The sequence below is a fragment of the Streptomyces sp. NPDC059851 genome (genome assembly GCF_042732005.1).
In the GTDB taxonomy this organism is placed as follows: Bacteria; Actinomycetota; Actinomycetes; order Streptomycetales; family Streptomycetaceae; genus Streptomyces.
This window is the reverse complement of sequence record NZ_JBHWJJ010000051.1, coordinates 1-46,554: the sequence shown is the minus strand read 5'-3', so window position 1 is coordinate 46,554 and position 46,554 is coordinate 1. Positions and strand designations below refer to the sequence as shown.

Genomic DNA, 46,554 nt, shown 5'->3' with positions numbered 1-46,554 from the left:
AGTGACGGGCGCGGGGGGGTGCCCCGCTCGGCGGGGGGGCCCTACCTCGACGGCGCCCCCGCGCCGGCGGCCCCCGGGGGGGGGGCCGGGCCCCGGGGGGGGGCCGCCCCTCCGGCCGTTGCGGCCGACTACTGGCGCGAGCCGATGACGTCCGCGGGGCGGCCGGACACGGCCATCCGGCCCGGGACCACCGTCGCCAGCACCGCGAGCAGCGCCGCGAAGCCGAGCACGCCGAGGTACATCAGCGGGTCGACGGCCGGCGAGGCGGAGCCCGTCATGCCGATGCTGAAGGCGGTCAGCACCGCGAAGGCGATACCGGTGCCCAGCACCGCGGAGATCAGCACCACCAGCGCCGACTCGATCCGGAGCATGCCCATCACCTGGCGCCGGGTGGTGCCGACGAGCTGGAGCAGGGCGAACTCGCGGGTGCGGTCCGAGACCGACATGGCCAGCGTGTTGACCACGGCGATCGCGGTGAAGGCGATGATCAGGCCCATCGCCACGTAGTTGACCTCGGCGTTGGACTGTTGCACCTCCGCCTGCAGGTCCTCGACCTGACCGCGGTCCAGGACGCCGATGCCGGGCAGGCCGCCCAGCGCCTTCTGCAGCTCGCCGCGCCCGGCCCGGCCGTCACCGGCCGTCTTGACCAGCAGCGAGGAGGCCAGCGGGTTGTCGACGTGCTGCGAGACCAGCGCGTGGGACATCGTCAGGTCGCCGAAGCCCAGGCCCCGTTCGTACACCGCGGCCACCGTCAGCTCGGTCACCGTACCGTCGCCGAGGGTCAGCTTCAGGGTGTCCCCCGGCTTCTTGCCCAGGTTGTCGGCGGCGACCTCGCTGAGCGCGACGCTCCTCTCGCCGAAGCCGTCGAGGCTGCCGCCGGTGACGCCCGGGTCCCAGGTGCTGGTCAGGCCCTCGGTGGACACGCCCTGCGCCGGGTACTTCTCCAGTCCGACGCGCACGGAGGTGCGGACCACCTCGGTCACCGCGGTCACACCGGGCACCCGGCGCAGCGAGTCCGCCGCCTGTGCGGGCACGCCGGGGCCGGCCGAGCCGACGACCCAGTCCGCCTTGTTGCCGGCCTTCGCCTGGGCGGTGGCCGCGGCCCCCATGGTGGTCTGTACGAAGAACACCGTGCAGGCCATGCCGATCAGCAGGGCCAGCGGGGTGATCGCGGCGGAGAGCCGCTTGGTGTTGGCGCGGGCGTTGGCGGTGGCCAGGTAGCCGCCGACCCGGGAGGCCCGCAGCGGCACGCCGAGGACGGCGACCGCGATCCGGGCGATCAGCGGGCCGAGCAGCGAGACCGCGACGGCGAGCACGACGACCGACAGGAACGTGACCGGCGTGGAAGCGGGCTCGGTGCGCAGCGCGGCGAGGACCGCCAGGAGCACGATGCCACCGGCCAGGAAGGCCGCGCCGGCGCCGAGCCGGCCCCAGGCGAAGTTCCGCTGCTCCATGGCCGCTTCGGACAGGGCCTCGGCGGGCCTGATCCGGGCGGTGCGGCGGGCGGAGATCCGGGCCGCGGCCCAGGCGCCGAGCAGGGCCGCGCCGATGGCGGAGAAGAACGGGAAGACGCTGAACGTCACTTCGAGGGTGTCCGGGATGGCCTTGAAACCGACGAACTTGCCGTGCAGCCAGTAGGCGATGGGCAGCCCGGTCACCGATCCGAGCACACCGGCGAGGAGGCCGACGATCAGCGCCTCGCGGCCGATGAGCTGCCGCACCTGCTTGGGGGTCGCGGCGATGGCCCGCAGCAGCGCCAGTTCGCGGTAGCGCTGCTGGATGGACAGGGCGAAGGTGCCGACGACCACGAGGATCGCGACGAGCAGCGAGGTGCCGCCGATCGCGCCGCCCATGGAGACCAGCTTGATCCGGGCCTTGGCGGCGTCCAGGAACTCCACCGGGCCGCGCTCGCCGCCCGTGGCCACCTGCGCGGTGGTCCCTTCGAGGGCCTGCTTGACCTGCCCGGCGAGGTCCTTCGTGGACACGCCCGGCTTGGGCAGGACGCCGACCGCGGCGACCTGGCCCTCGCGGCCCGAGAGCCGCTCGGCCTCGGCGTCGGAGAAGAACAGGGTGGTCTGCTGCTTCAGGTCGCCGCCGGCGGGTGCCGCGATGCCGGTCACCCGGTAGGTGCGCGGCGAGCCGGTCGACTGCACGGTCAGCTCGGCGCCGGGCTCGATCCCGGCCCGGCCGGCCAGTTCCCGGTCGACGACGACCTCGTCCGCGCCGACCGGGGCGGCGCCCTCGGCCAGGGTGAACGGGGTCAGGGCCGCCGAGGTCCAGGCGTGCCCGTACGAGGGCTTGCCGTCGACGCCGGGGACCACCTGGCCCTTCGGGGTGACCGCGTACGCGGGGAAGGTGACCTCCGGCACTGCCGCCTCCACCCCGGGCAGCGCGGCCACCTTGGCCGTGGTGCCGGCGGGGATCCAGACGCGCTCGCCGAGCGGCTTGGCCTTCTCCTTCTTCTTGGTCTTGCCCTTCTTCTCCTTGGTGGTGACCTGGTGGACGTTCTGGTCGCCGCTGACGATGACGGGGGCGCCGGCGTACCGCTCGGTGCCGATGGTGCCCCTCAAACCGGTCTCCAGGAGGATGCCGCAGGCCGTGACCAGTGCGGCGGCACAGAAGAGGGCGAGGAACGCGCCGATGAAGCCGCCCTTGCGGGCGCGCAGGGTCTGCAGGGCATAGCGCAGCATCAGGCCCACGCTCCCAGGTGGGTCATGCGGTCGGCGACCCGGTCCGCGGTCGGGGAGTGCATGGTGTCGACGATCCGGCCGTCGGCGAGGAAGAGGACGGTGTCGGCGTACGAGGCGGCGACCGGGTCGTGGGTGACCATGACCACGGTCTGGCCGGTATCGTCGACGCAGGACCGCAGCAGGGCGAGGATCTCCTTGGCGGTCACGGTGTCGAGGGCGCCGGTCGGCTCGTCGCCGAAGATCACGTCCGGGCGGGTGATCAGGGCGCGGGCGATCGCCACGCGCTGCTGCTGACCGCCGGACAGCTCGGCGGGCCGGTGGGTGGCACGGCCCCCCAGGCCGACCCGCTGCAGGATCTCCTCCAACCAGTGCGGGTCCAGGCGCTCGCCGGCCAGGCGCAGCGGAAGCTCCACGTTCTGCCGCACCGACAGGGCCGGGATCAGGTTGAACGCCTGGAAGACGAAGCCGATGCGCTCGCGGCGCAGCCGGGTCAGCTGGGTCTCGTTCATCCCGCCCAGCTCGGTGTCGCCGATGTACGCGCGGCCACCGGTCGGCTTGTCCAGGCCCGCCGCACAGTGCAGGAACGTGGACTTGCCGGAACCGGAGGGTCCCATGACGGCCGTGAACGAGCCCCGCTCGATGCCGACCGAGACGCCGTCCAGTGCGCGCACGCCACGGCCGCTCTTTCCGTACTCCTTCACGACCGCGTCAAGGCGCAGCGCGTACCCGGGGGATCCGGCGCCGCTCTGTCGGCGGAGGCTGTGCGTCTCGGTCCTCATGCGCGACCAGTCCTTCCAAGGCTTCGAGGGGGGTTCGTCAGCACGATCCGCGTGTGGCGGATGCAACACCCTCGATCCTTGACGGCGGATCTATACCGGCTCTACGAGGACGGGCGCGGGCAACGCGTTCCGGCCGAAGGCGGGGCGCCTTCGGCCGGAACGCGGTGTTCGCACGTGTCAGTCCGGCCTCCGGCCGCTCCGTCGCGTGCGGGTCCAGCGGTGGACCAGCGCCGCGGCGGTCGCCGCCGCGCACAGGGCGTACGCGATGACGACCCAGTGGGCCGGGGTGCGGCCGGCACCGAGACCGTGCGCGAGGCCCGCGGCCCAGCCGGCGTACGCGAGACCGTGGAGGACCCGGAACGGCCGGATCCAGCGGCGGGTGGCGAACACGCCGCGCCACAGGCCGGTGATCAGGGCCAGGACGAACAGCTGCGCGGCGAGGGTGCCGAGGTCGACGAACAGGCTGCCGCTGCCGAAGCCGAGGGCGGCCTGCACGGCGGTGACCCGGCCCCCGGCGACCTTCACCCCGATGTGGACCAGGAGGAAGCCGACCCCCGCGACGGCGGCGGCCCGGTGCAGCTGCTGCGCGAGCTGACGGCGGGCGGGGGCCAGGACGTCCCGGAAGACGGTGGCGAGACCGAGCATCACGGAACAGGAGAGCGCCACGAGTGCGAAGACCCCGGCCATCCGGTCCAGGAACACCTGGAGGGCGCCGCCGGCGAGCGCGCCGACCGCGAGGAGCAGGCCGACGCAGGCCAGGCCGGCGGTGACGGAGCGGGCGCCGGGGGGTGGCGTGTGCGGGGGCCCCGGCCGCGCGGGCGAGGGCCCGGCGGGGGCCGCCCCGGCGGGGGCCGCCCCGGGGGCGGTGGGCGGTTGCCCGGTCGGGCGGGTGGTCGTGCGGGCCATGGGGGTCTCCGGGTGGGGTGGTGGGCATCCGTGCGGGGGGCGGCCGGTCGGCCACGCGGGCCGTACGCCGGGGCGCCGCCCCGGACCCTGCGCCTCGAACGCCGGCGGGGCTGGATGTGGCCCCGGCCCGGACGCCGGCCTGCGGGACGGTGCCCGGCGCCGGCGCAGGAAGGTCGGGGGCGCGTGCTGCGGACGCGGGCCCGGGGCCGGTTTCGGGGCTCCGCCCCGGACCCCGCGCCTCAAACGCCGGCGGGGCTGGATGTGCCCCCGCCTCCAGCATCAACGGGCGGGCTGGATGTCACCCCGCCTCCAGCATCGACGGGCGGTCTGGATGTGCCCCCTCAGGTGTTCGCGGGGTTCCGGTCAGAGCATTAGGGGCGGTGGCGGTGGACGGGGCCCAAGAGGGAGCCGTCCAGCGGGCGGGCCAGGGAGGCTGACCAGTTGCCGTCGAGGTCGAGGTCGTCGACCTGCCACCGGGTGACCTCGCCCTGGTAGCCGTGGACCACCTCGACCGGGCCCGGTACGCCCGGGGTGACGTCGAGGGCGTTCAGGTCGATGCCGAGCAGGCCCAGCCCGACGCCCTTGAGTACGGCCTCCTTGCGGGTCCACACCCGGTGGAAGGCGGCGGTCCGCTCGGGCCCGGCGGGCAGCGACATGATGTACGCGTACTCGGCGGGCGCAAGGACCACGTCGGCCAGCGAGCCGGACTCGACGGGCCGCAGGGCCTCGATGTCCACGCCGATCCAGTCCCCCGCGTGCAGCGCCAACACCCCGCACCCGTTGGTGCGGGTCAGGCTCACGGCGAGCCCGACCGCCGGTTCGGCCACGGCCGGCGGGCCGTGCTCCAGGTCCCCGCAGCCCGGGCAGACCCGGCGGCCGAGGGCCACCGTGCGGGCGTCGACGCCGAGCAGCCCGCCGATGGCACGGCGGGCGCCGGCCCGGGTGCGGACGAACGCGGCGGCGTCCCGTTCGGCGCGGTAGCGGCGGGCGCGGACCTGTTCGACCTCGTCGAGCAGGTCGAAGTCGTCCTGGTCGACCCGGTCGCCCAGCGGCCACCACCACACGTGGGCCTCGCCGGTCTCCTCGATCCGGGCCGCTTCCCGTGCGGCCGGTGAGGGCACGTGCACGTCCGGAGCCGCGAGCAGCTGCCTGGTGATCTCCGTCATCTCCGGTTCCTCCTCTCCCCCCTCGCCAGGGGCGTCGTCAGGTCAGTCCGCCGAGGCGCAGGAGCAGCTCCTTGACCTCGGTGGCGTGGTAACGGGCCCGTTCCTGCTCCGGGTCGGAGCACAGCAGGAGCGGCCCGTCGCGGTCGTCCCCGGGCAGCCGGCCGTGGCTGCCGCGGACGCAGCCGGGATCCAGCGGCACCACTCGGAGCGGCGCCCGCAGGCCGGCCTTCTTCTTCAGCACGGCCAGGGCCGCCTTCGCCCTGACCGCCGGGTCGGCGGGGTCGAAGAACAGTTCGGCCGGGTCGTAGCCGGGCTTGCGGTGGATCTCGACGCCGCGCGCGAAGTCGGGCGCGTGGCGGTCGTCGAGCCAGTAGTAGTACGTGAACCAGGCGTCGGGTTCGGACACGGCGACGAGCTCGCCCGCGTTGGGGTGGTCGATGCCGTAGTCGGCCTGCTGGGTGCGGTCCCAGACCTCGTCGACGCCGTCCAGCGCCTTCACTACGTCGCGCACGCGCGGGACGTCGTACGGGTCGGCCACGTACACGTGGGCGGCCTGGTGGTCGGCCACGGCGAAGGCCCGGGAGGTGTACGGGTCGAGGTACTCCATCCCGCGCTGGCGGTAGACCGACAGCAGGCCCTCGCGGCGCAGGGCGCGGTTGACGTCCACGGGCCGGCTGACCGGGGAGATCCCGTACTCGCTGAGCGCGACGACGGTGGTGCCGCGCTCGCGCAGGGCGGCGAGGAGCGGTCCGAGCGCCGCGTCGGCCTCGCGGGCGGCCCGGACGGCCCGGGGGCCGTCGGGGCCGAAGCGCTGGAGGTCGTAGTCGAGGTGCGGGAGGTAGATGAAGGACAGGTCGGGGTCGCGGGTGTCGGCGACGTGCCGGGCGGCGCCCGCGATCCACCCCGTGGAGGTGAGCGAGGCGGTCGGGCCCCAGTACTGGAAGAGGGGGAACTCGCCCTGGAGGTCGGTCAGTTCGTCGCGGAGGGCGGCGGGCACGGTGTAGCAGTCGGGGGCCTTGCGGCCGTCGTGGTGGTAGACGGGGCGGGGGGTCAGGACGGTGTCGACGTCCGCGCCCATCGCCCACCACCAGCACAGGTAGGCGGTGGTGTGGCCGGGGTCCCGGCGGCGGGCGGCCTGCCAGACCTTCTCCCCCTGCACCAGGGCGTTGTGCTGGCGCCACATCATCACTTCGCCGTGGTCGCGGAAGTACCAGCCGTTGCCGACGGCCCCGTGGGCGCTGGGCAGCAGCCCGGTGGTGAGGGTGGCCTGGACGGTGGCGGTGACGGCGGGGAAGACGGTGTCGAGCGGGGCGGTGAAGCCCTGCTCGCCGACGGCCCGCAGGTTCGGCATGTGGGGCAGCAGGCGGGGGGTGAGCCCGACGGTGCACAGGACGGCCACCTTCTTGCGGGTTCCCTGCCGGGTGGCGGAGCCGGTCACGGGCGGGCCTCCTCACGGGGTGCGGGGGTCTGGGGGGCGGGGGCGGGGGCGGCAGCGGGGCTGCCGGGGGCCGGAGCGCCTGCCGGGGGTGCCGGGGTCAGGCCGAGTCGGGTCAGCTCGCGGCCGGTCCAGGACAGTTCGGCGGCGATGCCCCGGGCCAGGCCCGCGGCGCCCACCGGTCGGCTGCCCTCGGGCAGCACGGACCAGGTGTACGTCTCCACCTCGATGTGGTCGGTGACGGCGTGGTCCCCGCCGAACAGGGTCCGCAGGGTCTCGCGCAGCACCGGGCCGGTCGAGGCGAGCGGCGGGGCGGGTTCCTCGTGCAGCGGCACGTGGTAGTGGATCCGCCAGGGCGCCCGGCCGGGCAGCGCCCCGGCGAGCGCGGGCCCGAGGTCGTCGGAGCCGAGCAGGGCGCCGCCTGGCAGTCCCGCCTCCCGGGTCTGGTGCAGGAACCGGGGCTCCGCGAAGGGGGCCAGGGCCTCCCGTACCTTCGGGTCCGCCGGGTCGGCGGCCTCCAGGGCGCTCGACGCCTGGACCTTGACCACCGGGAGGCCGGCGGTCAGCAGCCGGGCCACGGCGGAGCCCGGGTCCTCGTGGGCGACGGCGAGGTGGCAGACGTCCAGGCAGAGGCCGATCCGGTCGTGGTCGGCGTCGGCGAGCAGCCGGACGGCCTGTTCGGTGGTCTCGGCGACGCACCCCGGTTCGGGCTCCACCGCCACCCGGATGGTCCGGCCGGTCTCGGCCTCGATCCGGCGCAGCCCGGCGGCGAGCGCGTCCAGCTGGCGCATGGCGGCGGCCTTGCGGGTGCGTGACCAGGCGGTGCGCCAGGCCAGGGGCAGGGTGGAGACCGAGCCGCGCTCGGCGTCGGCGGGCAGCAGCCGGGCGAGGATGCGGGCCAGGTTGAGGGTGTATTCGAGGCGGGCGGGCTCGGACCAGTCGGGGTAGTACACGGCCCGCTTGACGACGGGTGCGTGGAAGCCCCGGTACGGGAAGCCGTTGAGGGTGACGGTCTCCAGGCCGCGGGCGGTCAGCTCACGGCGCAGGGCTGCGACGGCGGCCGGGTCGGCGGCGAGGACGGCGGCCGCGTCCTGGGGCAGCCACAGGCCGAGGCCGATGACCGGCTCGTCGGCCGCCTTGCGGACGGGCTCGGCGTAGGTGGTGAGCTGGGCGGTGATGCCCTCCAGGGTTTCGGCGGGGTGCACGTTGGTGCAGTAGGCGAGGTGGACGGCGGTGCCGTCGCGGTGGCGGAAGCGCATGTGGTGTCCCCCCGGGCTCCGGTCGGTTCAGTTCCCGCCGCGGGCGATGGAGTTGCCCGCGTACGGGCCCGGGGCCCGGACGTCGCCCTGGACGGATCGTGGCGCGGCGTCGAGGTCGAGGCGGCCCGACTGGCCGTAGAAGGCGACCGGGTTGCGCCACAGGACGCGGTCGACGTCGTCCTCGTCGAAGCCGGCGGCGAGCATGGCCTCGCCGGTGGCGCGGGTGAGGAGCGGGTCGCTGTGGCCCCAGTCGGCGGCGGAGTTGACGAGCATCCGCTCGGTGCCGTGCTCCTTGAGGATGGCGACCATCCGGTCCGGGGTCATCTTGGTGTCCGGGTAGATGGAGAAGCCCATCCAGCAGCCGGAGTCGTGGACCTCGGCGACGGTGACCTCGTTGAGGTGGTCCAGGACGACCGCGCCCGGGTCGATGCCCGACTCGCGGACGACGGCGAGGGAGCGGGCGGTGCCGCCCGCCTTGTCGCGGTGCGGGGTGTGGACGAGGGCGGGCAGGCCGAAATCGGCGGCGAGGCCGAGCTGGACGGCGAAGGCGTGGTCCTCGGCCTCGGTGACGGTGTCGTAGCCGATCTCGCCGACGGCGACGACCCCGTCCTTGGCGAGGTAGCGGGGCAGCAGGTCCAGGACCGGGGTGCAGCGCGGGTCGTTGGCCTCCTTGGGGTTGAGGCCGATGGTGCAGTGGTGGCTGATGCCGAACTGGGCCGCCCGGTAGGGCTCCCAGCCGAGCAGTGCGTCGAAGTAGTCGGTGAAGCTGTCCGGGGAGGTGCGTGGCTGACCCAGCCAGAACGCGGGTTCGACCAGCGCACGGACTCCGGCGGCGTACATGGCTCGGTAGTCGTCCGTGGTCCGGGACGTCATGTGGATGTGCGGGTCGAAGATGCGCATGGCCGGGCTCCGGGAGGTGGTCGTCGTCGGGTCAGTGGTCGAGGGTCGCTACGACCCACAGGTCGGCGGGGACGGGGCGGCCGGCGGCGCGGCGCTCGGTCGCGAAGGCACGTGCCATCCGCGCCAGTTCGGCGTCCCGGCGCTCGTTCAGCCCGGACACCCGCGCCAGCGGGATGCCGGTGAACAGGCACTTCAGGACGGCCTGCCGCCAGCGGTACTGGTCGAGGTGGGCGCGGGCGTACGGGCCGAGCGCGGCGGCGATCAAGCGGTTGTCGTTGGTGCGGACGGCGTCGTCGACGAGGTGCACGGCGTGGTCGCCGACGGGCAGGAACGGCAGGGCGCGCAGCACCCCGCGGCGCTCGGCGGCGTCCCCGTGGGCGTACCGTTCGGCGGCCTCGGCGGCGAGGGCCGCGCCGGTGGTCCCGTACCGGGTCAGGGCGCGCAGCAGCAGGGTGCGTACGGCGTCCTCGACGGTCCAGCCCGCCCAGCCGGGCAGGGGTCCGCGGCCGTGGTCGCGGCCGGCGGCGGGGAAGCGGCGGTCCAGGGCGCGGGGGCCGTCGGCGGCGACGACGGCGAGGCCGTCGGCGAGCCGGGCCCGGTGCTCCTGGTCCAGGGCCGAGCGCAGGGACTCCTCCAGGGTGCGCAGGGTCAGGGCGTCGTGGACGCAGGCGTCGGCGGGCGGCGCGGCGGCGGGCCGGGTGGGGGTGGGCCGGGTGGAAGTGGGCCGGGTGAGGGTGGGAGCGGTGGTCATTGCGGTACGGCCTCCTTGTCCTGCTGGGCGGCGGCCGCGCGCAGGAAGGCGATGCTGTGGCGGGCGACGTCGGCCGCGGCGTGGCTGTGGCGCGGGAGCTCCACGGAGACGAGCCCGCGGTAGCCGGTGCGGGCCAGCGCGGCCAGGACCGGCGGGAAGTCGATCTCGCCCTCGCCGAAGGGCAGGTGCTCGTGGACGCCGCGGCGCATGTCCTCGATCTGGACGTGGGCGAGGCGGTCGGCGGCGAGCTCCACGCAGTCGGCGACGGGAAGCGGCTCCAGGCACCGGCAGTGGCCGAGGTCCAGGGTGAGCCGGAACCGGTCGGGCCGGCCGAGGTCGTCCAACAGCCGCCGGTAGCCGGCCAGGTCGTGGACGAGCATGCCCGGCTCCGGCTCGAAGGCGAGGTCGATCCCGGCGGCTTCGGCGTGCGCGACGGTGTCGGCGCAGCCGTCGACCAGCCGCTGCCAGGCCTGTTCCGGGGTGGTGTCCGGGTCCGGGGTGCCGCTCCAGAAGTGCACGGCCCCGGCGCCCAGTTCGGCGCCGATGCCGATGGCCCGGCGCAGCAGGTCGGCCCGCAGGGCGCGGTCCTCCGGCCGGGCGGACAGCAGGGTGGGGCGGTGCTTGCGGCGGGGGTCGAGGAGGTAGCGGGCGCCGGTCTCGACGACCACGGCCAGGCCGGTGGCGGCCAGGGCCCGCCGGACGCCGGCGACGCGGGCGGCGAGGTCGGGGGCGTAGGGATCGAGGTGGTGGTGGTCGAGGGTGAGGGCGACGCCCTCGTAGCCGAGGTCGGCGAGCATGCGCAGCGCGTCGCCCAGCCGGTGGTCGGCGAGGCCGTTCGTGCCGTACGAGAAGCGGGGCGGCGGGCCCGCGGCGGCGTTCACGGGCGCACCCCGGCAGCGGCACGTCCGGTCCGGTCGCAGGGGTCCGTACGGTCCGCGCGGGGCCGTTCCACTGCGGTCATGTCGAGGACACCTTCCGGGCGAGACTGCGGACGAGCGGCAGGGCCGCGGCGAGCGGCACGGCCAGGCCGGGGGCGCCGGCGCGGGCGGCGAGCGAAGCCTGCAGCGGGAGCAGGGCGTGGATCCCGGCGCCGACGGCCCGCCGCACCTCGGGGGCGGCGGGGTGGCGCACCGCCCGGACGAGGGCGGGCCCGTACCCGGCGGCGTACACGACGAGCGCGGCGGTCTGGGCGGTCCGGGCGGTGCCGCCGGCCGCGGCGCGCAGGCCGCCGGGGCGGGCGGTGGCGTCGGCGCGGGCGAGGCCGGCCGCGGCCGCGACGGCGGAGGAGACCAGGGTCAGGGCCACCTCGTGCGGCGGGGCCCCGGCGACCTCGTGCCGGCTCAGCCGGGTCAGGGCCAAGGTGTGCGCCCCGATCGCGGTGGCCGGACCGAGCGCGGGCCGGGCCGGGCCGGGACCGGTGCCGTGCAGGACGTCCAGGGCCCGGGCGGCGGCCATCACGGCCGGGCCCAGCGGGGTCTGCTTGGCACCCAGGTCGTAGGCCCATACGGCGGCCGCCAGCGGCAGGGTGCGCCGCAGTACGGTCCGCCGCCCGCCGGCGAGGGCGGCCAGGCCGAGGCCGGCGGCGGTGAGGCCGGCCGCGGCCGCGAGGGCGGCGCCGGGCCGGATCCGGCCGGAGGGCAGGGGGCGTTCGGGGCGTTCCGCGGCGTCGAGCTCCCGGTCGGCCCAGTCGTTGAGGGCCATGCCCGCCCAGTAGAGGCAGACGGAGGAGCCGGCGAGGCCGAGGGTGCGCGGTCCGGGGCCCCGCCCGGAGGCCAGCGCCCCGGCAAGGACGTCGCCGGGGACGGTGGCGGCGGCGGGGGCCCGGACCAGTTCGGCGTAGGCGCGCAGGGCGCGGCGGGCCCGCAGCGCCCGCCCCGGGAAGTGCGGCAGGTGCAGCGGCACCTCCGGCCGCCCGCCCGGACCGCCCCCGTCGGCGCGGGCGGCGCGCAGGGTACGTGCGGTACGGGCAGTACGGGCCGTGCGGGCGGCGGCGGCCCGGACCGCGCGCGGGATGCGGAGGGCGCTGCTCACGGGCGGGCTCCCGGGGCGTGCGGGGAGCCGTGGCCGGCGGCCTCGGCGGCGGGGGTGGTGCCGGCCGCCCAGGCCGTGAGGGCCTCGTACTGGAGGGTCAGGTTGTGCTCGGCGGAGCCGGCCGGGTCCTTGAAGAAGAAGCCCAGGGCGGGCAGGGCCCCGGATTCGCCCCGCCGCCCGGCGAGGGCCGTCAGCCGGACGAGGTCCAGCACCAGCGGGGCCGCCAGCGCCGAGTCGCAGCCCTGCCAGGTGAACTGCATGGTCATCCGGACGCCGAGGAAGCCCTCGAAGGTGATGTGGTCCCAGGCGGTCTTCCACTCCCCCATGTCGGGGACGTTGTCGATGTGCACCTGGCCCTGGACCGCGTGGCCGACGGTCTCCTCCAGGCTGCGCTGCTTGGACTCGGCCTTGGAGCGGGCGGCCGCCGGGTCGGCGAGGGTCGCACCGTCGCCGCCGCCCAGCAGGTTGGTGCCGGACCAGGAACGCAGGCGCAGCGCGCGCTGGGTGAACATCGGGGCGAGGGCGCTCTTGACGAGGGTTTCGCCGGTCTTGCCGTCGCGGCCTGCGTGCGGGACCCCCCGCAGCCGGGCCAGCTCCTCCAGGGCGGGTAGGGAGGCGCCGGCGGAGGGGGTGAAGTTGACGTAGGAGCAGCCGGCGGTGAAGGCGGCGTACGCGTAGAGGGAGCTGGCCGGGAGGGTGAGCGAGCCGGCGGCGAGGGCGGCCTCGAAGGCGGCCAGGTCCAGGTGGGCGGGGTCGGGCTCCGGCAGCGGCTCAGTGGAGGAAACGTTGACGACGACGACCTGCTCCAGCCGGTGCCGGTCGCGGAACGCGGCCATGTCGTCGGCGAGGCGGGCGGCGGCCTCGGCCTGGCTCTCGCCGGGTCGCAGCGACCCGTCGCGCACCTCCAGTTCGGCGGCGGCCAGCGGCGCGTCGAGTGAGGGCAGGACCGCGGCGGGCAGGACGCCCGCCGCGGCGAGCTGCCGGACCCTCGCCGACAGCGGGGTGTCGACGACGTCGTGTCCGCCGAACACGAGGTCGGCGAGGGCCGGGAGGGGTGCGCCCCGGAACGCGGGGGTCTCCGTCACGCATCCGACGGGGGAGGCGGCACCCGCGACGACGGCGGCCGCGCCGGCGACGGCCGCCGTGGCGACCGAGCCTCGCGCGCCGACCATCCAGACGCCGATGCGGGGTGCGGATCCGGTCGTGACTCGCATGGTGTGCCAATCCTCCTGTGTAGTACGGGACGTGGGGTGCGGGAGGGACGGGGCAGGACGGGACGGGGGCAGGGGCGGGGCAGGGGCGGGGCCCGGGTCCGGTCGGGGGCCGGGGCGGGGCTCGGCCCGGCGGGCCTACTTGCCCATGTCGACGGGGTACGGCCAGACGTCGAAGGCCTGGTTCATGCGCTCGTTGGAGCGGCACAGCCACTTGGCGGTGACCTGGCGGACGACGTGCTTGGAGATGTGCTTGTTGTCGTTGCGGTCGGTCACCGGCTGGGCGATGGACTGGATCTCCCAGGCGGCGCCGACGAGGCGGTTGACGTGCGCCCAGAACTGCCGGTCGATGCCGAGGAGCTGGAAGGACTGCAGGTACGGGTGCCAGCGGTGGTAGGCGTGCGTCGCCGACGGCGGCGTGTAGTTCATCATGTGGACCTTGTTGCCGGCCGGGCGGCGCGGGTCGAAGAGGGTGCCCTGGCCGAACTCCTGGAAGGCGAAGACCAGGCCCTTCGGGTCGCGGCCGTACCACTTGTCGTACACGGCCCGCTGGGCGCGGGAGAGCAGCTCGAACTCGGCGCGGCGGGGCTCGATGAGCTCCATCCAGCTGCGCGGGTAGCGGCCGCCCTGGCGGGTCGCGGCCCAGGCGTCGTACGACTTCGTGAACCCGCCGAACGGGGCGGTGATCGCGCCGACCGCGGCCTTCAGCTCCTCGGTCGGGTTGTAGTAGGACATTTCGTCGTAGTCGTACCAGAACTCGTTCGCCCAGCGGTCGCCGACCATGCCCTCGACCGGGGGGAGCTTGGGGCGCCGGCCGTGGGCGGCGGCGGGGACGGCCCCCACGAGGGTGACGGCGGCAGCGGCTCCGGCGGCACCGAGCGCGGTGCGCAGAACGGTCCTGCGGTCCGGGGAGTTGAGCGGCATGGTCGTTCTCCTTGAGAGGGGGATGGCACGCGGTGCGACTGTGCGGTGGGGTGAACTCTCCCGTGGCGCGCTATGAGTGCTCTATACGCACGGAAGCGCAGCTCAGAGGCGGTGTGTGGCGGTGTTTCCGGTGGCCTTCGAGGCGGCTCCGGAGGGCAGCTCCGCGGGCACCCCGGCCGGCAGCTCCGCGGCGGCCGGGGAGGGATCGGCGGAGGGGTCGGCGGAGGGCTCGTCGAGCGGGTTGCGGCGCAGGGCGGGCGAGAGCAGCGCCACGAGCCCGGTCAGGCCCATGGCGGCGCTCAGGCCGAGGACGGTACGGGTGGGCCCGAAGGCCTCCAGGGCGAAGCCTGCGGCGACGGGCCCGGCCGCCATCGCGCCGGAACCGACCAGCATGGCGAGGGAGTTGGCCCTCCCCCGCATCCGGTCCGGGGCGACGCGCACCAGGAAGACCCCGCCGGCGACGTTGAAGACGCCGCCGACGTACCCGCTGGCGGCGAACAGGGCGCCGAGGACGACCGGTTCGCGCAGGAACGCGACGGGCACCATCAGCGCGGTCCAGGCCAGCAGCCCGCCGAGGACGAGGGTGCGCAGCGCGAAGCGTCCGGTCCACCAACCGCCGGAGAGGGCGCCGACGAGGCCGCCGGCCCCGCTGAGGGACAGCACGAGGCCGATCTCGAACTGCGAACCGTGGTTCTCCTGGATGCCGGTCATCACGGCGAGGTTGAGGCCTTGGAAGAGGACGTTGGAGACGGCGACGGCGGCCATGACCGCCCGCAGGAATCGCTGCCGCCACATCCAGGCCAGCCCCTCCCGCACCTCGGCGAGGAGGTCGGGCCGGGGCCCGGTGCGGGCGGTCTGGAGTTTGCCGCGTACGCCGAACAGCAGTGCGGTGGAGGCGAGTTGGCCGACAAGTGCGGCGAGGTACGGGAAGGCGGTGCCCAGGGCGACCAGGCCGCTGCCGAGCGGCTGCCCGGCGATGGCTGCGCCTCGGGTGCGGGCCTCGTTGCCGGTGAGGGCGGCGGGCAGCTGCTCCGCGGGGACCACCGCCGGGACGGCGGCCCGCTCGGCGAGCTGGTGCAGCACTCCGAGGGTGCCCTCGACGAAGGCGGCGGCGAGCAGGGCCCACAGCCTGTGTTGGCCGATGAGGAGGAGGGCGGCCACGGCCCCGGCGACGAGGGCCTGGCCGAGCCCGGTGCCGAGCATGATCCGGCGGCGGTCCCACCGGTCGACGAGCGCCCCGCCGGGCAGTTGGACGAGCAGCTGCGGCAGCAGCAGGGCGGTGCCGACGAGGCCTGCGTCGCCGGGCGAGCCGGTGGCCCACAGCACGGTCAGTGGGTAGGCGACGGCCGTGGCCCGCCCTGCCAGCAGCGACAACCCAGCCCCGCCCCACAGCAGACCGAAGTCCCGGTTACGCCGCAACGGCACCACCCGGGCCCCGCCGTCGGTCTCCTCCTCGGCCTCGACCTCGACCTCGACCTCGGCCGGAGCAGGGGCAGGCGCAGGCGCAGGTGCAGGGGCCGGGTCAGCCGGTTCCGCCACGGCGACGGCCGTCGGGTCGGCCGGGGCCTCGGCTGCCGGGGAGGGGTCGGACAGGAGCCACGGGAGGGCGGCCGGGTCCGTGGCGGACTTCGGCGGCGGGGTCACCGGGCGGTCCGGCCGAGCCGGCCGGCGGCGTGCTCCAGGACCGCCATCGCGCTGTGCATCTTGTTCGTCGCCTGGGCGAAGGCGATGCTCCGCGGGCCGTCCAGGACCTCGGCCGTGACCTCCTCGCCCCGGTGCGCGGGCAGGTCGTGCAGGAACACCGCCCGCGCACCGCCGCCGTCCCACAGCCGGGCCGTGACCTGGAACGGGGCGAAGACCTGCCGCCAGTCGGGGTCCGGCTTCGACGTGCCCGTCGTCTGCCAGCGGGTGGTGTAGACGACGTCGTACTCCGCCGGCAGCGCGTCCATGTCGTGCCGCTCCCTCAGCACCGACCCGTACCGCTCGGCCCGGGCCTGCGCCCGCGCCACGACCGGCGCCGGCAGCCCGTACCCCGGCGGGGTCCGCAGCTCCAGGTGGACCGAGGGGAACCGGGACAGCGCCAGGGCCAGGGCGGCCGCGGTGTTGTTGCCCTCGCCGACGTACAGGATCCGCAGTCCCTCGATGCGGCCGAAGTGCCGCAGCAGGGTGGTGAGGTCGGTGAGGGCCTGCGTCGGGTGCTCCTCGGCGCTCATCGCGTTGACGACGGCCATCCGGTCCTGGGTCGCCCAGCCGCGCAGCTCCGCCTCCGGGCCGGCCGTCCGGGCGACGAGCACGTCCAGCATCCCGGAGAGCACCCGTCCGGTGTCCTCGGTGGTCTCGCCGGTGTTGAGCTGGAGGTCGCCGGGCCCGTACGCGATGATCCGCGCGCCGAGCCGCAGGGCCCCGGAGGAGAAGGCGGTACGGGTGCGGGTGGAGGTCTTGGCGAAGTAGATCCCGGCGACCAGGCCGGCCAGCGCGTCCGAGCGGCCGGCGGTGCCGGCCGAGAACTCGGCGCCGCGCCGGACGATGCGGCGCAGCTCGTCGTCGGTGAGGTCGTCGATGGAGACGAGGTGGCGGGCGGTCCGCTGCCCGTCCGCGGTGCTGGGGGTGTCCAGGGTGTCGAGGGTGTCCATCGGTCAGCCCTTCCGGGGGTCTTCGAGTGCGGCGGCGGTCCGCGCGACGGTGTGGTGGCGCAGTGCGGTGGCGAGGTCGAGGGTCAGTCCGTGCCGGCGGGCGGAGACCAGCAGCGGGGCGACGAGCAGCGAGTCGCCGCCGAGGTCGCGGAAGTCGTCGTGGACGCCGACCCGTTCGAGGCCGAGGACCTCGGCCCAGACCTCGGCGAGCACCTTCTCCAGGTCGGTGCGCGGCGCGGTGTAGGGCAGCGGGGTCGCGGTGGCCTCGCGGGAGGCGAGGGCGGCCTTGTCCCGCTTGCCGTGGCCGGTCAGCGGGAGCCGGTCGACGACGGTGACGGTGGCGGGCACGACCGCGGCGGGCAGGACGGCCCGCAGCCGGTCGCGCAGCTCCCGGACGGCCACGGCCCGCCCCTCGGCCGGCACCACCCAGGCAGCGAGCCGCTTGCCGCCGTCGGCCGCGTCCACGGCCGCGACCAGCGCCTCGCGGACGGCCGGGTCGGCGGTGAGGGCGGCCTCCGCCTCGCCGGGCTCCACGCGGTGGCCGCGTATCTTGGCCTGCTCGTCGGCGCGGCCGGTGAACTCCAGGACGCCGCCGGGCAGCAGCCGGGCGAGGTCGCCGGTGCGGTAGAGGCGGGTGCCGGGGAGCCCGTACGGGTCGGGGAGGAACGATTCCGCGGTCAGGGCGGGCTGCCCTGCGTAGCCGCGGGCGAGTCCCTCGCCGCCGAGCCAGACCTCGCCGGTGATCCCGTCGGGCACCGGCCGGAGCCGGTCGTCGAGGAGGCGCAGCAGCACCCCCGGGAGGTTCGAGCCGAGCGGTACGAGCCTGCGCCCGGTCCGCGGCCGTACGTGCCCGAAGGTGGCGGCGACGGTGGCTTCGGTCGGCCCGTACTCGGCGCCGAGCAGCATCCGTCCGCCGGCCGCGGCGATGCGGGCGGCGACCCGTTCGGCCTGCGCGGTCGGATAGGCGTCGCCGGCGCAGACGGCGATGCCGGCGATCCCGCCGAGTTCGGAGTCGGTCAGCTGCGCCTCCAGCAGTTGGAGGTGGCCGGGGGTCAGCCCGACGAAGGCGTACGGGGCCCCGGCCATCAGCAGCGGCCCGAACTCCTCGGGCTGCCAGTTCTGCGGCAGCAGGTGCACGGTGCCGCCGGTGGCCAGCGGGGCGTACAGGGCGGGCAGGCCGAGGTCGAACCCGACCGGGGTGAACCAGGGGGCGCCGCCGGAGCGGCCCTCCGCGTAGGCCCGTACGGCCCAGTCGAGGTAGTGGGCCAGCGAGCGGTGGCTGATCTCCACGCCCTTGGGGGTGCCGGTGGATCCGGAGGTGTGCAGGACGTAGGCGAGCCGGTCGGGGTCGAGGGACGCCAGCGACGGCGGCGACGGCAGCGACGGCAGCGACGGCGAGGGTGGCAGCGCCCGGCCGCCGTCACCGGTGCCGGCAGGGCCCTCGTGGGAGACGTCCCCGACGGCCAGGACCCGCCCCTCGGGCAGGATCCCGGCGAACCGGCCGGCGTACGGTCCCTCCGTGACGGCCAGGTCGAAGCCGAGCAGGGCCAGCCGGGCGTCGGGGGTGCACGGGTCGACGGGCAGTTGGGCCGCGCCCGCCTTCCACACCCCGAGCAGGGCCGCGACCAGCTCCGGACCGCGGTCGAGCAGGACCGCGACCCGGGTTTCGGGGCCGGCACCGAGGGCGCGCAGCCGCCGGGCGATGAGGCCGGCCCGCGCGTCGAGTTCGGCGTACGAGACGCCGCCGGCGGGCGCGCCCGCGCCGGTCAGGGCGGTGGCCCAGGGGGTGCGGGCCGCCTGCGCGTCGAAGGCGGCGAGGACGTCCACCGGGGTGTCGGGGTGCGGCAGGGCGGGGGCCACGAGCCGGGCGCGCTCCTGCGCGGTGGGGAAGGCGCCGGTGGCGTCGCCGTCGGCGCCGGTGCGGGCCATGTCGGCGAGGACGGCCCGGTACAGGCCGGCGAGCCGCTCGGCACGGTCCTTGGACAGGGTCCGGGTGCGGGAGGCGAGGGACAGGTGTCCGCGGACGGGGGTGCCGACGACGAGCGGGAACTCGTTGGGGCTGTCGTCGCGGCTGGCCATGATGTCGATGAGCTCCGTGTCGACCTGGTGGAAGTCCAGGTAGTGGAAGAGCACGTCGATGAGGTGGCTCTCGCCGCCGGGCAGTCGCATGGCGGGCATCGGGTAGCGGCGGTGCGGCCACAGCTCGACCTCGCGGGCGAAGACCTCCCGGGCCAGCTCGCCCCAGGTCGCGGCGCCCGTGCGGTACGGGAAGGGCACCGAGTTGAGGTACATGCCGGAGACGCGTTCGGCGCCGGCCTCCTCGGGGCGGGCGTCGGCGACCATGCCGCCGCGGAAGGCCCGGGCGCGGGTCAGCAGGGACAGGACCTTGCTGTGGGCGGCGTGCAGGACGCTCTTGTAGGGGACCTCCGCGGCCGAGGCGAGGGCGCGCAGGCCCGGTTCGACCCGGTCGAGGGCGATGTCGATGCGGTAGCGCTCGTCCGGCCCGTCGGGGTCGCCGGCCCAGCCGGTGGGGACGGTGAACTTCTCGTGGCCGTCGACGAGGCCGCGCCAGTAGTCGCGGTCCTCGGCGGAGGCGAGGGAGCGCAGTTCGCCGGCGATGAAGTCGGCGTAGCGGACGGCGGGCACCGGCGGGGCCGGGTCGGGCTCGCCGCCGGCCCGCAGGGCGCGGTAGGCGCGCAGCAGCTCCATCAGCTGGGAGTGGTAGCTCCAGCCCTCGATGACCGGGTGGCATTCGGTGATGGACAGCCACCAGCTCTCGTCGTCGACGAGGTGGACGGCCATCCGCATCAGCGGGGCGGCGGTCAGGTCGAACAGTTCGGCGCGGTCGCGGTCGGCGAACGCCCACATCGCGTCCTCGCGCTCCTCGCGGGGCAGGTGGCGCAGTTCCTCGAAGAGGCAGGGCATGGACACGGTGCCGACGGCGTGGACGAGCTGGAGGGGCTCGCTGTATCCGGAGAGGGCGAAGGAGGTCCGCATCACCTCGTGGCGTTCCACGATGAGGTCGGCGGCCCGCCGGAACAGGTCTGGGTCGAAGGGGAGTTCGTCGCGGATCCGGAAGGAGGTGATGTTGTGGTAGCGGTTCTCGCCGCTGCGGCCGTGCATCTCGACGAGCATGCCCGCCTGGATCCGGGAGACCGGGTAGGCGTCGGTGACGTCTGCGGGCAGGGCGCGCCGGTCGTCCTCGCCGATCAGGGCGAAGGGGGCGACGGGACCGTCGGCCCGCTCGGCGGCGCCGTCCCCGGCCTGGTCGGCGAGGGCGGCGCGCAGCCGGGCGACGGTGCGGTGCTCGAAGACGTCGCGGACGCTGGTCTCCCAGCCGGCCCCGCGCAGGGCTCCGACGAGGGAGACGGCGCGGATGGAGTCCCCGCCGAGGTCGAAGTAGTTGTCGTGGACGCCGACCCGCTCCAGGCCGAGGACCTCGGCCCAGACCGCGGCGATGGCGGCCTCGGCGGCGTCGCGGGCCCCGACGTGCTCGCCGACGGCGGTGGCCCCGCGGCCGGGGGCGGGCAGGGCGCGCCGGTCCAGCTTGCCGTTGGCGGTGAGCGGGAGGGCGGGCAGCCGCAGGTAGGCGGAGGGGACCAGGTAGGCGGGCAGGGCCGCGGCGAGGCGGTCCTTGAGGGCGGCGGGGGCGAGGTCCTGCTCGTCGGCGCCGGGGGCGGGGACGAGGTAGGCGACGAGCTGCTTGTCGCCGGGCTGGTCCTCGCGGACGAGGGCGACGGCCTCGGCGACGCCGGGGTGGGCGGTGAGGGCGGTCTCGATCTCGCCGGGCTCGATGCGGTAGCCGCGGAGTTTGACCTGGTGGTCGGTGCGGGCGAGGAAGTCGAGGTTGCCGTCGGGGAGGACGCGGGCGATGTCGCCGGTGCGGTAGATGCGGGCGCCGGGGGCCCCGTACGGGTCGGGCAGGAAACGCTCGGCGGTCAGGTCGGGGCGGCCGGCGTAGCCGCGGGCCAGGCCGGTGCCGCCGATCCAGACCTCGCCGGGGACGCCGACGGGCAGGGGGCGCAGCTGCTCGTCGAGGACGTACATGGTGGTGTTCGGGATGGCGCGGCCGATGGGGACGAGTTCGGTGGTGACGGGTCCGTGGGCGGCGCCGTCGGCGGGCAGGAAGTACGCGGAGTTGCCGACGGTGATCTCGGTGGGTCCGTACTCGGCGGCGAGGCGGGTGCCGTCGGGGCCCGCGGCGGCGGCCCAGCGTTCGGCGAGGCGGTGGGTGAAGGAGTCGCCGGCGGCGATGACGAGCCCGGCGAGGCCGCGGATCTGCTCGGGGGTGAGCTGCTGGGAGAGCAGGTCGAGGTGGCCGGGGGTGAGCTTGATGAAGGCGTACGGGCCGCCTTCGGCGAGCAGGGCGCCCAGGTCGGCGGTGTCGAGGTCCTGCGGGAGCAGGTGGACGGCCTGGCCGGTCATGAGCGGGGCGTACAGGTCGGGGACTCCGAGGTCGAAGGCGACGGAGGAGAACAGCGGGGCGCCGCCGGTGCCGGCCGAGGCGTAGGCGCCTGCCGTCCAGGTCAGGTAGTTGGCGAGGCCGCGGTGGCCGATCAGGACGCCCTTGGGCCGGCCCGTGGAGCCGGAGGTGTAGATGACGTAGGCCAGCTGGTCGAGGTCGTGCGCGGCGGGCAGCGGGGCCTCGGCGGCGGCCAGGGCCGCGCGCTCGGCCGGGTCGTCGACGACCACGAGACCGACGGGCACGTCTCCGTTCGCGAACCGGCCGGCGTGCCGGGCCTCGGTGACGACGAGCCGGGTGCCGGTGTCGCCGAGCATGTAGCCGATGCGCTCGTCGGGGTAGCCGGGGTCGATCGGCACGTACGCGGCGCCCGCGCGCCACACGCCCAGCAGGGCGGCGACCAGCTCGGGGCCGCGGTCGAGGAGGACGCCGACGGTGTCGTCGGGGCGGGTGCCGAGCTCGGCGAGTCGGCGGGCGAACCGGTCGGCGAGACGGCCGAGTTCGGCGTAGCTGGTGGTGCCGCCGGGGTGCCGGACGGCGACCGCGTCGGGGGTGGCGGCGATCTGCGCGGCGATGGTCTCGACCACGCTCCGCGGGGTGCCGGGGACGGGGGCGCCGACCGGCTCGGCGGGGCCGTCGAGGAGCAGGGAACGTTCGGCGGCACCGAGGAAGTCCAGGGTGGACAGCGGGTCGCCGGGCCGCTCGGCGACGGCGGCGAGCAGGGCGGTGTAGTGGCCGGTGATCCGCTCGGCGGTGGCCCCGGTGAACAGGTCGGTGGCGTACTCCAGGCTGCCGTGCAGGGAGCCGTCGGCGCGTTCGGCGAGGTGCAGGGTGAGGTCGAAACGGGCGATGCGGCCGGTGGCGGGGACCGGGCTCACGTCGAGGCCGGGCAGGTCGGGGGTGTCGGAGCCCCCTGCGGAGGCGAGGTCGAACATGACCTGGAAGAGGGGGGTGGTGGACAGGTCGCGGGCCGGTTCCAGCTCGTCGGCGATCCGGTCGAAGGGGGTGTCCTGGTGGTCGAAGGCGTCCAGGACGGTGGTGCGCACGCCGCGCAGCAGCTCCCGGAAGGCGGGGTCGCCCTCCCAGCGGCCGCGCAGCACGAGGCTGTTGTAGGCGTAGCCGGCCATCTGCCGCAGTTCGGGGCGGGTGCGGCCGGAGACGGCGGTGCCGACGGCGACGTCCCGCTTGCCGGTGTAGCGGCCGAGCAGGGTCTGGTAGGCGCCGAGGAGGACCATGAAGAGGGTGGCGCCCTCCTGCTCGGCGAGGTGGCGCAGGCCGGCGGCGGTGTCGGCGGGCACGTCGAACTCGGCGACGTCGCCGCCCCAGCGGCGGACGGCGGGCCGCGGCCGGTCGGTGGGCAGGCCGAGCGGGCCGCTGCCGGCGAGCTGCCCGCGCCACCAGTCGAGGGCGGCGTCCGCCTCGGGGCCGCTCTGGCGGGCGTTCAGCCAGGCGGCGTAGTCGGCGTACTGGACGGGCGGCTCGGGCAGGACGCCGTCGAGCGGGCCGGTGACGGCGCCCGCGGCCCGGTGGCAGGCGGCCAGGTCGGCGAGGAGCAGGGGCCGGGTCAGGGCGTCGCAGGCGATGTGGTGCAGGACGACGACGAGGACGTGGTCGTCGGCGGCGAGCCGCAGCAGGCGGACGCGCAGCGGGGCCTCGGCGGCGAGGTCGAAGACCTCCGCGGCGCGGTCGCGGGTGAAGCGGGCCGCAACGGCGTCCCGTTCGGCGGCGTCGAGGCCGGCGGCTTCGGTGACCGCGTAGTCGACGGGGCCGGGGGCGTCGATGACCTGGCGGGGCTCGGTCCCGTCGAGGACGTAGCGGGTGCGCAGGATCTCGTGGCGGGCGGCGAGCGCGTCGAAGGAGCGGCGCAGGGCGCTCTCGTCGAGGGTGCCGCGCAGCCGGTACGCGAGCGGCAGCAGGTATTCCGGGCTGTCGGGGTCGAGCTGGTGGAGGAACCACAGCTGGCGCTGGCCGGCGGAGAGGGCGAGCGGCGCGCTGCGGTCCACGCGCGGGATGGAGGTGCGGGGGGCGGTGCGGCCGCCGGTGCGGCCCGCGCGTCCGGCGAGCCGTCTGCGCAGCAGTTCCGCCCGCAGTTCTTCCTGCGTGGGTGCGGTGGGTGCGGTCACGGCTGGTACTCCCTGTGGGCGATGGCCAGTTCGGTGTGGTCGAGGGACTCGATCTCGGCGCGGACGGCGTCCTCGACCGCGGCGGCGAGCAGGGCGACGGTGGGGTTCTCGAAGACGGCGCGCAGCGGCATCTCCACGTCGAACTCCTCCTGGATCCGGGCGATGACGCGGGCGGCGAGGACGGAGTTGCCACCGATCCGGAAGAAGCCCTGGTGGGCACCGATCCGCCGGCCGCCGCCCGCACCGGTCGGGGCGCCCGGGCCGTCCGGGGCGTCCGGCCGGTCGCCGGCGAGAACCTCGGCCCAGATGTCGGCGACGATCTCCTCGACCGGTCCCTCGGGCGCGGTGTACGGCTCGTCGGCGAGGGCCGAGGCCAGGTCGGGGGCGGGCAGGGCCCGGACGTCGACCTTGTTGTGGCGGGTGAGGGGGATCGCGGGGACCGGCACGAGGAGGGCGGGGACCATGTAGTCCGGCAGCCTGCGGGCGCAGTGGTCGAGGAGCTCGGAGTCCCCGGGGACGCGGCGGCCCTCGCGCGGGACCCAGTAGGCGATCAGGGCGGCGGCGGTTCCGGTGCCGTGCACGACGACGGCGCAGTGCGCGACGTCGGGGTGCTCGGCGAGGACGCCCTGCACCTCGCCGGTCTCCACGCGGCGGCCGCGGATCTTGGCCTGGCCGTCGGCGCGGCCGGTGAACTCCAGGGTGCCGTCGGGCAACATCCGGGCGCGGTCGCCGGTGCGGTAGAGGCGGGCGCCGGGGGCGCCGTACGGATCGGGGACGAAGGCGGCGGCGGTCAGGTCGGGGCGGCCGTGGTAGCCGCGGGCCAGGCCGGCGCCCCCGACGCACAGTTCGCCGGTGACCCCGTACGGGAGGGGCTGCAGGTGGGCGTCGAGGACCCGGGCGGTGACGTGCGGGTAGGCGCGGCCGACGGGAACGGTGGCGGCGGTGTCGTGCGCGTCCCAGCGGGTGGCGGCGATGGTGGTCTCGGTGAGCCCGTACTCGTTGACGAACCGCAGCAGCCGTCGGGACAGCTCCCGGGCCAAGGCGGGCGGGCAGGGCTCGCCGCCCGTCTGGCCGACGAGCGGGCGCCGACCGAGGCCCGCGTCGATGAGCATCTGCCAGTGCGGCGGGGCGACCTGGAGGTGGCTGACTCCGTGCTCCTCGATCAGCCGCAACTGGGCGGCGTGGTCGGTGAGGTCGCCTTCCCGGGCCAGGACCACGCGGCCGCCGGCGGTCAGCGGCATCAGCAGCTCGGTCCAGGAGATGTCGAAGGTGGGCTGGGCCAGGGCCAGCCAGGCGTCGTCGGGGCCCTGCCCGAAGTCCAGGTGGGCCTGCGAGGCGCGGAGCATGGCCAGCAGGGTGCGGTGCTCGACGGCGACGCCCTTGGGCCGACCGGTGGAGCCGGAGGTGTACATGAGGTACGCGAGTCGGGCCGGGTCGGCCGGCACCTCCGGCGGTGTCATGGTCCAGGTCCAGGTGCCGGTCCCGGCGGCCGGGGCGGCGGTGGCCCACCGGACGGCGGAGCTGTCCGCGCCGGGCTCCCGGCCGGCGAGGCTGCCGGGACTCGTCAGGGTGCCCCCGGCGAGCCCCTGCGCCGGCGCGGCGGGCACCGGTGCGCGGTCGAGGGCGGCGAGCCGCTCGTCGGCGTCGAGGGCCAGCCAGGGGCCGTGGTACCGGCCGCGCAGCCGGGTCGCGCCGGCCAGGTCCGAGACGAGCACGACGGCGCCGGAGTCCTCCAGGACGTAGCCGAGGCGCTCGTCGGGGGCGGCCGGGTCGAGCGGCACGTACGCGGCACCGGCCTTCCAGATGCCGAGGCACGCGGCGATCAGGTCGGGGGTGCGGCCGAGCATGACGGCGACGGCGGTCTCGGGGCCGGCGCCGAGCTCGCGCAGCCGCAGGGCGACGGCCTCGGCCCGGCGCTCCAGGCGGGCGTAGGTCCAGGTGTCGCCGCCGCAGACGACGGCGGTGTCGTCCGGGTTGGCGCGGGCGACGGCGGCGATCACGGTGTGCGCGACGTCCTCGGGGGAGGCGGCGGGGGTGCCGGCCGCCGGGGTGCCGGCCCGGGGGGTGCCCGGCTCGGGGGCGCCGGGGCCCAGCGCGAGCAGTTCGGCGCGCAGCCGTTCGGGGAGCATCTCGGCCCGGTCGAGGCGGGTCGTGGGGTCGTCGGTGAAGGCGTGGAGCAGCCGCACCCAGTGGGCGGCGAACCGTTCGACGGTGGCCGCGTCGAAGAGGGAGGTGGCGTACTCGACCAGGCCGAGCAGGGAGCCGTCGGGCTGCCGTTGGACGACGAACGTGAGGTCGGTGCGGGCGGCCCGCCAGGCGCCGCGGAAGGCGTCGATGTCGGAGCCGGTGGTGGCGGTGCCGGTCCGGCCTTCCTCGTGCAGGTCGAACATGACCTGGTAGAGGGGGGTGCGGCCGGGGTCGCGGGCGTCGTCGAGGGCGGCGACGAGCCGGTCGAAGGGCAGCTCTTGGTGGGCGAACGCGCTCCGCGCGGTGTCCCGGACCCGGACCAGCGCGTCGGTGAACCGGGCCTGGGCGGGGGCGTCGCAGCGCATCACGAGGGTGTTGAGGAAGAAGCCGACGACGTCGGCGGCCTCGGGCCGGTCGCGGCCGGCGACGGGCACGCCCACGGGCACGTCCCACTGGCCGGTGAGGCGGGCGACGAGGGTCGCGAACACGGTGAGCAGGGTCTGCTGGAGGGTGGCGCCGTGGGTGCGGCCCAAGGCGGCGGCCCGCTCGGTGAGCTCGGCGGGCACGGTGAACACGTGGGCGGCGCCGGCGGCGTCGCGGACGGCGGGCCGGGGCCGGTCTGCGGGCAGGTCGACGGGGAGGATCCCGTCGAGGGCCTGCTTCCAGTGGGCCAGGTCCTCCTGTGCGGCGGGGCCGGCGAGGCGGCGCCGCTGGTGGACGGCGTGGTCGGCGTACTGCAGGGGCAGCGGCGGGAGTACGGCGTCGGTGCCGTGGTGGGCGGCCCCGGCCAGGGCGAGCAGGTCGCGCTCCAGGATCACCGAGGACCAGCCGTCGCAGGCGATGTGGTGGACGGAGAGCACCAGGCTCGTGTCGGACCGGGGCTCCGGGCCGCGGACGGCGAGCGCGCGCCAGACGGGCCCGTGCTCCAGGTCGAAGGGGCGGGCGAACTCCTCCTGGACCAGGGAGTTCAGGGCCGCCCGGTCGGCGGCGCGCGCGGTGCGCAGCTCGACGCGGGGTTCGGCGTCGGCGATCTGGACGGGCTCGGCGCCGCGCAGGACGTATCGGGTGCGCAGGATCTCGTGCCGCTCGGCGAGCGCGGTGAGCGCGGCCGCGAGGGTCCGGTCCGTGTAGGCGGCGGGCAGGGTGAGGAAGACGGGCGCGTTCCATTCGGCGCTGTCGGGGCGCATCCGGTCCATCAGCCACATGCCCTGCTGGCCGGGCGACAGGGGCAGCCCCGAGGGGGTGCGCTGCACCGGCCGTACGGGCTCGTCATCGGCTGCGGCGGTCACGGCGGCCGCGTCCGGGGAGGCGGCCGGTCCGCCGGCGGTCGGGGCGGGGGCGTCGGCGAACAGGGCGGCCTGCGCCTCGACGGTGGTGGCGGTGAACAGGGAGCGGAGCGCGACGCGGGTGCCGGTGGCGGCCGAGAGGGCCTCGGCGAGCGTGCTGAGCATCAGCGAGGCGCCGCCGAGCTGGAAGAAGTCGTGGGTGGCGCCGATCTGTTCCACGGGGAGGGACAGGATCTGGGCCCAGGTCTCGGCGACGACCCGCTCGGCAGCGGTGCGTACGGGCACGTGGGCGGCCTCGGCGGCGGCCGCGGCGGCGACCGGCTCGGGCAGCGCCTTGCGGTCGATCTTGCCGTTGGCGGTGAGCGGGAAGTCGGCGACGGGCACGTACACGGAGGGCACGAGCGGGTCGGGCAGGGAGCGGCGGAGGAAGGTCCGCAGTTCGTCGGGGCGCAGGTGCTCGCCGCGGGACTGCACCCAGGCGACGAGCCGGTGCCCGCCGGAGCCGTCGGGGACGGCGGCGGCGACCGCGGCACGCACCCAGGGGTGGCCGGCCAGCGCGGCTTCGACCTCGCCGGTCTCGATGCGGACGCCGTTGACCTTGACCTGCTGGTCGAGGCGGCCCAGGTACTCCAGGGTTCCGTCGGGCAGCCAGCGGACCCGGTCGCCGGTGCGGTAGAGCCGGTCGCCGGGGGCGCCGTACGGGTCGGGCACGAAGCGCTCGGCGGTCTGGCCGGGGCGGCCGTGGTAGCCGAGGGCGAGTCCGACACCACCGGCGTGGAGTTCGCCGGGGACGCCGACGGGCACGGGCCGGCCCGCCGGGTCGAGGACGAGGGCGCGCATGTGGGCGATGGGCCGGCCGATGGGGACGGTGCCCGTTTCCTGGGCCGGGTCCCAACGGTGCTCGGTGATGTCGACGGAGGCTTCGGTGGGGCCGTACGTGTTCCAGATCTCGGCCCGCGGCGCGCGCTCGGCCAGGGCCCGGCACAGCTCGGCGTGGAGCGGCTCGCCGGCGCTGAAGACCAGCCGGAGGCCGGTGGCGGCCTCCCAGCCGGACTGCTCGACCAGGCGGCGGTAGACGGAGGGGACGCCCTGCAGGACGGTGACGCCGTGCTCGGCGACCGCGCGCAGCAGGGCGGCCGGGTCGCGTTCGGCGTCCTGTGGGGCGAGGGCGACCGCGCCGCCGCTGATCAGCGGGGCGAACAGTTCGAGGCCGGCGGCGTCGAAGCCGATGGTGGTCTTGAGCAGGAACCGGTCGGTGGGGCCCAGCTTGTGGCGGTGCGCCAGCCAACGGACGCGGTTGGCGATGCCGGCGTGCGGGACGAGGACGCCCTTGGGGCGGCCTGTGGAGCCCGAGGTGTGCAGGAGGTACGCGGGGCGGGCGGGGTCTGCGGGTTCCGCGACGACGGCAACCTCCCCGGCGGGCGCGCAGGCCGGCGCGTCGGCGCCCGCGTCGGCCATGTCCACGACGGCCGTGCCGGACGGGAGCCGGCCGGCGGTGGAGCGGGTCGCGAGGACGGCGGCCGCGCCGGAGTCCTCCAGGACCAGGGCGAGGCGGGCCTCGGGGTAGGAGGGGTCGAGGGGGACGTAGGCGCCGCCGGCGAACCAGACGCCGAGCAGGGCGGCGACCAGCTCGGGGCCGCGGGGCAGGCAGACGCCGACGAAGTCGCCGGGTGCCACGCCGCGGGCCCGCAGGGCGGCGGCGTGGCGGCCGGCGAGCTCCTCCAACGCGGCGTAGGTGAGGACGGATCCGTCGGCGCCCAGGACGGCCGGGGCGTCAGGGGTACGGGCGGCCTGGGCCCGGAACAGCTGGGGCAGCAGGAGACGGCCGGGCGCGGATCCCGACGGTGTACGGTCGTTCACGTTCTCTCCATTCAGCGGGATCCGGCGGCGCCGGTGGGTGCGGCCCGGTGCGCCTGTCGTCGGCGGGGCGGGGGGACGGTTCAGGCGTCGGAGGCGGTACCGGCGGCGGTGCCCGCGGCGGCGGCCATGCGGCGGCGCAGGCTCGCGGGGCGCAGGTCGGTCCACAGTTCGGTGATCTTCGCGAGGCATTCCTCGCGGGTGCCCTCGGTGCCCTCGGTGCCCTCGGCGCGCCAGCCGGCGGGCAGTTCGCGGCCGGTCCACCAGAGGGAGTACTGCTCCTCGTCGTTGAGCACGATCCGGTAGACGGTGGTGTCGGCGGTGTCGCCGGCGGTGTCGTGCTGCTGTTCGCTCATCGCTCTTCCCTTCGCGTGGTCAGGTGACGCCCATCCTTGGAGAGGGCCCTATCGACGCCCTATCGGGCGCATATACGGCGCCGGACACGGGGCGGGCCCCCGACGCGGTCGGCGTCGGGGGCCCGTGGAGTGCCATGTGGTGCTGCGCGCCTCGCGCGCGTGCTGCGTGGTGCCCGGGGGTGGTGGGTCAGGCAGCGCGGGTGGGAGTCAGGCAGCGTTGTTGTTCAGGTTGTTGTTGCGGTCGACGTTGTTGAGGTTGTTGTCGGCGTTGTTGTTGTTGAGGTTGGCCTCGACGTCGTTGTCGAGGATCCAGTTGACGTTGGCGGCAGCGTTGTTGATGTTGTTGCCGTTGTTGTTGGCCATGCTGTGCTTCTCCTCTTTCCCAGGGGGCTGACCGGTCCGGGAACCGAGCTGCACACGGGTCGTGTGCGGCCGGCGGACCGATTCGTAGCGGCGCAGCGCGGCGGCGGTGCCGTCCGCCCCCGCGTCCGCTCCCTCGAGGCAGATGGCGAGTGCCACCCCGTCCTCGATGGCTTGGTTGGCTCCCTGCCCGTGGTGCGGGAGCATCGGGTGGGCGGCGTCGCCGAGCAGGGTCGTGCGACGGGTGCTCCACCGCTCCAGCGGCGCCCGGTCGTACAGGGCCCAGCGGCGCACCTCGCCCGCCGCCGCCACGACCTCGCGGACCTGCGGTGCCCAGCCGGCGAGGACGGAGTCCAGGTCGGCCCGGTCCGTCGCGCTCGTCCACGACTCGGCGTCGCCCTCGGCGGCCGGCACCACCACCACGTAGGTGAACTGCCGCCCGCCGGAGACCGGGTAGCACAGCATCCGGGCCGTGGGACCGGCGAACATGTACATCCGGGACGGGTCGAGCCCGGGCACGTCGACGGTGTCCACCAGGCCGCGCAGGGCGCTGTTGCCGGAGTACACCGGCGCGTCCTCGCCGGCCACGGCGCGGCGCACCGCCGAGTGCACCCCGTCGGCGCCGACCAGCACGTCGGCCCCGGCGGTGCTGCCGTCCGCGAACTCCAGCAGCACGCCGTCCGGGCCCTCCCGGAAGCCGGTGAGCTCCTTGCCGGTGTGCACCCGGGCGGCGGGCAGCAGCCCGGCCAGCATCCGGTGCAGGTCCCCGCGGTGGACGGTGAGGTAGGGGGCGCGGAACTGCCGCTCCCAGGCCTCCCCCATCTCCTGTACGGCGACCTGCGCCCCGTTGTGGAAGGCGCGGACCTCCAGCGCGTCGGGGCGGACCGCCGCCCCGGCCAGACGGGGGCCGAGACCGAGGCGGCGGAGCAGGCGGGTGCCGTTGGGGCCGAGGTGCATGCCCACGCCCTGTTCGCGCAGGGCCTCGCCCCGCTCGTACACGTGGACGTCCACGCCCCTGGCGTGCAGGGCGGCCGCGGCGGTCAGGCCGCCCAGGCCGCCGCCGACGACGGCTGCGGTGATGCTCATCGGTGGTTCCCGGCGTTCTCGAAGGAGTCGTACGGGTCGGAGGACTCGAAGGCGTCGGGGCCGTCGGGGCCGTCGAAGTCGTCGGGGGAACCGGGGGCGGAGCCCCCGGCCCCGAGTGCGAGCAGTGCGGCGAGCTCGTCCTCCCCCGCCAGCTCGACGTCGGCGACGGGCGTGTCGGGCGCGGCGACCGCGGCCGCCAGCATCCGCTCCCAGCCGTCGGCGAACCGCTCGACCGTGGCCCGGTCCAGCACGTCGGTGTCGTAGCTGAAGACGGCGGTGATCCCGTCCGGGGTCTGCTCGATCCGCAGCAGCAGGTCCAGCTGCCCCTCCTGCTGGGGCACGTCGATCAGCGAGACGTCCAGCCCGGCGTACCGGACGGACGGCCCTTCGGCGGCGCCCGGCGGGACGTTCGGCACCGGCGGCTCCATCCGGTCCATCTGGACCAGGAACAGCGCGGTCCGGAAGACCGTCGCCCGGGGGAAGGCCAGCGCGCACGGGTAGCGCACGTTGACCATGCCGCGCATGACCCGCTCGCCGGCCTGCACGGCCGCGCTGCGGAAGGTGGACCCGGGGCCGAAGTCGGCGCGGACCGGCATGGTGTTGAGGAAGCAGCCGATCACGTCCCGCAGCGCCCGGCCCATCCGGCTGGTGGCCGGCACGCCCAGCACGAAGGCGTCCTGCCCGGTCCAGCGGTGGGTGAGGGCCTGGAAGACCGACAGGAGGTACGCGAACGGCGTGGCCCCCACCGCCCCGGCCGCCGCGCCGAGACCGTCCGCGGTGTCCCGCGGGAGCTGTCGTACGACGGTTCCGCCCCGGTAGGAGCGGACGGCGGGCCGGGGACGGTCCAGGGGGAGCTCGGCGGCGGGGGCCCCGCCCACCGACTCCTGCCAGAGGGCGGCCGCCCGCTGCCCCGCCTCGGAGGCGGTGTGGCGCAGCTCCTCCGCCGCATGGCCGGCGTAGGCGTCCGGCGGGACGGGCCGCCAGCGGGGCTCGGTGCCGGCGGCGCAGGCCTCGTAGGCGTCGAGGACGTCGCGCACCAGCAGCCAGCGGGAGGTGAAGTCGCTGACGATGTGGTGGGCGGAGGTGACCAGGGCCCAGTCCTCGTCGGTGCGCCGCAGCAGCACCGCCCGGAAGGCCCCGGACTCCAGCCGGAACGGGCGGGCCCCGGCCTCCTCGGCGGCCGCGTACAGGGCGGACTCGTCCGCCCCGGCCAGGTCCCGGAACTCCATGCGGACCAGCGGCTCGCCGGAGACGGTGCGGCGCGCTCCGGCGGCGGTGCCGGTGAACACCGAGCGCAGCAGCTCGTGGCGGGCGCCGACCGCGGTGACGGCGGCGGCCATCGCGGCGGGGTCGACGCGGCCGCGCAGCCGCAGCGGCATGACGATGTTGTAGGCGGAGGCCTCGGGGGCGACCTGGTGGGCCGTCCACATGGACTGCTGGATCGCGGTCAGGGGCAGCGCCCGGACCTCTTCGGCGGTGCTCATCCGCAGCCTCCCGCGTGGCTCATGTCGGTGGTCCGGCCTGCGCCGACGGCGGCGAGCCCGTCCTCGGCGGGCTGCCCGGCGGGGACGCCCGGCAGCCGCGGCCCCCGGTCGGCGAAGGAGGCGGCGAACTCGGCGACCCGGTCCAGGCCCCAGTAGGGCTCGCTGCCGTGGATGAAGTACGGGACCCCGAAGACCCCGTCGCGGTGCACGTCGAGCAGGGCGCGCACCCCGCGCTCGCGCAGCCCGGGGTCCTCGGTCGCGGCGGCCACCGCAGCGGCGTCCAAGCCGACCTCGGCGGCCAGTTCGGCCACGGTCGCCGGGTCGCAGAGGTCGCGGCCCTCCAGCCAGCGGGCGCGGCCCGCGCGGGCCACCCACTGCCGGCCGAGGCCGGCGTCGTCGGCGAGGAACCAGGTCAGATGGGCGGGCTCCCACCACGGGGAGCGGTCGGTCGGCCAGGTCAGCGCCAGGCCGCGGTCGGCGGCCAGGCGGCGCACGTCGCGCAGGATGTAGAACTGCTTGGCGCGGGTCATCGGGGTGTACGGGAACTGCCCGCCGGCCTGGGCGAGCAGCCGGGCGCTGGTCTCGTCGGGCTCCCAGAAGGGGCGCCACTCCAGGCGGTCGAGGAGCTCGGGGTGATCGCGCTCCAGGTCGCCGAGGGCGAAGAAGTTGTAGGGGCTGCGCAGGTTGAAGTAGAACCTCGGCGGTTTGGCGGCACGGCCGGCCATGACTCTCTCCTTGGTGACGGACCGACGGCGACGGCCGGCGGGTCGGTCGGCGGGGTCAGACGACCAGGCCGCCGTCGATGGCGAAGACCTGGCCGGTGATGTAGGCGGCGCGGTCGGAGGCGAGGAAGGACACCAGCTCGGCGACCTCGTGGGCCTCGCCGAAGCGGCCCAGCGGGATCCGGGCGGTCATCTCCTCGGTGTGCTTCTCGGACAGGCCGCCGACCATGTCGGTGGCGATGAACCCGGGGGCCACGGCATTGGCGCGGAGTCCGCTGCGGCCGGCCTCCTTGGCGAGGGCCTTGGTGAAGCCGATGATCCCGGCCTTGGTCGCGGAATAGTTGCTCTGGCCGGCGTGGCCGGCCGCGGCGACCGAGGACAGGGTGATGATCACGCCCTTGCGACGCTTCATCATCGGGAAGGCCAGGGCCTTCGCGAAGTGGAAGGTGCCGTCGAGGTTGGTGCGGACCACTGCGTCCCAGTCCTCGTCCCGCATCATCGCCAGGTGGCCGTCGCGGACGATGCCCGCGGCGGTGACCAGCACGTCCACCGGCCCGAGGACGGATCCGGCCTCCGCGGTGAAGGCCCGGACCCGGTCCCGGTCGGTGACGTCGACCCGGCGGGCCAGCACCCTCGCCCCGTGCTCCTCGGCCGCCTTCGCGGCCAGGGCCGCGGCCTCCTCGTTGGACTGGTAGCAGAAGGCCACGTCGTGGCCGTCGCGCGCCAGGGTTTCCACCACGGCCCGGCCGATGCCGCGGGAGCCGCCGGTGACGAGGGCTACCGGCCTCGGTGTCTCGGACATGGGAGATGCCTCTCTGTCTGCTGTCGTCGGGGAAGGGTCGTGCGGTCATCGGGGCGACGCCGGGTGTCGGGGCGACGCCGGGTGTCGGGGCGACGTCGAGGTGTCGGCTCGCCGTCGGGCGTCGGGGCCACGTCGTACGGGGCGGGCTGCTCAGCCGAGCCGCAGCAGCGTGGCACCGACCGTGCCGTCCCGGTCCAGGGCGGTGACCAGCGCGAGCCGGTCCACCAGGGCGGCACGCGCCCCGCCCGCGGCCAGGACCGCGGCGAGTTGGAAGGCGGCCGAGGCGGCGGTCGCGTCGCCGACGAGGGGGCGTACGGCGATCCGCTCGCCCGGGATCCCGTCCAGGGCGGACTGCTCCTGCTTGCCGAGGAGCCCCGGCGGGGTGCCCGGCGCGAGGACGGCGATGTCCTCGGGGGCGGCCTGCGCGTCGGCGAGCACGTCGGCGATGCAGCGGGCCAGTGCGGCCCCGGCCCGGCCGGTCTCGGGGAAGGCCCGGAAGCGGGAGCCGAGGACGGTGGCGAGCGGTGGCCGGCCGCCGTCGCGGGCGGCCCGCGCGCTCTCCAGCAGGAACAGCGCGGCCCCTTCGCCGAGCGGCCCGGGCTCGGCCCCGGCGTGGTCGGCGACGTGCTCCAGCCGGGCCCGCTGGACGGAGAACTCCTCGGCCGCGCCGGCCAGCAGGGCGGTGGCGTGGCCGCCGCGCAGCAGCCGGGAGGCGTAGTTCAGGGCGAGGAGCCCGGTGGCGGAGCCGCCGGAGACGGTGACGTTGGGGCCCTTGAGGGTGTGCCGGATGGCGCTCTGCCCGGTCGGGCAGTTCATCACGGTGTTGGGGAAGCGGGCCGGGTCGACGAGGTAGGGCTTCTCCCCGGTCAGCGCGTCCCGGGTGAAGTCCATGATGGACTGGACGCTGCCGGAGGTGCCGAGCACCAGCCCTGTCTTCTCGGGGTCGGCGGCCAGGCCCCGGCCGAAGTCCTCCAGGAGCTCCCCGACGGTGATGACGGCGATCCCGGTGGCCCGGTCCATGGAGCGGGTGCCCTTGCGGCCGAGGACGGTCTTGACGTCGAAGTCGGGGATCAGGCCGGCCCGCCCGTACGGGACCGGCCAGCGCCCGGCGTCCACCGGGGCGAGGGCGGCGGCCCCGCCGAGGATCCCCTCGGCGAACGGCTGCCGGCCCAGCCCGTACGGGGAGGACACCGCCCAGCCCGAGACGACGAGCTGCCGTGCGGGGTCGTCCGCCCGTGTGCTCATGCGGCTGCGCTCCTCTCTTCTTCCCAGCGGCCGAGGACCAGTACGGCGTTGTTGCCGCCGAAGGCGAGTCCGTTGTTCTGCACGACCTTGAGGTCGGCCTCCACGGCCTCGTTGGGCACGCAGTCCACGCCGCATTCGGGGTCGGTGGTGCGGTGGTTGATGGTCGGCGGTATGAAGCCCTCCCGCAGGGCGAGGGCACAGGCCGCCGAGGCAAGGGCGCTGGCGGCGCCCATGGTGTGGCCGATCATCGACTTGATGGAGACGGTCCGCGGCAGGTCCTCGCCGAACACCTGGCGGATCGCGCCGACCTCGGTGACGTCGTTGGCCTTGGTGCCGGTGCCGTGCGCGGAGATGAAGTCCACGTCGGCGGGGGTGATCCCGGCGTTGGTGTGCGCGGCGGTGATGCAGCGGGCGATGGAGTCCCGGTCGGGGGCGACGGGGTGGCTGGCGTCGCAGGAGAGTCCGTAGCCGAGCACCTCGGCGTAGATGCGGGCGCCGCGGGCGAGGGCGGACTCCAGGGACTCCATGAGCAGGATCCCGGCGCCCTCGCCGGTCAGGATGCCCTGCCGGTCGGCGTCGAAGGGCCGGCACACGTCGGGGGCGATGGTGCCGAGCCGGTAGAAGCCGGTGAAGGTCTTGCGGCACAGGGCGTCGGCGCCGCCGCACAGGGCCATCTCGACGTCGCCGGAGCTGATGGCGTCGTAGCCGTAGCCGACCGCGTAGTTCCCGGCGGCGCAGGCGGTGGGGACGGTGACCGTCTCCACGTCCTCCAGGCCGAGTTCGCGGACGATGCCGGCGGAGAGCCGGCCCGGCCAGACGCGTCGGGCGACCACCGGGTCGAGGACGTCGTCGCCCTCGGCGACCTGGAGCCCGGTGAGGTGGTCGAGGTCGCGGGACTCGCCGTCGGTGGTGCCGACCGAGACCAGGGTGCGCCTGGCCCGGACGTCCGCCTCGGCGAGGCCCGCGTCGGCCACCGCCATCCTCGCTCCGGCGACCGCGAACTGGGCGGCCCGGCCGAGCTCGTCGGCGGGCAGTTCGCGCAGCCAGGCCTCCGGCTCGAAGTCGCTGATCTCGCAGGCGTTGGAGTGCGCGAAGCCGGTGGTGTCGAAGGCCCCGATGGGCTTCGCCCCGCTGCGTCCGGCCCGCAGGCTCTGCGCGAAGGCGTCGACTCCGGTACCGATGCTCGTCACGACACCGAGCCCGGTGATCACCACCCGGTGCCGGGCAGCGCCCGGCTGCCCCGTCGCGGCCGTCCGGTCGCTCACTTGCCCTCGGCCTCCGCGATCACGGCGTACACGCCGGCGAGGTTGACCATGCGGCTGAGCTCGGCCTGCTCCAGAGAGAGGCCGAAGACCCGCTCCAGCGAGGCCAGGATCTCGATCGTGCGCAGGGAGTCGGCGTCGTGCTCCTCCTTGAACAGGCTGGTCTCGGTCACCTCGTCGAGTTCGAGTTCGAGGATGTCGCAGACGATTTCCTTGATCTGCTCCTTGCGCCCGGCGTCCAGGACGTGGATCTGGGTGGTCATCTGATTCCTCCGGTGACGGTCGGTCGGTGGCTCGTGGGTGTGGGGGGCGGTGCGTGAGAGGGGTGTGCGTGAGGGGGGATGCGGTGCGGTGCACGTCGATGGTGGGCGGGGCCGCTATCCGTGGGCTATATCCACCAGGGCCGGGGCGGTGCCCGCCGCGAGGGGCTCCTTCCACAGGTGCGACACCTCGCCGAAGTGGCGGTGCACCCAAGCGTCGTCGTAGATCGTCTCCAGGTAGCGGTCCCCGCCGTCGGGCAGGACCAGCACCACGTTGGAGCCCGGGACGATGTCCGGGGCGATCCGCTCCAGGGCGGCGACCACCGCCCCGGAGGAGCCGCCCGCGAGCACGGCCTCCCGGCGGACGAGCTGCCGGCAGCCCACGACGCAGTCGAGGTCGCCGACGTGGATGACCCGGTCGGCGTCCGCAGGCTGCAGCAGGCGGGGGACGACGGAGGCGCCGTGGCCCGGGATGAGCCGGGTGCGGCGCTCGGGCGGGGCGAAGAGCACGCTGCCGATCGCATCGACCGCGTTGACGGTGGTGTTCATGCCGGACTGGCGGATGTACTCGGCGCAGCCGCCCAGCGTTCCGCTGGTGCCGGCCGCGACGACGAGCTGGTCGACGCGGTGGTCGAGCGCCTCGGCGATCTCCCGCATCGTGGTCTGGTGCGCGAGGGGGTTGAGCGGGTTCGCGTACTGGTCGGGCCAGTAGGCGTCCGGGGTGGCGGCGACGAGGTCGGCGACCCGGCGCAGTCGGGCGGGCAGCAGCTCGCCGGTGGCCGGGTCGGGATCGGTGACGATCTCCACCTCGGCCCCGTAGGCCCGGAGGATCGCCACGTTCTGCCGGGTCGTCCGGGAGTCCACGACGCAGATGAGGCGCAGCCCGACGTAGGCGCAGATCTGGGCGAGGCCGATCGCGAGGTTGCCGGAACTCGACTCGATGACGGTGGACCTGCCGGGGACCAGGTCCCCCGATCTTATCCGCGCGAGCACCATCGAGAGGGCCGAGCGGTCTTTGATGCTTCCTCCGGGATTGAACCGCTCCACCTTGGCGAACACCCGCGAGCCGAGGCCTGGCAGCAATCGCTCCAGTTCGATGAGCGGAGTTCCTCCCACGGTCGAGAGGATTCCCTTCGTCCCTTCGTCGTACGGCATGTGAGGCAGCCATCCTCTGCTGGGAGTTTCGGGGCGGTGAGATACGACAACGCCATCGAGATTCGGCCGATCCGCTATACGACTGCCATACGGCTGCTTATAGGTGGCGCATAGCAGAAGGCCGGAATCTTTCGTCACCGCACAGCGGAACTCCCATCGGACGGAAGAGAGAGCCCTCCCTATGACCGGCACCGACGCGCGCATCAAGAAGGTCGTCATCCTCGGCGGCGGAACCGCCGGCTGGATGACCGCTTCCTATCTCGGCAAGGCCCTCCAGGGCACCACGGAGATCACGGTGCTGGAGGCACCGGCGATCGGCCGCATCGGCGTGGGCGAGGCGACCGTCCCGAATCTGCACCGGGTCCTGTTCGACTACCTCGGCATCGCCGAGGAGGAGTGGATGCGGGAGTGCAACGCCAGCTTCAAGATGGCGGTCCGCTTCGTGAACTGGAGAACCGGCGGCAAGGGACAGCCGCAGGCGCGCACCCTGGAGAACGGCGGGCCGGACCACTTCTACCACCCCTTCGGCATCCTCCCCGACCACGACAACACGCCGATGTCGCACTACTGGGCCAAGCGCAAGCTGGAGGGGCGGACGGAGGAGCCGTTCGACTACGCCTGCTTCCGCGAGCCCCCCGTCATGGACGCGATGAAGTCCCCGCGCTGGATGGACGGCACCGCCTCCACCCGGTACGCCTGGCACTTCGACGCGGCCCTGGTCGCCGACTTCCTGCGCCGGTTCGCCACCGAGAAGCAGGGCGTCATCCACGTCCAGGACGAGATGACGCACGCGGAGCAGGACGCGCGCGGCTTCGTCACGGCCCTGCACACCAAGTCCGGCCGGGTCCTGGACGCCGACCTGTTCGTTGACTGCTCCGGCTTCCGCGGCCTGCTCATCAACCAGGCCCTCGGCGAGCCGTTCATCGACATGAGCGACCACCTGCTGTGCGACAGCGCGGTGGCCACGGCCGTCCCGCACGACGACGAGGCGGGCGGCGTAGAGCCGTACACCTCCGCCATCGCCATGACCTCCGGCTGGACGTGGAAGATCCCGATGCTGGGCCGGTTCGGCACCGGCTACGTCTATTCCAGCAAGTTCGCGTCGAAGGAGGAGGCGACACGGGAATTCTGCGACCTGTGGAACCTGGACCCGGAGACGACGAAGTTCAACCACGTGAAGTTCCGGGTGGGCCGCAACCGGCGCGCCTGGGTCAACAACGTGGTGAGCATCGGCCTTTCCTCCTGCTTCCTGGAGCCGCTGGAGTCCACCGGCATCTATTTCATCACGGCAGCGATCTACCAGCTCGCCAAGCACTTCCCGGACAAGGACTTCAACCCGGAGCTGGCGAAGAGCTTCAACCGAGAGATCGAGGTGATGTTCGACGACACTCGCGACTTCATCCAGGCGCACTTCTACTACGCGCCGCGCAACGACACCCCGTTCTGGCGGGCGAACAAGGAGCTGACGCTCCCGGAGAACATCCAGGAGAAGATCTCCGCCTACAAGGCCGGGCTGCCCATCAATTCACCGATCGCCGACGAGTCCACGTACTACGGCAACTTCGAGGCGGAATTCCGTAACTTCTGGACGAACGGCAGCTATTACTGCATCTTCGCCGGGCTCGGCCTGGAGCCGGACGCCCCGCTGCCGGTCCTCGCGCACAAGCCCGAGTCCGTGGCCGGCGCCGAGGCGCTGTTCGCCAAGGTCAAGCAGGAGCAGCAGCACCTGCTCGACACCCTGCCGAGCACCTACGACTACCTGCGGCAGCTGCACGGCAAGCAGTAACCGCCCTCCCCCGCCCGCGTCCCTCCCGGTGCGCCGCACGGCCCGGAAGCCGGCTCCTCCCACCGGCTTCCGGGCCCGCCCGGCACCCCCGTAGCCACGACCCCGAGGAGTTCCCGCCATGACCCATGCGTCCCGGCCCGCCCAGCCCCTGCAGCCCCCGCAATCCGGGGGTGCCGTCGAGACCGACATCAGGCCGCTGATGTCGGCGTTCCCGTCCGGTGTCTCGGTCGTCACGTCCCTCGGCACGGACTCCGAGCCGCGCGGCATGACGTGCAGCTCGCTGGCGAGCGTCGCCCTCTCCCCGCCGACCGTCGTGCTGTGCCTGCGTACGGAGAGCCCCACCACGCAGGCGGTGCTGGAGACCGGACAGGTGGCGGTCAACCTGCTGCACGAGCAGGCGCGCCCCGTCTCGGACCTGTTCGCCTCGGGGGACCCGGAGCGGTTCGCGCGGACCGAGTGGCGGCTGCCGCTGGGGGCCGGTGGCCCGCATCTGACCGGCGCGGCGCACGCCATAGCCGACGGCGAGGTGGCCCACGCGGTGGAGTTCGGCGACCACACCGCCGTCTTCGTGCGCGTCCACCGGGTCTCGCTGCACGAGGAGGCGCAGCCGCTGCTGTACGGCCGGCGCAGATACGCGCGGTGGAGCGATGCGACGTCCGTGCCGGGGCCGCCGGCCGCCGCTCCCCCGGAGCCGGTGGCGCCCGCGCCCGCCCGTGCCAGTGCCCCTGCGGCGGTCAGTGCCCCTGCGGCGCCGGAGGAGGCTGCCCGTGTCCGCCCGTGACCCGCTCCCCGACCTGCTGATCGCGATCCCCGCGGTCATCCTCGCCTGCAAGGCGGGCGCGATGCTGTTCCGCCGGCTCGGCCAGCCCCCGGTCGTCGGGGAGATCGCCGTCGGGATCCTGATGGGCCCCTCGCTGCTGGGCTGGCTGTGGCCCGACGCCCAGACGTGGCTGTTCCCCGGGACGGTCCTGCCGTTCACCGGGGCGTTCGGAAACGTCGGCCTGCTGGCGTTCATGTTCCTGGTGGGCCTGGAGCTGAACCTGTCGGCCCTGCGCGGCCACAGCAGGACCGCCGTCGCGGTGAGCCAGGCGAGCATCGTGCTGCCGCTGCTCCTCGGCTCCGGCCTGGCCCTGCTCATGTACGAGAGCTTCGCCCCGAAGGGGGTCACGAAGATCGCGTTCGTGCTGTTCATCGCCGTGTCGATGAGCATCACGGCCTTCCCGGTGCTCGCCCGGATCCTCACCGACCGCGGGCTCTACCACACCCGGATCGGCGCGCTGGCCATGGCGTGCGCCGCCGTGGACGACGTGACCGCGTGGTGCCTGCTGGCGGCGGTGGTCGCGGTGACCACCAGCACCTCGGCGATCGAGGCGGTCACCACGGCCGGCCTCGCGGCGCTGTTCCTCGCCTTCATGATCTACGCCATCCGTCCGTTGATGGCCAAGTGGGCGCAGCGGGCCGCCCGCACCGTCGACTCGGTGGTGCTCGTGGTGCTGTTCAGCGGGCTGTGCCTGTCGGCGTTCGCCACCGACAAGATCGGGGTGCACGCGCTGTTCGGGGCCTTCGTCTTCGGGGTGGTCACCCCGCGCGGCTCCCGGGTCATCGAGCTGTGCGCGGCCCGGCTGCGGGCCTTCACCATCCCGGTGCTGCTGCCGCTGTTCTTCGTCAACACCGGTCTGAAGACGAACGTGCAGGTGCTGGCCGCCGACCCGATGCTGTGGCTGTGGGCGCTGGCCGTCATGGCCGTCGCCTTCCTCGGCAAGTGGGGCGGCAGCTCCGCCGCGGCCCGGGCCAGCGGCCAGTCGTGGCGGGACGCCATGTCGATCGGCGCCCTGATGAACTGCCGCGGCCTGACGGAGCTGGTGGTGCTGAACCTGGGGCTGGAGCTGGGGGTGATCGGGCCGGACCTGTTCACGATGCTGGTCCTGATGGCCCTGCTCACCACGGCGATCACCTCTCCCGCGCTGTCGTGGATCCGGCGGGACCTGCCACCGGACAAGGAATCGGAGGATCCGGCCGACGGCCCCCTGGTGCACGAGCCGGTGCGGTTGCCGGCCACGGTCGGCAAGACCTGACCGGCCGCCGGGCGGGCCGGCCCGGGACCGCGGGCGCGGCGTCCCCCTCCCGGGGGCGCCGCGGCCGCGGGGCGGGTGTGCCCGGCCGCCCGTGGCTGCCCGGCCACCCGTGGTGCCCGCTGCCGCTCACCGCCCCGCGGCGGCGAGCGGCACCCCGGCGTCCGCGGTGTCCGGGCGCCCGGCCGGATCGCGCGGTGTGCTGCCGCCCGGCGCCGCGCTGGCCCGGATCCAGCGGTCCAGTACGGTCCGGGCCGCGCCCGAGTCGAGGGCGGCGGCAGCGACGGCGACCGCCGCGCCGAGCCGCTCGGTGACCGTGCGGCCGCGGGCCGGCTCGGCGGCGGCCAGGGCCGCCCCCGCCGACAGCAGCACCGCATCGCGTACGGGGCCCTGCTCGCCCCCGGCCAGCAGCCGGCGGGCGACGGCCGCGTTGTGGGCGGCGTCCGCGCCCCGCAGGGCCTCGACCGGGGCGAGGGCGATCCCGATGTCCCGCGGGTCGAAGGGTTCCTCCCGGACCCTTCCCTCCTCGACGGTCAGCACCGTCGAGGTGGTGGTGACGGTGAGCTCGTCGAGCCCGTCGTCGCCGCGGAACACCAGGGCGCTGCCGCCCCGCCGGGCCAGGACCCCCGCGATCAGCGGGAGCAGTCGTGCGTCGGCCACCCCGACCGCCTGGGCGGTGGGTCGGGCCGGGTTGGTGAGCGGGCCGAGCGCGTTGAACACGGTGGGGATGCCCAGCTGCCGGCGGACGGCGGCGGCGTGCCGCATGGAGGGGTGGAAATCGGGGGCGAAGCAGAAGGTGATCCCCACCTCCTCCACCAGGGCGGCCACCCGGGCCGGGTCCAGGCGCAGGGTCACGCCCAGGGCCTCCAGCACGTCGGCGGAGCCCGAGGCCGAACTCGACGCCCGGTTGCCGTGCTTGACGATCCGGGCGCCGGCGCCGGCCGCGACGATCGCGGACATCGTCGAGATGTTGACGGTACGGGCGCCGTCGCCGCCCGTACCGACCACGTCGACGGTGGTGCCGGGTACGTCGAGGGGCACCGCGTGGTCGAGCATGGCGCGGACCAGGCCCTCCAGCTCGCCGACCGTCTCCCCCTTGCCCCGCAGGGCCACCAGGAATCCGGCGAGCTGGGCCTCGGTGGCCTCGCCCCGCATCACCCGGTGCATGGCCCCGGCCGTGTCGGCGGCGGCCAGGTCACGACCGGCGAGGAGGTCCTGGAGCAGGACGGGCCACTGCTGCCGGCCCGTGGGCGGTTCTGGTCTGACGGTGGTCACTGGGTGCTCCCTCGGGGTCGTCGGGTGTGCCTGCCGGCTCAGCCCCATTCCCGGGTGTCGGGGGAGGCGGTCGGCGTGGGACTCGCGGTCGGTTCGGCGGCCGGGGTCGTGGTGCCGGTGGTGCCGTCGGCGCTGATGCTGGTCCGCTCGGCGGCCGTCACCTCGTGGGCGAGGCTGACACCGCCCGCGAGGGCGGCCGAGGCGATGACCGCGACGGTGATGCGCTGGACCTGAGTGCGCCACGTGTTCCGCATGACTTCTTTTCTCCCCGTCGGTCTCTTCTGGTGGCCGGTCTGTTCCGGTGAGAAGAACGTTAGGGAGGCGGGGCTTCGAGCCGATATCGCTCCTCCTTCGGGCCGCTGCGCTTTTCGATAAGGGCGATATAACTGCTGGTGCGACGGGGTGCGCAGGATCCCGTCGGGACTTGCCGGACTCCTCGGGCGGTGCTTGACAGACGCTGGAACGGCACTGGAGGGGCGCTCGGGGCACCGCCGTTATCGTCCGCCACGGGGTCGTCCGGGGCGTTTCCATCAGCGTTCCCGGTACATCTCGGCGACGAGGAAGGCCAAGTCGAGGGATTGGGTCCGGTTGAGCCGCGGATCGCAGGTGGATTCGTAGCGTTCGCCGAGTTCCTCCAGGCTGACCTCCTCACCGCCCCCCACGCATTCGGTGACGTCCCCTCCGGTGAATTCCAGGTGGACGCCGCCGGGATGGGTGCCCAGGTCCCGGTGGACCTCGAAGAAGCCCTTCACCTCGTCGACGATGTCGTCGAAGCGGCGGGTCTTCAGCCCCGAGGGGGCCTCGAAGGTGTTGCCGTGCATGGGGTCGCTCACCCAGGCCACCGGCGCGCCCTCCGCCGCGGCCTTCTCGACCAGTTCCGGCAGCCTGGCCCGCACCTGCCCGGCGCCCATGCGCACGATGAACGTGAGCCGGCCCGGCTCCCGTTCTGGGTCGAGCCGGTCGATGAGCCGCAGCACGGTGTCGGTGGCGGTGGCGGGGCCGAGTTTGACGCCGATCGGGTTCGCGATCGTCGAGAAGAACTCCACGTGCGCCCCGCCGAGGTCGCGGGTGCGTTCGCCGATCCAGAGCATGTGGCCGCTGGTGGCGTAGTGCCGGCCCGTCACCGGGTCCTCGCGGACCAGGGGCTGCTCGTAGTCCAGCAGCAGGCCCTCGTGGCTGACGTAGAACTCCACGGCGTGCTGGATGCGGTCGTCGGCGCCGCAGGCCCGCATGAAGGCCAGCGCCTGGTCGATCTGGGTGGCGAGGGCGGCGTACCGCTCGCCGACGGGTGAGCGGGCCACGAAGTCCTGGTTCCAGGCGTGCGCCTGGCGCAGGTCCGCGTAGCCGCCGGTGGTGAAGGCCCGTACGAGGTTCAGGGTGCCGGCGGCGGCCCGGTGCACGCGCAGCAGCCGCCCCGGGTCGGGGGTGCGTTCGGCCGGGTCGAAGCCGAAGCCGTTGACGGCGTCGCCCCGGTAGGCCGGGAGGGTCGCCCCGCCGCGGGTCTCGGTGGGCCGGGAGCGCGGTTTGGCGTACTGGCCCGCCATCCGGCCGATCTTGACGACCGGGACGGAGGCCGCGTACTGGAGGACCAGGGCCATCTGGAGCAGGGTGCGCACCTTCCGGCGCACCGCGTCCTCCCCGGTGTCCGTGAAGGTCTCGGCGCAGTCCCCGCCCTGGAGCAGGAAGGCCTGGCCCAGGGCGACCGCGCCGAGCCGCTCCTTGAGCTGCTCGCATTCGGCGGCCACCACGAGCGGAACAGCGGCCCGCAGTTCCCTGCGGACCGCGTCGAGGGCCCCGGGGTCGGGCCAGTCGGGCTGCTGTGCGGCGGGCAGCGCCCGCCATGGGTCGGGGTCGGGGTCGGGGTGTGGTGCGGGGTGTCCCACGACGGTGCTCCTTCGTCCCGCGGTCACCCGGTGGGGGTGCCGGCCGGTTGGTTCCGTGCGCTGGCGAGGAAGTTCTGCAGGAGCCGCATCCCGCCGACCGTGGTGATCGATTCGGGGTGGAACTGCACGCCCTCGACGGGGAGCGTGCGGTGGCGCAGCCCCATCACGTAGCCGTCGTCGACGGCGTGGGCGGTGGCGATCAGCTCCGGCGGCAGGGGTTCGGCGACGATCAGGGAGTGGTAGCGGGTGGCGGTCATGGCGGAGCCGAGGCCGGTGAAGACCCCGGAGCCGTCGTGGCGGACCGGGCTGGTCTTGCCGTGCTTGAGCCGGTCCGCGACGGTGACCCGGCCGCCGTAGGCCAGGCCGATGGCCTGGTGGCCCAGGCAGATGCCGAGCAGCGGCACCCGGCCCGCGAAGGAGCGGACGAGTTCGGGGTGGCCGGAGTCGGCGGGGTGTCCGGGGCCGGGCCCGAGGACCACGGCGTCGGGCCGCAGCGCGGCGAGCTCCTCGGGGCTGCGGGTGCCGGAGCGGACGACGTCGGTGTCCGCACCGAGGGTGCGCAGGTACTGGTCGATGATGTGGGTGAAGCTGTCGTAGGCGTCGACGAGGAGGACCTTCACGGGAGCAGCTCCTGACCGGTGAGCGCCCAGTAGGCGGCGCCCATCTTGTGGAGGGTCTCGCGCCATTCGGCGGCGGGCGAGGAGTCGGCGACGATGCCGGCGCAGCTCTGGGTGGAGTACGTGCTGCCGTCGTGGGTGACGGTGCGGATGCACAGGGCGAGGCGGGACCAACCGCGGACGTCGATGAGGCCGACGGCGCCGGCGTACATGTCGCGGGGCTCGTCCTCCAGCCCGTCGATGATCTCCATGGCGCGGATCTTGGGCGCGCCGGTGACGGTGCCGGCCGGGAAGGTGGCCTTCAGGGCGGACCAGGCGTCCTCGCCGGGGGCGAGTTCGCCCTCGACGGTGGAGACGAGGTGGAAGACGTGGCTGAAGGTCTCGACCGTCATCAGCTCGCGGGCTTCCAGGGTGGTGGGCAGGCAGACCCGCCCGATGTCGTTGCGGCACAGGTCGACGAGCATCACGTGCTCGGCCTGCTCCTTCTCGCTGGCGAGGAGGGCCTCGATCCGGGCGGTGTCGACCGTCCGGTCGCCGCTGCGCGGGGTGGTGCCGGCGATGGGCCGCATGACGATCCGCTCGCCCTCGGTGCGGAACAGCACCTCGGGGCTGGCGCCGATGAGGGTGCGGCCGTCACGGGGCACGAGGTACATGTACGGGGAGGGGTTGCGTCCGCGCAGGCGGCGGTAGACGTCGAGGGGGGTGAGGTCGGTGTCGACCTCGATGCGGTGGCCGATCTGGATCTGGTAGACGTCGCCTACGCCGATGTGCTGCAGGCAGCGCTCGACACGGGCGCGGAACGCGGTCTCGTCGGTGCTGTCGCGGACCGCGCGCGGGGCGGGGGCCTCGGGCAGCCGGCCGGGTGGAGTGGCGGTGCCGGCCGGGAGGCGTTCGAGGATGCCGGCGAGGTCGGTGCGGGCGGCGGGGCCCCCGTCGGGACCGAGGGCGGGGCCGCGGGCGGCGAGACGGACCGCGGTCCCGGCGTCGAGGTCGTACCAGACGGTGTCCTGGAACAGGGTGAGGACCAGGTCGGGGGCGGGGGCGGCCCCGGGGCGCGGGCGGCGGGCGGGCAGGTCCTCCATGTGCCAGGCGGCGCCGTAACCGATGGTGGCCAGGAAGCCGAAGGCGTACGCGGGGCGGGGGCTGTCGACGTCGAACGCGGCCTGGAAGGCGCGCAGCACGTCCCAGAGCTGCTCGGGGCGGTCGTAGAGGCGGTCGCCGCCGGGGCCGACGGCGAGGCCCAGGTCGTCGGCGATCCGGCCGAGGACGGCCAGGACCGCGGGCAGGCCGACGGCCTCGATCCGGCCGGGGTGGACGCGCAGCTCGGCGAGCCTGCCGAAGCCGACGACGGCGGAGTTCCCGTCGAAGTCGGGGCTCTCCAGGGATTCGAGGAGGAAGACGTCCTCGCCGAACCGTTCGCGCAGGGCCGCGTAGAGCTCCACCGGGGGGTGCGGGTCGAGTGCGGTCTCCTCGATCCGGAGGGGGAGGGGGGGCCGGCCGGGGGCGGGCCGCGCCCCCCGGGGGGGGGGGGGGAGCAGTGTGATATTAAAAAAAACCAGCCCACCCCACCCCCCCAAAAAAGGAATTGG

General features: G+C 74.9%; 33 protein-coding genes. 3 read left to right on the top strand and 30 right to left on the bottom strand.

Features of this window, described 5'->3' with window-relative positions; all coding sequences use genetic code 11:
* Window positions 1-128: 128 nt before the first annotated feature.
* The 25 genes from ACFV7Q_RS19430 to sbnA all read right to left on the bottom strand — a co-directional run bounded on the left by ACFV7Q_RS19430 (window position 129) and on the right by sbnA (window position 37,332).
* Complete coding sequence (locus ACFV7Q_RS19430) at window positions 129-2,690, bottom strand: FtsX-like permease family protein (protein WP_385429902.1); 2,562 nt, start codon at window positions 2,688-2,690, stop codon at window positions 129-131.
* Window positions 2,690-3,469, bottom strand: coding sequence for an ABC transporter ATP-binding protein (locus tag ACFV7Q_RS19425; RefSeq protein WP_385429900.1), 780 nt, complete (start codon window positions 3,467-3,469; stop codon window positions 2,690-2,692). Before ACFV7Q_RS19425 ends, ACFV7Q_RS19430 begins: the two co-directional genes overlap by 1 nt.
* A 177-nt stretch (window positions 3,470-3,646) precedes the next feature.
* Complete coding sequence (locus ACFV7Q_RS19420) at window positions 3,647-4,375, bottom strand: hypothetical protein (protein ID WP_385429899.1); 729 nt, start codon at window positions 4,373-4,375, stop codon at window positions 3,647-3,649.
* A gap of 371 nt (window positions 4,376-4,746) precedes the next feature.
* Window positions 4,747-5,541, bottom strand: coding sequence for a 4'-phosphopantetheinyl transferase superfamily protein (locus ACFV7Q_RS19415; RefSeq protein ID WP_385429897.1), 795 nt, complete (start codon window positions 5,539-5,541; stop codon window positions 4,747-4,749).
* Between the two features lie 37 nt (window positions 5,542-5,578).
* Window positions 5,579-6,892 (bottom strand): alkaline phosphatase family protein, encoded by a 1,314-nt coding sequence (locus tag ACFV7Q_RS19410; RefSeq protein ID WP_385429905.1) that lies wholly within the window; start codon window positions 6,890-6,892, stop codon window positions 5,579-5,581.
* Window positions 6,893-6,975: 83 nt separating this feature from the next.
* Window positions 6,976-8,235 carry a metabolite traffic protein EboE gene (gene eboE / locus ACFV7Q_RS19405; protein ID WP_385429896.1) on the bottom strand — a complete coding sequence of 420 codons (1,260 nt, stop codon included), beginning with the start codon at window positions 8,233-8,235 and terminating at the stop codon, window positions 6,976-6,978.
* A gap of 27 nt (window positions 8,236-8,262) precedes the next feature.
* Entirely contained in the window at window positions 8,263-9,135 is an 873-nt protein-coding gene (locus ACFV7Q_RS19400) for a TatD family hydrolase (protein WP_385429894.1), read from the bottom strand.
* 31 nt (window positions 9,136-9,166) lie between these two features.
* Window positions 9,167-9,886: an EboA domain-containing protein gene (locus ACFV7Q_RS19395; protein WP_385429893.1), complete on the bottom strand. Its 720-nt coding sequence runs from the start codon at window positions 9,884-9,886 to the stop codon at window positions 9,167-9,169.
* Window positions 9,883-10,767, bottom strand: coding sequence for a sugar phosphate isomerase/epimerase family protein (locus ACFV7Q_RS19390; protein WP_385429892.1), 885 nt, complete (start codon window positions 10,765-10,767; stop codon window positions 9,883-9,885). The genes ACFV7Q_RS19395 and ACFV7Q_RS19390 overlap by 4 nt, the downstream gene beginning before the upstream one ends.
* Before the next feature lie 76 nt (window positions 10,768-10,843).
* Window positions 10,844-11,752 carry an SCO3242 family prenyltransferase gene (locus ACFV7Q_RS19385; RefSeq protein WP_385429904.1) on the bottom strand — a complete coding sequence of 303 codons (909 nt, stop codon included), beginning with the start codon at window positions 11,750-11,752 and terminating at the stop codon, window positions 10,844-10,846.
* 161 nt (window positions 11,753-11,913) lie between these two features.
* The gene (locus tag ACFV7Q_RS19380) at window positions 11,914-13,131 is read right to left on the bottom strand and encodes an inositol-3-phosphate synthase (RefSeq protein WP_385429890.1); all 1,218 of its coding nucleotides are present in this window, start codon (window positions 13,129-13,131) and stop codon (window positions 11,914-11,916) included.
* Between the two features lie 135 nt (window positions 13,132-13,266).
* Complete coding sequence (locus tag ACFV7Q_RS19375) at window positions 13,267-14,052, bottom strand: Tat pathway signal sequence domain protein (protein ID WP_385429889.1); 786 nt, start codon at window positions 14,050-14,052, stop codon at window positions 13,267-13,269.
* 102 nt (window positions 14,053-14,154) lie between these two features.
* Window positions 14,155-15,696 (bottom strand): MFS transporter, encoded by a 1,542-nt coding sequence (locus tag ACFV7Q_RS19370; RefSeq protein WP_385429887.1) that lies wholly within the window; start codon window positions 15,694-15,696, stop codon window positions 14,155-14,157.
* On the bottom strand, window positions 15,693-16,685 hold the full coding sequence (locus tag ACFV7Q_RS19365) for an ornithine carbamoyltransferase (protein ID WP_385429885.1): 993 nt from the start codon (window positions 16,683-16,685) through the stop codon (window positions 15,693-15,695). The genes ACFV7Q_RS19370 and ACFV7Q_RS19365 overlap by 4 nt, the downstream gene beginning before the upstream one ends.
* A 3-nt stretch (window positions 16,686-16,688) precedes the next feature.
* Window positions 16,689-23,270: an amino acid adenylation domain-containing protein gene (locus ACFV7Q_RS19360; RefSeq protein ID WP_385429883.1), complete on the bottom strand. Its 6,582-nt coding sequence runs from the start codon at window positions 23,268-23,270 to the stop codon at window positions 16,689-16,691.
* The gene (locus ACFV7Q_RS19355; RefSeq protein ID WP_385429881.1) at window positions 23,267-28,603 is read right to left on the bottom strand and encodes an amino acid adenylation domain-containing protein; all 5,337 of its coding nucleotides are present in this window, start codon (window positions 28,601-28,603) and stop codon (window positions 23,267-23,269) included. The genes ACFV7Q_RS19360 and ACFV7Q_RS19355 overlap by 4 nt, the downstream gene beginning before the upstream one ends.
* Window positions 28,604-28,683: 80 nt before the next feature.
* Window positions 28,684-28,956, bottom strand: a complete 273-nt coding sequence (locus ACFV7Q_RS19350) for an MbtH family protein (RefSeq protein WP_385429880.1) — start codon at window positions 28,954-28,956, stop codon at window positions 28,684-28,686.
* A gap of 207 nt (window positions 28,957-29,163) precedes the next feature.
* Complete coding sequence (locus tag ACFV7Q_RS19345) at window positions 29,164-30,402, bottom strand: FAD-dependent monooxygenase (RefSeq protein WP_385429878.1); 1,239 nt, start codon at window positions 30,400-30,402, stop codon at window positions 29,164-29,166.
* Complete coding sequence (locus ACFV7Q_RS19340) at window positions 30,399-31,886, bottom strand: condensation domain-containing protein (protein WP_385429876.1); 1,488 nt, start codon at window positions 31,884-31,886, stop codon at window positions 30,399-30,401. Before ACFV7Q_RS19340 ends, ACFV7Q_RS19345 begins: the two co-directional genes overlap by 4 nt.
* Entirely contained in the window at window positions 31,883-32,611 is a 729-nt protein-coding gene (locus tag ACFV7Q_RS19335) for a 2-hydroxychromene-2-carboxylate isomerase (RefSeq protein ID WP_385429875.1), read from the bottom strand. The genes ACFV7Q_RS19340 and ACFV7Q_RS19335 overlap by 4 nt, the downstream gene beginning before the upstream one ends.
* A gap of 55 nt (window positions 32,612-32,666) precedes the next feature.
* The gene (gene fabG / locus ACFV7Q_RS19330) at window positions 32,667-33,410 is read right to left on the bottom strand and encodes a 3-oxoacyl-ACP reductase FabG (protein ID WP_385429873.1); all 744 of its coding nucleotides are present in this window, start codon (window positions 33,408-33,410) and stop codon (window positions 32,667-32,669) included.
* A 150-nt stretch (window positions 33,411-33,560) separates the two neighbouring features.
* Window positions 33,561-34,655, bottom strand: a complete 1,095-nt coding sequence (locus tag ACFV7Q_RS19325) for a beta-ketoacyl synthase N-terminal-like domain-containing protein (RefSeq protein ID WP_385429871.1) — start codon at window positions 34,653-34,655, stop codon at window positions 33,561-33,563.
* The gene (locus tag ACFV7Q_RS19320) at window positions 34,652-35,920 is read right to left on the bottom strand and encodes a beta-ketoacyl-[acyl-carrier-protein] synthase family protein (RefSeq protein WP_385429869.1); all 1,269 of its coding nucleotides are present in this window, start codon (window positions 35,918-35,920) and stop codon (window positions 34,652-34,654) included. Before ACFV7Q_RS19320 ends, ACFV7Q_RS19325 begins: the two co-directional genes overlap by 4 nt.
* Window positions 35,917-36,180: an acyl carrier protein gene (locus ACFV7Q_RS19315; RefSeq protein WP_385429867.1), complete on the bottom strand. Its 264-nt coding sequence runs from the start codon at window positions 36,178-36,180 to the stop codon at window positions 35,917-35,919. Before ACFV7Q_RS19315 ends, ACFV7Q_RS19320 begins: the two co-directional genes overlap by 4 nt.
* 114 nt (window positions 36,181-36,294) lie before the next feature.
* Window positions 36,295-37,332 carry a 2,3-diaminopropionate biosynthesis protein SbnA gene (gene sbnA, locus ACFV7Q_RS19310; protein WP_385429865.1) on the bottom strand — a complete coding sequence of 346 codons (1,038 nt, stop codon included), beginning with the start codon at window positions 37,330-37,332 and terminating at the stop codon, window positions 36,295-36,297.
* A gap of 181 nt (window positions 37,333-37,513) precedes the next feature.
* Here sbnA and ACFV7Q_RS19305 point away from each other — a divergent pair, with 181 nt between their 5' ends.
* The 3 genes from ACFV7Q_RS19305 (at window position 37,514) to ACFV7Q_RS19295 (ending at window position 41,193) form a co-directional block, all read left to right on the top strand.
* Window positions 37,514-39,118, top strand: a complete 1,605-nt coding sequence (locus ACFV7Q_RS19305) for a tryptophan halogenase family protein (protein ID WP_385429863.1) — start codon at window positions 37,514-37,516, stop codon at window positions 39,116-39,118.
* A gap of 118 nt (window positions 39,119-39,236) precedes the next feature.
* Window positions 39,237-39,899: a flavin reductase family protein gene (locus ACFV7Q_RS19300; RefSeq protein ID WP_385429861.1), complete on the top strand. Its 663-nt coding sequence runs from the start codon at window positions 39,237-39,239 to the stop codon at window positions 39,897-39,899.
* Window positions 39,886-41,193 (top strand): cation:proton antiporter, encoded by a 1,308-nt coding sequence (locus ACFV7Q_RS19295; protein ID WP_385429860.1) that lies wholly within the window; start codon window positions 39,886-39,888, stop codon window positions 41,191-41,193. The genes ACFV7Q_RS19300 and ACFV7Q_RS19295 overlap by 14 nt, the downstream gene beginning before the upstream one ends.
* 126 nt (window positions 41,194-41,319) lie before the next feature.
* Here ACFV7Q_RS19295 and trpD read toward each other — a convergent pair whose 3' ends face one another.
* The 5 genes from trpD to ACFV7Q_RS19270 form a co-directional block, all read right to left on the bottom strand.
* Window positions 41,320-42,465 (bottom strand): anthranilate phosphoribosyltransferase, encoded by a 1,146-nt coding sequence (gene trpD, locus ACFV7Q_RS19290; RefSeq protein ID WP_385429859.1) that lies wholly within the window; start codon window positions 42,463-42,465, stop codon window positions 41,320-41,322.
* A 38-nt stretch (window positions 42,466-42,503) separates the two neighbouring features.
* Window positions 42,504-42,719 carry a hypothetical protein gene (locus tag ACFV7Q_RS19285; RefSeq protein ID WP_385429858.1) on the bottom strand — a complete coding sequence of 72 codons (216 nt, stop codon included), beginning with the start codon at window positions 42,717-42,719 and terminating at the stop codon, window positions 42,504-42,506.
* Window positions 42,720-42,995: 276 nt separating this feature from the next.
* Complete coding sequence (locus ACFV7Q_RS19280; protein WP_385429856.1) at window positions 42,996-44,348, bottom strand: class II 3-deoxy-7-phosphoheptulonate synthase; 1,353 nt, start codon at window positions 44,346-44,348, stop codon at window positions 42,996-42,998.
* 23 nt (window positions 44,349-44,371) lie between these two features.
* A complete protein-coding gene (locus ACFV7Q_RS19275; RefSeq protein ID WP_385429854.1) occupies window positions 44,372-44,968 on the bottom strand; it encodes an anthranilate synthase component II in 597 nt (198 codons plus the stop codon).
* Window positions 44,965-46,407 (bottom strand): anthranilate synthase component I family protein, encoded by a 1,443-nt coding sequence (locus tag ACFV7Q_RS19270; protein ID WP_385429853.1) that lies wholly within the window; start codon window positions 46,405-46,407, stop codon window positions 44,965-44,967. Before ACFV7Q_RS19270 ends, ACFV7Q_RS19275 begins: the two co-directional genes overlap by 4 nt.
* Window positions 46,408-46,554: the final 147 nt, after the last annotated feature.

Bases quoted from the DNA above. Each gene is read 5' to 3' on its own strand.
- ACFV7Q_RS19420 (WP_385429899.1), bottom strand. From the start codon at position 4,375: ATGGCCCGCACGACCACCCGCCCGACCGGGCAACCGCCCACCGCCCCC.
- ACFV7Q_RS19345 (WP_385429878.1), bottom strand. From the start codon at position 30,402: ATGAGCATCACCGCAGCCGTCGTCGGCGGCGGCCTGGGCGGCCTGACC.
- ACFV7Q_RS19350 (WP_385429880.1), bottom strand. From the start codon at position 28,956: ATGAGCGAACAGCAGCACGACACCGCCGGCGACACCGCCGACACCACC.
- ACFV7Q_RS19375 (WP_385429889.1), bottom strand. From the start codon at position 14,052: ATGCCGCTCAACTCCCCGGACCGCAGGACCGTTCTGCGCACCGCGCTC.
- ACFV7Q_RS19340 (WP_385429876.1), bottom strand. From the start codon at position 31,886: ATGAGCACCGCCGAAGAGGTCCGGGCGCTGCCCCTGACCGCGATCCAG.
- fabG (WP_385429873.1), bottom strand. From the start codon at position 33,410: ATGTCCGAGACACCGAGGCCGGTAGCCCTCGTCACCGGCGGCTCCCGC.
- ACFV7Q_RS19380 (WP_385429890.1), bottom strand. From the start codon at position 13,131: ATGCGAGTCACGACCGGATCCGCACCCCGCATCGGCGTCTGGATGGTC.
- sbnA (WP_385429865.1), bottom strand. From the start codon at position 37,332: ATGCCGTACGACGAAGGGACGAAGGGAATCCTCTCGACCGTGGGAGGA.
- ACFV7Q_RS19335 (WP_385429875.1), bottom strand. From the start codon at position 32,611: ATGGCCGGCCGTGCCGCCAAACCGCCGAGGTTCTACTTCAACCTGCGC.
- ACFV7Q_RS19410 (WP_385429905.1), bottom strand. From the start codon at position 6,892: ATGCCGAACCTGCGGGCCGTCGGCGAGCAGGGCTTCACCGCCCCGCTC.
- ACFV7Q_RS19325 (WP_385429871.1), bottom strand. From the start codon at position 34,655: ATGAGCACACGGGCGGACGACCCCGCACGGCAGCTCGTCGTCTCGGGC.
- eboE (WP_385429896.1), bottom strand. From the start codon at position 8,235: ATGCGCTTCCGCCACCGCGACGGCACCGCCGTCCACCTCGCCTACTGC.
- ACFV7Q_RS19315 (WP_385429867.1), bottom strand. From the start codon at position 36,180: ATGACCACCCAGATCCACGTCCTGGACGCCGGGCGCAAGGAGCAGATC.
- ACFV7Q_RS19415 (WP_385429897.1), bottom strand. From the start codon at position 5,541: ATGACGGAGATCACCAGGCAGCTGCTCGCGGCTCCGGACGTGCACGTG.
- ACFV7Q_RS19365 (WP_385429885.1), bottom strand. From the start codon at position 16,685: ATGGACACCCTCGACACCCTGGACACCCCCAGCACCGCGGACGGGCAG.
- ACFV7Q_RS19425 (WP_385429900.1), bottom strand. From the start codon at position 3,469: ATGAGGACCGAGACGCACAGCCTCCGCCGACAGAGCGGCGCCGGATCC.
- ACFV7Q_RS19285 (WP_385429858.1), bottom strand. From the start codon at position 42,719: ATGCGGAACACGTGGCGCACTCAGGTCCAGCGCATCACCGTCGCGGTC.
- ACFV7Q_RS19395 (WP_385429893.1), bottom strand. From the start codon at position 9,886: ATGACCACCGCTCCCACCCTCACCCGGCCCACTTCCACCCGGCCCACC.
- ACFV7Q_RS19300 (WP_385429861.1), top strand. From the start codon at position 39,237: ATGACCCATGCGTCCCGGCCCGCCCAGCCCCTGCAGCCCCCGCAATCC.
- ACFV7Q_RS19400 (WP_385429894.1), bottom strand. From the start codon at position 9,135: ATGCGCATCTTCGACCCGCACATCCACATGACGTCCCGGACCACGGAC.
- ACFV7Q_RS19430 (WP_385429902.1), bottom strand. From the start codon at position 2,690: ATGCTGCGCTATGCCCTGCAGACCCTGCGCGCCCGCAAGGGCGGCTTC.
- ACFV7Q_RS19305 (WP_385429863.1), top strand. From the start codon at position 37,514: ATGACCGGCACCGACGCGCGCATCAAGAAGGTCGTCATCCTCGGCGGC.